Consider the following 53,394-nt stretch of genomic DNA (forward strand, 5'->3'; position numbering starts at 1 on the left):
ACACGGACCCGGCCGCCAGGAGATCCTGGAACCGAGTCCGTGCCGCAAGAACCAAAGCCGGACAGTTGGGGGGAATCCCCTATCGAACACCCTCTGAGAGAAGAGGGATCACCCTGGACACCGCCCTCATCACGACCTGGCGGAAGAGTTCGTACAGCGGTGGAAGCGGCGGCCAGTGCATCGAGGTCGCCGACGGCTTCGACACCGTCACGCCTGTGCGCGACTCCAAGGACCCCTCCGGCCCGGCGCTCGTCTTCACCTCCGCCGCCTGGCAGTCCTTCGTCACCGCCGTCCGCACCGGCGAATTCGACGCCCACTGACGGCACTTACACGGCCCCGCCACCCCCACCGGGTCGGCGGGGCCGTTGCGCGACCGGATCCCGTCGAAGCGGTTCGAAAGCGCTTCGACAGAGAACGGGTGAAAGAACTGTGCCCCCCTGCGCAGAGCCTTGCTGAGCGGACGGCCCGTCATTACCGTCCCCAGAACGCAAGCGCTTCGACGCTTCGCACCGGCGCACGGCCGGCCCGGTGCTCGAAGCAGGGCGACTGCGCACCGGCCCCGCCGGCGCGCGCCACCTCGCGACGCCGGGATCCGCCACCAGGCCGGAGGGGTCGGAACCACCCGACGCCGTCCTCGGAGGGACACCATGAGATGGCACACCCGTAAGTCCACCAGCGGCAAGCCGCCCGGGTTCGCTCGGCCGGCCCTGGTCGTCGCCGTGATCGTCGGGTTCCTGGGCCTCGCGTCCCCGGCGCAGGCCCAGGTGTTCTCCACCTGCGACCAGTGGGGCTCGTACTCCCAGGGCTCCTGGACGATCTACAACGACATCTGGGGCAAGAACGCCGGCCCGCAGTGCCTGAACGTCAACAGCATCAAGTCCTGGTACGTGGACGCGAACCACTCCGGCGGCGGCGTCAAGTCCTACCCGAACACCGGGGTGCGGCCCCGGACGCCGCTGTCGCAGCTGAACTCGGCGGGCTTCTGGTACGACACCTCGTCCGCCCCCGTCGCCGGCGCCGACTGGTGGAACTGGACGAGCGACCTGTGGTCGACCGGCAACCAGGACGAGATCATGGTCTTCACCGACTGGTCCGGGACGGCGGCGGGCGGCTGGGGACGGCAGATCGCGTCCGACGTGACCATCGGCGGCATCCGGTACGCGTCGGTCTGGCAGGCCGATCCCGGCTGGAACGTCCTGCAGCTCATCCCCGCCCAGAAGACCGGCACCGGCACCGTCGACGCCTCGGCGGTCTGGCGCTGGGCCGCGTCGCGGAACCTCCTGCACAACACGACCTTCGACACCATGCAGTTCGGCATCGAGATCACCTCGACCGGCGGCGTGCAGAAGCGGTACTCGCTGAACGCCTACAGCGCCTGGTGGAGCAACACCTCCGGCGGCGGATCGAGCATCTAGCCCAGCACGCCCGGGAGTGGGAAGTCGGAGCGGCCGACTTCCCCCTCCCCCGTGCCCGTCCGCACCGTCGCGTGGGCCGGGTTGCGACCGTGCGACCGGGCGAGTGGGCGAGCGGCCGTGTCGGTGGCGGAGCGTATCGTCCGCGCATGAGCACCCTTCGCCTCGAACCGTGGTCCGACGCCGGTCTGGAGATCCTGCACCGCCAGAACACCCCCGCGATGACCGAGCATCTCGGGGGGCCCGAGACCGAGCAGGCGGTCATCGAGCGTCACCGGCGCTACCTGCGCCTGGACGGCGGCGAGATGCTGATCGTCCGCCTCGGCGAGGAGGCGATAGGTTCGGTCGGGTACTGGGAGCGGGAGTGGGGTGGTGAGGACGTGTACGAGACCGGATACGGGATCCTTCCGAAGTTCGGCGGCCGCGGCTACGCCGCGGAGGCCCTGCGGTCGGCTGCCGAGCGGGCGGCGGCGCGTGGCACCCGCGACCACCTGCACGCGTTCCCCCACACGGACCACGCGGCGTCGAACGCGGTGTGCCGCAAGGCCGGGTTCGAGCTGGTCGGCACGGTCTCCTTCGAGTACCCCAAGGGCACCTGGCAGCAGTCCAACGACTGGCGGCTCGACCTGCGCGCCCTGCGCGTCTGACGACCGCGACCAGGGCCGCAGCGACCGGGGGGCAGCACGCACCACATGACCGAGGAGCCGCTCATCGGGGCCGTCCGCGCCGGCGACGACGACGCCGTCCGGCTGCTGCTGGAGGACGGCGCCGATCCCGAAGCCGTCGACGCGCAGGGCACCTCGGCGCTCTGCCTGGCCGTCGCGGCGTTCGACTCCACCAGCGCCGGCTACCTGGTCGAGGCCGGGGCGGACGCGCTGCGCCGACTGCCGGACGGAAGCACGCCGTTGCTGCGGGCCGTCGACAGCGGCTCGGTCGGTCTCGTCCTCGAAGTCCTCGGCGACCGGACCCTCCCCGACGCGGCCGTCCGCGCCGGACTCCTCGCGCGCGCACGCCGCTGGCACGAACGCGGCCCGCTCGCCGTGCTGCGGGAGCGCACCGGCGGCGCCCCGGGCCCGGTCGAGCGCACGACGGTGCGGGACCGGGCATGGAGCACCTGGTACCACGAGCTGCGGCTCGCCGGTGTGGCCGTGCGCGACGGCCACACCGGCGTCCTCACCCTCCTGGAGGACCGCTTCGGACTGCGCCCGGGCGTCGGCGAGTCGGCCGAGCGGGCACGCGCGCTCGAGGTCACCGACGGGGAGCACGCCTCCTGGTCGGAGATCGTCCGCACCCTCGCCGCCCGCCAGGACGACCCGACGTGGCAGGACGCGGCCGCCCTGCGCACCCACCCCGACCCGCTGCACCGCCGCTTCGCCGCGGACGTCCTGGCCGCCCTGCACCTCGGGGGCTACCGGCACGGCGCCCGCAGCCCCTTCACCGCCCGCGCGCTCGCGCTGTTCCTCGCCTGGGCCGGCGAGGAGCGGCACCCGCAGGTGCTGGCCGCCCTCCTCACCGCCCTGGGTCACCACGAGGACCCGAGGATCGAGCCGCTGGCCCTGACCCACGCCGCGCACCCGGCCCCGCAGGTGCGCGGCGCGGTCCCCGGCCTGCTGGAGCGCGTCGCCTCCGGCCGCCCGGGGCACTGGACGTACACCCCGGCCGGGCTGGCGGCGATGCTGCGCCTGGCCCGGGACCCGGACGCCTCCGTGCGCCGGACCGTCGCCTGCCGGCTCGCCGAGTGCCGCGACCCGGCGCCCGGCATCGGGGAGGCGCTGGCCGAACTGGTCGGCGACGAGGAGCAGATCACCCGCATCCACGCGGTGTCCGGGCTGGCCGAGCGCGACGATCCGCGCTGTGTGGCGGGCGCCGACCGGGTGGGGCCGGTGGCGGACCGGGCCGCGTGGTCCTGGCTCCTCGACGCGCCCGCCCGCTACCAGCGGCGCGCCGCCGCCGCGGACTGACGGGCCCGGCCCTCGGCCGCGCGGCCCCGCGGGGCGCCCACTGCCCGACGGCGACCTGCCCGCGAGCTGACGGGTGGTGCCGTCGTCGGGTACGGGCGAGCCGGGACGGGGACGGGCGCGGAAGGGCGTCGGCCCTCCGGTAGGTGTCGGCCCTCCGGTAGGTGTCGACGCGGGTGCGGGGAAGGGCCCCCGCGACACCCTGGCCGATCGCGATCACGGCTGCCCGGCGTCCGGCCGGGAACCCCGCGAACGCGCGGCCCCGGCCCGGCGGTCTCAGGCCGTCTTGCCCTCGGTGCCGGGCCGGGGCACGCCGTCGACGGCGACGCAGGTGCCGAAGACGCGGTCGTGGCCCGTCCAGCCGTTGACGCGGCCCCGGTTGTTGCTGATCTGCACGCGCCTGCGGGCCGGATCGACGGCCGACACCAGGTGCAGGTACACCGTGCCGACGACGCGGGCGAGGACGATGTCCCCGGTCTCCAGCCTCGCCGGGGTATTCGGTGCCCCGGCGCGGGCCGGGCGGGCGCCGCGCACCGGGCCAGGGCGCAATCACCCGTCCGGCCGGTGCGGCGGGGCGGTGCGGGCAGGGGCGGCTGGCGGCGGGGGCGGTGCGGGCAGGCGCGGGCAGGGCGGTCGGCCGTGGCGGCGGGGCGGTGCGGGCAGGGGCGGGCAGGGCGGTCGGCCGGGGCGGTGCGGGCAGGGCGGTTGGCCGTGGCGGCGGAGACGGTGCGCTCGCCGGGCCGGGCCTACACGGGGGAGCGCAAGGCGACCGCCCGCTCCCCCGGCGGGCCGACCGCCGCCGACACCCAAACATGTCGTGTTCCGTACAACTTCGAGGTGGTTTCGCGGCCCTCCGGCCCCGGTCAAGCGGCTCGCACCGCCGTTGCGCCCGGCGGCGGATCCTCTTCATGGGCCGCGATCACCCCGGCGGCCCGACACCCGGACACCTCGACCGAAGGATTCCCCATGCAGATCGGCAGGAAGCTCCTCACCCTCACCGCCACCGCCGGCCTGGCCCTGGCCGGGATGGCCGTGGCGGCGCCGGCGAACGCCATCGGCGCGGTGGGCTGCCCGACGAACGGACTCACGGTCACCACCAGCGGCAACGGCAACTACTGCGCCGCGGGCTCCATCGGCTACAAGAACACCAGCAGCCTGTTCGGGATCGGCCAGATCAGCCACGTCATCTACGAGTCGACCGCGTGGAACTGGGCCGCCTTCTACAACTCCAGCGGCGTCATCAAGCTGCAGCCCGGCCAGTCCACCGGCAACCTCGGCGGCGTGATCACGTACGCGCTGGAGATCGACAACCCGAACTGGACGTGATCCCCGGCCCCACCGGCCCGTGAATCCGGCAGCCGCCACCGACCCCGCGGTCGCCCCTGGCGGGTGCCGCTCCGCCGCGCCCGCTCCCGGAGGACGAATGAAGCGCTCCACCACCTCTGCCCTGACGATCGTCCTGCTGGCGGCCCTGGCGGGTTGCGGTACGGGCGGCACCCGCCCGGCGCCCCCGCAGCTGGGCGAGATCCCCACCATCACCGGCGTCGGCCAGGTGGTGCGCCCCATCGACGCCTACCTCCCCACCCCGGCGCAGACCCGGACCGTGGAACGGGCCGCCTACCTGACCAGCGCCCTGTGCCTGCGGCGGCTGGGCATCACGGAGGAACCCCCCGGCGCGGACCCGGCCCCGGCCGAACCCGCCGACCGGGACATCCGCTCCCCGCTGTACGGGTACTTCGCGCCCGACCGCGTCGCGACCACCGGCTACGACGCCGTCGTGGCCCCGGGCACCGGACGGCCCACCTCCGCCGCCACCCTGCAGGTGCTCACCGGACGGGACGCGACCGGCACCCCGGTCACCGCCTACCAGGGCCGGACCGTCCCCAAGGGCGGCTGCCTCCAGGAGGGCCTGGACGCCGTCGGCGGAGCCGTGCTCCTGAGCTCCGACCCCTCCGCCCTGCCCGGCGGCGGGCCGAAGGAGCCCCTGACGGACCCTCGCGTCGTGGCCGCCGACCGGCAGTGGAGCAGCTGCATGAAGGACCATGGCTTCACCTACGCCACCCCGGCCGACGCCTACATGGACCCGCGCTGGCGCGACCGGACCCAGGGCCCCGCGACGGCCGTCGCCCACACCCCGGCCGAGCTCGCCACCGCGGCCGCCGACGACGCCTGCAAGCGGTCCACCAACTTCATGGGGATCGCGCTCGCCGTCCAGGCCGCCTACGACCGGCAGTACATCGCGGCGCACCCGCAGGAGCTGGAGACGTTCGCCCAGGGCGTCAGCCGGCACGTCGCCGACGCGCAGAAGGTCGTCGCGCAGGGCGCGGCCGGGTAGCCGCGGGCCGGGGCGGGCCGTTTCGCGCGGCCCGGCTTCGCGCGGAGCCGGTTCGGCGTGGCGTCGGCTTCGCGCGGAGCCGGTTCGGCGTGGCGTCGGCTTCGCGTGGCGTCGGTTTCGCGCGGCGTCGGTTTCGCGTGGCGGGCGGGGCTCGGGCAGGGTGGGGCTCGACCGTTCGACCCGAACCCGGAGACCACCCGTGATCTTCATCACCGTCAAGTTCCCCGTCCGCCCCGAGCACAGCGACCGGTGGCTGGACATCGTCCGCGACTTCACCGAGGCCACCCGCGCCGAGCCGGGCAACCTCTTCTTCGACTGGTCGCGCAGCGTGGACGACCCGCACGAGTACGTGCTCGTGGAGGGCTTCCGGGACGGCGAGGCGGGCCGGGCCCACGTGGAGTCGACGCACTTCCGCCAGGCGATGGACACCCTGGCCGGCGCCGTCGCGGCCAAGCCGAGGATCATCAGCGTGGACCTCCCGGACCGCGAGGGCTGGGACCTGATGGGCGAGATCACGCCGCGCGAGGCCTGACCCCAGGCCGCACACAGGCCGCCGGCCCGCCCGAAACCCTCACCCTGGACCTGAGCCTGAGACTCGGGCCGGGGAACCCCGTCCGGGCGCGCTCCCGGCGCCCGGCGCCAAAAGTCGGTCCGCCCGACTTCCCGTGCCACTCCCCTCCCCCGGCCCGCACCCGGGGGAGCAGCGGACACGGGGGCCAGGCCGTGGTCGCAACGGCCGGACACCGCACGTTCCCACCACTGCCGCCGGCGCGCCCGCACGAAAAGTCGGCCCGCCCGACTTTTCGTGCCGTGCGGGTGACCGGACGCCGGGTCAGGGGGTGGCGGAGCGTTCGGTGCGGCGGGCGGCGAGGCGCTCGGCGGCGGCGAGGGCGCGGGCCCGGTCGTGGTCGGCTCCGGTGAGGCGGGCGAGGATCGCGGCGGGCGGCCTGACCTTCCCGTGGCCCGCCGCAGTGGCCCGCGGGGATCTCGGGCAGCGGCCGAGCCCCGGGGTGCTCGACGTCGGCCCGGCCGAGGCGGTGGCACGGCCTACGGCACGGGCCTGGGAACGGGCCCAAGCACGGGCCGGGGAACGGGCCGGCCGGGCCGCGGTGTGCTTCGGCGGGGCGTTCGGCGCGGCCGGGTCGCTCCTGGTCGCTGCTGCGCGAGGGGCCGCCCGGGGATCTGCGGTTGTCCGTCCCTCCCGCCCTCGCGGGGCGGGCCGCCCGTGTTCGGCCCCGGCGGGTCGTGGAGCATGGCCACCGTGCGGGCGCGGTAGCGGCGTACGGGGGCGGGGTCGCGCCTGGCCGCCCTTGCTGCCCCGGACGCATCACGGGCGATCCTGCAGGCATCATGGGAGCCCGACCTTGAAGGAGTGCCCCCGTGAGACTGGTCTCCGACCCCGCATACGACGAAGTGGATCTCTCCGCGTCGGCGGAAGAACTGAACCACTTGGCAGACGCGGTGGCCGAGGGCGAGGGGCTGCTCGCCTCTTCGCCGGGCAGCGATGTCCTGGCGGGAGTCGAGGTCAAGAACGCTACCGGCCCCGGGGTCTCTATCCGCCTGGACTCCGAGCGGCAGTTCCTTGTGATCAGCGGTGACTCCGCAGGCAGGGCGGTGCTCGCGGACAATCTGCGCGGCATGGCCTCCGCCGAGGACGGCGGTCACCTCCACGTCGAGTACCCCGGGCACGACTACCTCGTTGAGGGGTCTGTGCCGTTGGTGGTCAACAGCCCGCACGGGGGCATGCCAACACGGTGAGTTGGCGGCCGCTCGATGCGACCAGTGATCGTAGGCAACCAGCGACCGGGTGACCGGCGCACCGATCGTGTTGTTGTGCCAGATCCGGCGGCCATCGCCAGGACGCGCCGGGCTACCCGGATGGCGAAGCCCTCGAAGGTTCGACCACCGTGTTCTCCAGGTCGCGCTGGCCTTTGAGGGTGTCGTTGACTGACTCGATCAGCTGGCGCACCTTCTTGAGAATCGGCTCCCCGAACCGCTGCTCTCCCGCTTCCGAGAGGGCCTCAGCAGTTGGATGCCCTGCTCGGCGAGGGCCCTCTCAAAGGGCAGGGACGCGAAGCCCTTGTCCGAGATCAGGAGGATACCCGCGCGGCCGGCGATCAGGTCGGCGTCGACCTCCAACATGGCGGCGAGGAACTCGCGTTCACCGATCTTCGGGTTGGCCAGCGCCCACATGATCGGCATCCCGGTCGGCGTGCAGACGAGGTAGGGTCGCCTCTGGTGCCGCATCGAGCGGCGTGTGCCCGTGGTGACGTGTCGCCCGGTGGCCGTGGCGGGCGGCACCGGTGGGCCCGCCCGGCCCCGTCGCCACGCCGCGGCGCCCCGGGAGGGCCCTGGTGGGGCGTCAGTCGCCGCTCGCTGGTCGGTCGGATCGCGAAGTAGACGACGAGCCCCAGGACCACGGCGGTGAACGCGGTCAAGAACGCCCGGAAGCCCTCGGAGCTGGTGGGCAGCCAGCCCTGCGCCAGGCCGATCAGCAGGACGACGTCGAGCACCACCGCGAGCACGTAGCCAGGACGCTTCATCCGTTCGTCTCCCTCCCCGGAATCCGTTCGCACCCAAGCCGCTCCGCGCGCCCGAGGAGGCGCGAACGCCCCGGAGGGCCATGGCCGCTCGCCGGCGACCCGCTCACCGGGAACAGGGGCGAAGGCTCCCCGAAGCGGCACGAGGCACCCGTACGGCGCCGGGGCGAGGTGCCCGTACGGCGCCCGGGCGTGCGGGGCAAGGCGGCGCGCCCCTGTCGGATGTCAGGGACCGCTGCGGGGCGGGCGTTCCTAGGCTGACGGGCACCGGCCCGGCCGTCGCCGGGCCCCTCACCAGCCAAGGGAGTACCACCCATGCGCAGGATCACCCACGCCCTGGCCGCCCTCGGCCTCGCCACCGCCGCCCTGACCGCGATGGGCACCGGCAGCGCCGGCGCCGCGGACGGCTCCTGGGCGAACTGCCCGTCGGGCGCGGTCTGCATCTACCCGCAGAACCAGAACCCGGCCGTCTCCCCCACCGACGTCTACTACAGCTACGGCGCGCACAACCTGCAGAACCAGTACGGCAACCACTGGGTGCTGAACAACCAGACCGGCGGCGCCCACGCGCACCTGTGCCGCAGCTCGGGCGGTGGGAACTGCGTCTACGACATCCCGGCACAGAACGGCGTCTACTACGACCTGGGGCCGATCAACTCGATCACCCTGGACCGCCCCTGACGTTCCGTCAGTGAAGCCGGGCGTGCCCGCCGCACGGGGGAGCGGCGGGCACGCCCTTTTCCGGGCGGGGACTCCGCGGGGACGTGGGGGGACTCCACGGGGGCTCCACGGGTGCTCCACGCAGCGGGCGGCGGCACGGCCGGGGCCCCGGGGGTCAGGCCCCGAGCAGGGCGGCGAAGCGTTCCAGGGCCCGGTCGGCGCGTTCGCGGTCGCCGGTGAGGGTGAGGTCGAGCAGCAGGCCCCGCAGGACGGCCATCAGCAGGGTGGGGGTGGCGGTGTCGTCCTCCCCCTCGGTGACGTCGCGGAAGACGGCGCCCAGGGTGTCGAACCAGTCGGTGACCGCTCGGGCGCGGTCCGGGTAGTGCTCGGGGTGGGCCAGCAGGTCGGCGTGGACCTCGAAGAACAGCCGCACGAACGGGGCGCGTTCGGGCGCGCTCAGCCACGTCCAGATGCCGCGCAGCCGCTGTGCGGGGGTGCCGGCCGCCCGCGGCGGGCAGCCGGCCAGGCGCGCGGCACCGCGGCGGCGGGCCTCGGCGAGGACGGCGGCCACCAGGTCCTGCTTGCTGCCGAAGTCGTAGAGCAGCATGCGCGGGCTGGTGCCGAGGGCGGCGGCCAGCGGGCGCAGATTCAACGCGGCCAGTCCGTGGGCCAGGACGTGGTCGGTCGCCCGGGCCAGGGTGCGCGCGCGCCGGTCGGGGTCGGCGGGTCGTGCCACGGCGGTCCGTCCTTCCTCGGTCTCCCGGGGTTCCCGGGGTTCCCGGGGTTCCCGGGGTTCCCGGGTTTCCTCCGGCGGCCGGTGAGGCCGGGTCAGGTGCTGCGGGAGAGTTTATGGTACGACTGTTTCAAGAATTCGGAGGGGGATGACCGTGACGGACAGGACGTACGGCCGCGCGCTGGTGCTCGGGCCCGGGGGCCGGCTGGGCACCGCCTGGACGGCCGGGCTGGTGCACGGGCTGCGCGAGGCCGGGGTGGACCTGGACGCGGCGGACCTGACGGTGGGCACCTCGGCCGGCGCGATCGTGGCCGCCCTGCTGACCACCGGGCAGGACCTCGGGCGGCTCGTGGACCCCGCGCGGCGGCCCCCGGCCCCCGCCCGCAGGCCCGACCCGGCGGTCCAGGGCGAGGTGTTCGCCGTGCTCGGCCGCGGCCTGGACCCGGCCGAGGCCCGCCGCCGGGTCGGGCGCATCGCGCTGACGACCGCCGACGACGGCGCCGAACGCGACCTGCTGGCCCGCCGCGAGGCCCACCTCGGCGATCCCGTCTGGCCCGAGCGGCGCCTGCTGCTCACCGCCGTCGACGCGGCGAGCGGCGAGGCCCTGGTGCTCGCCGCCGGCGACGGCGTGCCGCTGCTGCGCGCGGTCGCCGCCTCCAGCGCCTTCCCGGGCGTCGAGCCGCCCGTCACCCTGCCCGGCGCACGCCACGCCATCGACGGCGCGCTGCGCGCCGGCACCAACGCGGACCTCGCCGCCGGAGCCCGCACCCTGCTCGCCGTCGAACCCCTCGCCCACCGCCACCCGCCCACCGACCTCACCCCCTGGCCCGCCGCCCTCGCCCTCACCCCCGACGCCACCACCCGCGCCGTCCTCGACACCGAACGCACCGACTGGGACACCTGGGTCGACGCCTGGCACCAGGGCCTGCGCCAAGCGGCCGCGGCCACCGATCGCGTCCACGCCCTCTGGACGGCCCGCTGACGGCCCCCTGCCCCTGACGGCGTCCCTGCCGGCCACCACGCCACGGCCCTCCACCACCCCCCGGCCACCGGCCACCGGCGCAGCCCCCGGGCCGGCGCAGCCGCCCGTCCCGCCGGCGCCCCCGCCGGGGTCCGGCCACCGCGACCCCGGCTCGCCGGGGCGCGAACGCCGACCCGCCCGTCCCGGGCGGGACCCGTCGGCCGCGACCGGCCGTGGCGTGTCCTTCCCCGTGCCGGCGGCGGCCGAGCCGTTCCCCGGTGCGCGGTCCGCCTCCCGGCGGCATGACGCCGCGGATATCGCGTCTACGATCACCATCGCTGGGGCGTTATGCCGTCGGAGGCAGGGAAGGACGTGACCCCGGGTGGACCTGAACACGCTCACGCACTTCCTCGCCGTGGCGCGGCTGGAGCACCTGAGCCGCGCCGCCGATCAACTGCGGGTCGCCCAGCCGTCGTTGAGCCGCAGCATCGCCCGGCTGGAGGCCGAGCTGGGCACCGCGCTGTTCGAACGCGGCGGGCGGCTGCGGCTCAACGAGGCCGGACGGATCTTCCGCGGCCACGTCGAGCGCGCGCTCGGCGAACTGGACGCCGGACGGCGGGCGGTGGCCGAGGCCGCCGGTCTGGGCTTCGGCACGGTCCGCCTCGCCTCGGAGACCTTCCTGGCCTTCGGCGGGCCGCTGGCGGCGTTCAAGGCGGCCCATCCCGGCGTGGAGGTCGAGCTGCACCAGCTGTCCGCCGAGGAGATGGGCCGCCGGCTGCGGGCCCGGGACATCGACCTCGCCGTCGCCTCCCAGCCGCTCACCGCCGCTCCTCCCACCCCCCGGGGCCCGCAGTCGTCCGCGCCGTCCGCCCCGGAGGCCGTCCTGGAGTGCGCGCTGCTGCTCGACGACGAGGTCGGCCTGGCCGTCGCCCCCGGCCATCCCCTGGCGGCCCGCGCCTCGGTCGCCGTCGAGGACCTCGCCGACCAGCCGTTCATCGCCGCCCACCCCGGACACTGGCAACGCCGCCTGCTGGAGCGGCTGTTCGCCGCCCACGGCCTGGTGCCCCGGATCGTCTGCGAGGCCGACGAGGCCGGCGCCATCGCCGAACTCATCAGCGCGGGCCTGGGCATCGGCCTGGTCCCCGCCATCGCCCGCCGCACCTCGACCCGCGTCCCGCTGGCCTGGGTCACCGTCGACGCGGCCGACTGCCGGCGCCCCCTCACCCTCTCCTGGAACGCCGGCCCGCGCCTGCCCGTCGCCGCCCGACTGCTACGCGACGCCCTCATCGCCTGGGACTGGCAGGGCGGCGACGCAGCGAGCTGACACACCCGCCGCCCACCGACCCACGTCCCGTCGGCCCGGCCCACCGTCGACACGGCCCGCCGCCGCCCGCCTGCCACGCCACACCCTCACCACCCGGGACCGGCAAGGCGGCGACGCACCCGGCCGGCACACCCACCGCCCGCTACAGCTTCGCCGCCGAGAAGGTGTCGCACTGGGCGAGGTCGCCGCTGCGGTAGCCGGTGGTGAACCAGGCCTTGCGCTGCGCGGAGGAGCCGTGCGTCCACGCCTCCGGGTTGATCCGCCCGTTGGCCTGCTGCTGGATGCGGTCGTCGCCGACGGCCGCGGCCGCGTCCAGGCCCTGGGCGATGTCCTGGTCGGTGAGCGCGGCGATCAGCGGACGCCCGGTGGAGGGCTGCGGGGTGGTGGTGGCGTGGTGCGCCCACACCCCGGCGTAGCAGTCGGCCTGCAGTTCCAGGCGCACCGAGGCGCTGTTCGCGCCCTGGCGGTCGGCGCCGACCTTCTGCATGGTGCCGGTGAGGTTCTGGATGTGGTGGCCGTACTCGTGGGCGACGACGTAGGACTCGGCGAACGGGCCGCCCTTGGCGCCGAAGCGCGTGGAGAGCTCGTCGAAGAAGCCGAGGTCGACGTAGGCCCTCTTGTCTCCGGGGCAGTAGAACGGGCCGACCGCCGAGGTCGCCGACCCGCAGGCGGTGGAGACCTGGCCGGTGAACAGCACCGTCTCGGCGTTGCGGTACGGGAGGTTGGTGCGGCGCGGCAGTTCGGTGCGCCAGAACTCCTGCAGGCTGTTGGTGACCGCCACGATCCGGCAGTCCTGGCGCTTGTTGGCGTCGGCGCCGGTCTTGCAGGCCTGCTGCGCCTCGCCGGCGGTGCGCGCCCCCGAGGAGGAGCCGGAGCCGGAGCCGGAGGACAGGCCCAGCATCTGCGGGTCGACGCCGAGGACGATCGCGAACAGCACCGCGAGCAGGCCCACGGCTCCGCCGCCGATGGCGACCTTCCCGCCCGGGATGCCGCGCCGGTCGTCCACCTGTGAGGTGTCGAGGTCGCCCTGGTCGTCGAACTGCATGCCCTGCCTGCCCGCTTCTGTCGTGTTCCGCCCCACCGGTGACGGGTCCGTACCGTCGACGGCCCGGCGGGCCCAGCCTACGGCCCGCCGGGCCCGCCGCGGCGCAGCGGGGCCCGGGGCCGGCCGCGCCCCCGCCATGCCCCCGCCACGCCCCGGTCGCGGCCTCGGTCGCGGCTCCGGTCGCGCCTCCCGCGTCCGTGCTCGTCCCGTCGGTAGCGTCCCGTGCGCAATGCCCTGACCAGGAACGGATGGTGGCGGAATGTCCGATGCGGCGAAGCGGCGCATCTTCGCGATGCTGGACGCCGACGGCGACGGTGTGATCACCCGCGGCGAGTACCTCGCCCGGGTGGACCGGGCGGCGGCGGCCTGCGGGCGCGAGGCGGGCGATCCGCTGGTCGCCGCGGCGCGGGCGGCCCACCGGGAGGTCTTCGCGCGGATGGACGGCGACGGGGACGGCGGCGTCACCTTCGAGGAGTACCGCGACTGGGCGGGTCACGAGGCGTTCGAGCAGAGCTGCCGACCCGCCCTCGGCTCGCTGTTCGACCTCGCCGACGGCGACGGCGACGGGCGCCTGACCCGGGAGGAGTTCACCCGGCTGCGCACGGCGACCGGCAACCCGTCCGACGGGGCCGCCGCCGCGTTCGACGCCCTCGACGCGGACGGCGACGGCGCCGTGGACCGCGCCGCCTACCTCGCCGCGATCCACGCCTTCCTCACCACCGGCTCCTCCCCCATGGCGGGCGCCTACGCCGACGCCCTCGCCGACGCCCGGGAGCCGTCCGCCCGCTGACCCCGGCCCGTACGGCCTGCGGCGCGCGCCCGGCGGTCGGACGGTCGGCGGTCGGGCGGCCCGGGGCGGCCGCTGCAGGGCATCGGCGGATGGCCCGCGACGGGGAGCCATCCCGGACCGCGTGCCCGCTCAGCGGCTCTGCGCATCATCCCCGCCGTGCGGCCCCTTCCGAAAACGGGCAAGGGTCGAACGGGCAAGGGTCGAACGGGCGAGGAGCTGGCGAGCCGGTCAGCCGGAACCCCCGACGACGGGCACCGGCGGCCCGGCCCCGACCCCGTGCCGGGGCCGGGGCCGGGGCGGGCGGGGTCAGCCCGTGGTCGCCGGGGCGGGGGCGTAGCCGGCCGGGCGGGTGGTGAAGGTGCCGCGGCCCTGGGTGCGGCTGCGCAGGCGGCCGGCGTAGCCGAACAGTTCGGCCAGCGGGACCAGGGCGTTCACCTGGGCGTTCGCCGGGGCGCCTGCCGGAGCGCCTGCCGAGGCGGTGCCGCGGGCGGGGGTGGTGGCCCGGACGTGGCCGCGGCGGGCGGCGAGGTCGCCGAGGACGGTGCCGAGCGCGTCCTCGGGCACGGTGACGGTCACCTCCGCGACCGGTTCCAGCAGCCGCAGGCGCGAAGCCCGCAGGGCCTCGCGCACCCCGAGGCGGGCGGCGGTGCGGAAGGCGAGTTCGCTGGAGTCCTTGGGGTGGGTGGCCCCGTCGGTGAGGGTGACGGCGACGCCGGTGACCGGGTGGCCGCCGAGCGGGCCCTCGGCGAGGGCCTCGCGGCAGCCGGCCTCGACGGCCTGCACGTACTCGCGCGGCACCCGCCCGCCGGTGACGGTGGAGGCGAACACGAAGTCCCCCTGGTCGCCGTCCTCCAGCGGCCGGACGTCGAGGACGAGGTGGGCGAACTGGCCCGCGCCGCCGTCCTGTTTGGCGTGCCGGTACACGAAGCCGGTGACGCCCTCGACCAGCGCCTCGCGCAGTGCGACGGTCGGCGCCCCGGTGACCGCCTCGACGCCGGCCTCCCGGCGCACCTTCTCCACCGCGACCTCCAGGTGCAGTTCGCCCAGCCCGGACAGGGTGCGCTGGCCGGTCTCGGGGTCGGTGGCCAGGCGCAGCGAGGGGTCCTCCTCGGCCAGGCGGGCGAGGGCGGCGGCGAGTTTGTCGGTGTCGGCGGCGCGGCGGGCCTCGACGGCGACGGTGACGACCGGTTCGGCGCTCACGGGTGCCTCCAGGCGGATGGGGTGGTCGGGGTCGCACAGGGTGGTGCCGACGCGGGCGGCCTTGGGGCCGATGACGGCGACGATGTCGCCGGCGCGGGCGTGGTCGGTCTCGGTGTGGCGGTCGGCCATCACCCGCAGGATGCGGGCGACGCGTTCGGTGCGGCCGGTGGTGGTGTCGAGCACGGTGGCTCCCTTGCGCAGGGTGCCGGCGTACAGGCGCAGGTAGGTGAGGCGGCCGGTGGGGGCCGCGACGACCTTGAACGCCAGGGCCGTCAGGGGCTGTTCGGGGTCGGCGGTGCGCTGCCGGGTGTGCTGCGGGTCGTGGACGGGCGGGAGGTCGAGCGGGGAGGGCAGGTAGGCGACGGCGGCGTCCAGGAGGGGTTCGATGCCGCGGTTGCGGTAGGCGGAGCCGCACAGCACGACCACGGCCTCGCCGGTGCGGGTGAGTTCGCGCAGGGCGGTGGCGAGGGTGGCGGCGGTGACGGCGCCGCGGGTGCAGTACTCCTCCAGGGCTTGGGGGTTCAGTTCGGCGACGGCCTCCTCCAGGGCGCGTCGGCGTCGGGCCGCCTCGTCGGCGAGGTGCGCGGGCACCGGGCCCTCGGCCGCCGGCGTGCCGTCGCCGTCCCAGGTGAGGGCGCGCAGGCGCAGCAGGTCGACGACGCCGGTGAACGACTCCTCGGTGCCGATGGGCAGGTGGACGGCCAGCGGGCGCGGGTGGAGGCGTTCGCGGATGGAGGCGACGGCGGTGTCCAGGTCGGCGCCGGCGCGGTCGAGCTTGTTGACGAAGGCGATGCGGGGCACGCCGTGGCGTTCGGCCTGGCGCCACACCGACTCGGACTGCGGTTCGACGCCGGCGACCGCGTCGAACACCGCCACGGCGCCGTCCAGGACGCGCAGCGAGCGTTCGACCTCGTCGGCGAAGTCGACGTGGCCGGGGGTGTCGATGAGGTTGATCCGGTGTCCGGCCCAGGTGCAGCTGACGGCGGCGGCGAAGATGGTGATGCCGCGGTCGCGTTCCTGGGGGTCGAAGTCGGTGACGGTGGTGCCGTCGTGGACTTCGCCGCGCTTGTGGGTGGTGCCGGTGAGGTAGAGGATCCGTTCGGTGACGGTGGTCTTGCCGGCGTCGACGTGGGCGAGGATGCCGAGGTTGCGGACGGCGGCGATGGCGGCGGTGGCCGCGGTGGTGCCGGTGACGGTGGTGCCGGTGGTGACGGTGGTGGTGTCGGTGCGCATGGCCCGGGTGCCTTTCGAGGCGGTGTCCTTCGGGTGGGCGCGCGATTGGGCCGGTGCCGACGTTTTGCCTGACGGACCGTCAGCCATCTTGACGCGTAAGGCCCGTCGGTGGACGGGCGGGGCGTCGGCGGTTCAGGACGGCCGTCCAGGCGGGCTGTTCAGTCGGCTGTTCAGGCGGCGGCACGGCTCCGGTGCCGGCCGCGCAGCGGGCACCGGGAGGACGGGGACACCAGGATCACCTCGTACCGCGACGCGGGAGAGGGGGCGGCGGCGCTCTGCTTCGGCACGGCCGCTCGCCCCCTCTCTCGTCTCGTCCATCGGCACGGTTCGCCGCGCGGCGCGGGTGCGGCGCGGCTGCTCGGCGAGTGTAGGGAGCGCGGATCGGTCCGCGCGACGGGTTTTACGGCGCCCGGTCCGGCGGGGCCGTGAAGCGCAGCACCGGGTCGGACCAGCCGTCGTCGGTGACGCCGGCGTCGAGGGCGGCGGAGACGGCCCGTTCCTCGTAGCGGAAGTGGGAGTCCACGATGGCGGCCAGTCCGTCGAGTTCGCGTCCGATGGCCTCCCGGTCGGGGCCGGAGGGTGCCGTGGCGGCGGCCCGGTCGGCGAGTTCGCGTACCCGGGTGAGGATGGCGGCGATGTACCCGTGGTCCTCGACGAGTTTGGCGATGGTCGGTGCCAGGTCGGGGCGTTCGTGGAGGAGTCGGGCGAAGAGGCCGTCGTCCTCGCCCCGGTGGTGGTGGGTCAGGGCGGTGCAGAAGGCCAGGCAGTGGGCGAGCAGCGGGTCGTCGCCGCCGCTTGCGGCCGGGCGGGGCCGGCCGGGGCCGACGCGCAGGTCGGCGCGCAGGTCGGCGCGCAGGTCGGCGAGGTGGCGGCGCAAGTCCTGGTGCGCTCGGGAGAGTTGGAGGCTGAGGGCGGCCGTACGGCCGGTGTCGCGGGAGGCCACGGGTGGCGGTCCCTTCGGTCGCGCACCTCCATGCCTGACGCGGTCCGTCACCGGCACGCGATGCGGCGCCCAGCAGATCACGCGATCCGATCACCGGGCAAGCCCGCAGGCCGCCGAGCGCACGACGGGCGCGGAGCGTCGCCGCCTGGGCCAGGTGTCCTCGGCCCGGCCGGGCCGAGGACCCGGCCGGGCCGGCGGGAGGGCGTGGTGGAGCGGAGGGCGGCCGCCCCACCGCCGGGTGCGCGGTCGGCAGCGTCCTACGGGCGGGTGTTCTTGACGTTGGGCTGCGTCTTCTGGTTGTAGATCTCCTTGCCGTCCGCGGCGTAGGCGTGGACGTAGGAGGTCGGGTCGAGGTCACCGGGGGTGCCGACGGAGACGGCCGCGGCGTGGACGAACGCGCCGCCCGCCATGACGGCCGGGTACTGCGTCGGGTCGTCGCCGTAGCTGATGGTGATCTTCGCGACGTCGGACGTGTAGTGCCCGGTGTCCAGCGAGAGGTACTGCCCGGCGGCACCGGTCGGCTCGCTGAAGCCGTCGAAGAACTCGACGAAGTGGCCCACGCCCCACAGGCGGTCGTTGATGAACGTGGCGGGGACGGACGAACTGGTGCCCTTGCCGCCCTTGGACTGGCACTGCACGTACTGGCCGGCGGAGTCGACGGCGAGGACCACGCCGTCGGTTTCCGGCGAGGCGACCGGCGTGCGCAGGGCGATCACCGCGTGGTACCGCGACGCCTCGGAGCCCAGGCAGGAGCCGAGGATCTCGGCGGTGGTCCCGGCGTCGATCGGGGTCGTGGCCGTGCTGGTGACGGTGAAAGCGGCCGCCGGGCGAGGGGCCGTGGCGGTGGGCTTGCCGAAGGCCGTTGCCGAGGCGGAGGGCCCGACGGTGGGCGAGGCGGAGGCCGACGCGGTGGGCTTGCCGGAGGCCGTTGCCGGGGCGGAGGGCCCGACGGTGGACGAGGCGGAGGCCGACGCGGTGGGCGAGGCGGAGGCGGAGGCGGTGGCGGAGGGCCCGACGGTGGGCGAGGCGGAGACCGACGCGGTGGGCGAGGCGGAGGCTGAAGCGGTGGCGGAGGCAATGGCCGGGGCGGTGGGCGCGGCGGCGGCCATTCCCCCGGCGGTGGCGATGGCCGCGACGGTGACGGTGGCGGCGACGAGCGTGGTCGGGCGGATGCGCATGAATCCGGGTCCTTTCCTGCGGGCGTCCGGGTGATGCCCGCGCCCCTGTACGCCTCCTGCCGGCCGGCAGGTCGCACCCCGCGTACGTGATCCAGGTCATAGGCCGCGGATGCGACCCGTGGACCATGCTCGTGCGTACAGGGCGGGAGGCTCCGCCCTGCACGCACGGTTACGGGGCCGAGGGGCCTCCTCGCGGGCCGCCTGTGCCGCGAGCCGACGGACAGCCCTAGAAGAGAGGCCCTTGATGACGCCACAGGAGTTCGACGCGTTCTACGCGGCGTCCTTCTCCCGCCTGACCGGGCAGCTCTACGCGATAACCGGCAACTGGTCCGAAGCGCAGGACGTGGTCCAGGAGGCCTTCATCCGCGCGTGGGACCGACGGCGCACCCTCGACCCGGACGACGCCCCGGAGGCATGGATCCGGACCACGGCCCGGCGGCTGGCCCTTTCGCGCTGGCGGCGTCTGGTCCGGGGCCTGCACCTGGCCGGACGCCACCACCACCGAGAACCCCCCACCGTCGAGCCGCCCACCGAGGAGCACCTGATGCTGGTCACCGCGCTCCGCGACCTGCCCGAGGCGCAGCGAGGCGCCCTGGTCCTGCACCACATGTGCGACCTGTCCGTCGAGCAGGTCGCGGCCGAGACCGGCGCCAGCGTCAGCGCCGTCAAGAGCCGCCTCTCCCGCGGCCGGACCGCGCTCGCGGCCAGACTCGCCGACCAGATCCCGACCGGCGAGGAAGGAAAGCTCCGTGTCTGACCCCGTCCACGACACCCTGGGCGACCGGCTGCGGTCGCTCGGCACCCGGATGTCCGCACCGGTCCTGCCCGCTGCGGAGATCCGCCGGCGCGCCGACCGGCGCCGCCACCGCCGACGAGCCCTCACCGTGACCGCGGCCTGCGCCGCAGTGGCCCTGGGCGTGGCTCTTCCGTCCGTGCTGCGCTCACCGGGACCACCACCACGGGCGGCCGCCACCGGCCCCTCCTCCGCGTCGGCCTCCCCCCGAACCCCGGCCGTCTCCTCCGCGCCGGTCTCCCCCCACCCCACGCCCGCCTCCTCCGCGCCCTCCCCCCTGCCGACCGCTTTCACCGTCACCAGCACGGCCACGACCCCGATCGACGCCGGGACCACCGCCGAGATCCTCGCCTCCTGTCTCGGCTCCGAGGCGTCGCGGTACCACGCGGTGATCGCCCTGCGCACGCCGGTCGCCTCACCGGACACCGACGGCGTGGTCCTCGCCGTCGACTCCGCCGGCCAGTACGTGCAGTGCCAGTCCAAGGGCGGCAAGGGCACCAGTTCGTCCGTCCCCCCGACATTCATCAACGACCGCCTCTGGGGCGTGGGCCACTTCGTCGAGTTCTTCGACAGCTTCAGCCAGCAGGCCGATGCCGCCGGGCAGTACCTCTCGCTGGACACCGGGCACTACACGTCCGACGTCGCGAAGATCACCATCAGCTACGGCGACGACCCGATGCAGTACCCGGCCGTCATGGCGGGCGGCGCGTACGTCCACGCCGCGGCCGTCTCGCCCGGCACCCCCGGGGACCTCGCCTCCCCCTACGTCCACGCCTACGACGCGGACGGCAAGGAGATCTACAACCAGAAGACGCAGCCCAACGGCAAGAAAGCCCGCCCGTAGGGAGGTCCACCGGCGCCGGGACGCGCCCGCCCTGCTTCCCCCTTCCCGGCGCCGCGTCCTGCCACGGGCGCGGGAGCACCGGCATCGCCGCCCCCGGCCACGACGGCGAGGACGCCCCGCCAGGACCGCCCTCGCCCCGCACCGCCGTACCCCCGACCCGCCCGGCCGCGGCCACAATGTGACGCATGGACAGCACCCCGCCGCCGGACTCCCCTCCCCCGCAGTCCCCGCCGCCGGACTCCCCTCCCCCGCCGTCCCCGCCGCCCTCGCCCGCGCCCCCGCCCGGCTGGGAGAACCCCGCCGTCCGGGCCGACCGGCGCCTGGTGGAACTGCTGCAGGAACTGCGGGTGCTGCAGACCGGGGTGCAGATCGTCTTCGCCTTCCTCCTCGGCGTCGCCTTCACCCCGCGCTTCGCCGAACTCAGCGACGCCCAGCAGGACATCTACGTCGCCACCCTGCTGCTGACCGTCACCGCCTCCGCCGTCCTCGCGACCCCCGTCGCCCTGCACCGCGGCCTGTACCGCCACCCCGGCAAGAACCGGATCGTCACCGTCTCCGCCCGCATCGCCCAGGCCGGCCTGCTGCTGCTCGCCGCCGCGCTGAGCGGCGCCGTCCTGCTCGTCCTCGACGTCGTCCTCGGCACCGCGGTGGCCGTCCCCGTCACCTGCCTGGTCGCCCTGGTCTTCGCCACCCTCTGGTTCCTCCTGCCCTGGGCCGTCCGCCGCGCCACCACCGCCCACCACGACCGCCCCTGACGCCCGACGGCCCGGGCCGCCCGGCCCGGGCGATCCGAGGCCGTGGATCCGACGCCGGAGCACCGGCCCCGGTGGTCCTGACGCCCGGTGAGCCCGACGCCGGTGATCCTGACGCCCGGTCATCCGGCCCCGGGTGATCCGGCCCCGGTGATCCGGCCGGCCGCCGGGCCGCCTACGGTGACGGCATGCACACCGACGACAGTCCGTGGGACGTCCTGCTGATCGGCGGGGCGTCCGGGGTCGGCAAGAGCCGCGCCGCCGCCCGACTCGCCGCGCGGTACGGGGCGTTCGTCGTGGAGTTCGACGACGTGGTGGCCGCGCTGCAGGCCGCGACCACCCCGGCCACCCACCCCGGGCTGCACCACTTCGCCGGCGCCGACCCGCAGGACACCCCGGACCCCGAGCACGTCCTCCGGCTGCAGACCGCCACCGCCCGCGCCCTGGACGACGCGCTGCTGGGCGTCGTGCGCAACCGGCTCACCGTGGACGTGCCCGCCATCGTCGAGGGCGACTACCTCACCCCCGACGCCGCCGCCCGCGCCGCCGCCGAGGCCGCCGGAGGGGGGCGGCGGGTGCGGGCGGTGTTCCTCCACGAGGGCGACCCGCACCGCATCGCCGCCAACTACGCCGACCGCGAGCCCGCCTGCGGCCCCCAGCCCGAACGCGCCGCCGTCAGCGCCGCCTACTCCGCCTGGCTCGCCGACCGCGCCGCCGCCCACGCCCTGCCCGTCGTCGACTGCCGCCCGTACGCCACCCTCACCGAACGCCTGGCCGCCGCCCTCGACCCCGCCTGAACCGCCCGCACACCCGCAGGCCTCAGCCGGCCCCGGCCCCGCCCCCGGCCCGCGCCCCGAGCCCGACCGCGGACTCCGCCCCGGCCCCGCCCCCGCCCCCGGTCCCCGCCCCGGGCTCCGCCCCGAAGCGGCGCCGGTACGCCGAGGGCGTGATGCCCGTCTGGCGGCGCATCAGCGCCCGCAGGTTCGCCGCCGTCCCCAGCCCGCTGCGCCGCGCGACGACCTCGAAGCGGCACTCGCCGCGCTCGATCAGCCGGTACGCCAGCGCCAGCCGCTCCCCCGTCAGCCACGCCAGCGGGGTCGTGCCCAGCTGCGCCCGGAAGCGGCGGTGCAGCGTCGCCGGGCTGACCGCCGCCCGCGCCGCGAGGTCCGCCACCGACAGCGGCGCGTCCAGCCGCTCCTGCGCCCAGGCCAGCACCGGCGCCAGCGACTCGTCCGGCAGGTCCGGCATCGGCCGCTCCACGAACTGCCGCTGCCCGCCGTCGCGGTGCGCCGCGAAGACCAGCCGCCGGCTCACCGCGTTGGCGACCTCCGCCCCGTGGTCGCGGCGCACCACGTGCAGCCCGAGGTCGAGCGCGGCCGCGCTGCCCGCGGCGGTGAGGATGTCGCCGTCGTCCACGAACAGCACGTCCGTCTCCAGCCGCACGGACGGGAAACGGGCCCGGAAGGCGTCCGCCCACTGCCAGTGCGCGGTGGCCCGGCGCCCGTCCAGCACCCCGGCCTCGGCCAGCGTGAAGGCCCCGCTGCACAAGCCCATCAGCCGCGCGCCGCGCGCGTGCGCCCGCCGCACCGCCTCCAGCACCTCACGGCGCCGGGGCACCTCGGGGTCGGGCCGGTTGGGCACGATCAGGGTGTCCGCGTCCTCGGCCGCCTCCAGCCCCGCGACCCCCGTGAGCGTGAAGAACCCGTCCCGCATCAGGGTGCGCGGCCCGGGCGAGCACAGCCGGAAGTCGTACAGCTCCCGCCCGAGCTCCGGCCTGCGCAGACCGAACACCTCGGTCGCGCAGCCCAGCTCGAACGGGTTGGAGTTCTCGTCCACGATCGCGACCACCCGGTGCAGGCCGGCCGCACCGGACCGGTGCGAGGATTCTTGCGCCATGTGCGATTCCTAGCACTCGCGCCGGCCGGCCGGGAAGGGCCAGGCTGGGCCCATGAGCAACCAGCCCTCCCGGCCCGTCCCCCTGCACGAGGCCCTGGCCTCCTTCGACGCCCTGTGGAGCCCGCGCATCGTCACCCGCGTCAACGACTACGACGTGCGCGTCGCCAAGGTCGCCGGCGAACACCTCTGGCACGCCCACGACGACACCGACGAGTTCTTCCTCGTCCTCGACGGCGAACTGCGCATCGCCCTGCGCGAGCCCGACGGCGAACGCACCGTCGTGCTGCCGCGCGGCGCGGTGTTCACCGTCCCGCGCGGCACCGAGCACAAGCCGTCCTCCCCCGCCGGCGCCTCGATCCTCCTGTTCGAGCCCACCGGCACCCCGACCGTGGGCGACCGCCACGACGCGGTGCCCGACCACGTGGACGCGACCACCGGGCACGCCCTCGGCACCTGAGCCCGCGGACCGGGCCCGGTCGAGGTCAGCCCTCCTCGATGTCCGAGATCAGCTTGGTGCTCAGGTCGCTCTGCACCGCCAGCCGGGTGTGCCCGGCGTCCGGGCCGGTGCCCCAGGTCAGCGTGACGGTGGTGAACAGGTGCCCGGCACCGGAGTCGTGGTAGCGCACCTCCCAGCGGGTCGGCACGTCCTGGGCGCGCAGCACCCCGTCGGCGTGGTTGACCTCCTCCCAGGCCGCCAGCCGCTGCCTCAGGTCCTCGGTCAGGTAGTGGGCGCGCAGCTCGTCGCCCAGGTCGTCGGTGCCGTCGTCGACGGCGTCGATGTACGCGCCGTAGAAGTCGGCGACCCGGTCCACGGCGGAGTCCGGACTGCCGCCCCGGACGGCCGAGCCCGCGGCGGTGTCGGTGTCGGTGTCGGTCATGGGTGTTCCCTCTCGTCGGCGTCGGGGCCGTGCGGCCCTCAGGGCCCAACGAGCCCGGGACCGGCGGGTTTCGGGCACGAAGCACCGCGATCCGCCGCTCCCGCCGCCGAGTCGGCGGTCAGTGCGGTGCGCCGTGCCCGTCGTCGTACGCGGCGCGGGCCTGCAGGACCTGCGGCATGTGGGACTCCGCCCAGGTCTTGATCGCCCGCATCAGCGGCAGCAGGTCGCGGCCGAGCTCAGTGAGCTCGTAGTCGACGCGGGCCGGGACGCCGCCGGTGACGGTGCGGCTGAGCAGGCCGTCGCGTTCCAGGGCGCGCAGGGTCTGGGTGAGCATCTTCTCGCTGACCCCGGCCAGGCGGCGGCGCAGCTGGCTGTAGCGCTGCGGGCCGTCGGCGAGGGCGTTGACGACCAGACTGGTCCACTTGTCGCCGATCCGGTCCAGGAGTTGGCGGGCCGGGCACTGGGCCACGTAGGCGTCGAAGCCGGCCGCCTCGGCGGCGCGGCGCTGGGCGGTGGTCATGGTCGGCGACACGGGGGCTCGCTCTCCTTTCCGTTCGGTACGCACTTCGCGGTGCGTGCTTCCCGCCGGAGAGTAACTCTCCATAGGTTGGCCGGTGTTCCCCCGGGCGTTCGCGAGGACGCGAAGGGAGCGGGGGACGCGGAGACGTGAGGACGTGAGGGGTGTGGTGGCGGTGCGTACCGTGGTGGTGCGGGAGTTCGGCGGTCCCGAGGCGCTGGAGCTGGTGGAGGTGGCGCGCCCGGAGCCCGGGTACGGGCAGGTGCGGGTGCGGGTGGCAGCGGCCGGGGTCAACCCGGTGGACGCGGCCACCCGCGCCGGGCTGCTCGCCGGGGCCGGGCTGATGGCGCCGAGGGCGGTGACGGGCATCGGCTGGGACGCGGCCGGGACGGTCGACGCCACCGGCCCCGGCGTCACCGGCTTCGCCCATGGGCAGCGGGTGCTGGGACTGCGCGACCGCCTGGACGTCGACCTCGGCGCCTACGCCGAACACCTCGTCCTGGACGCCGACGCCCTCGCGCCCCTCCCGGCCGGCCTCACCTTCGAACAGGCCGCGACCCTGCCCCTCAACGGCCTCACCGCCCTGCAGGCCCTCGACCTGCTGGACCTGCCCGCCGGCGCCACCGTGCTGGTCACCGGCGCCGCGGGCGCGGTCGGCGGCTTCACCGTCGAACTCGCCGCGCTGCGCGGCCTGCGGGTCGTCGCGCTGGCCGGGGCCGGCGACGAGGCGCTGGTCCGCGCGCTGGGCGCCGAGTGGTTCGTGCCGCGCACGGTCGGCGATGTCGCGGCGGCCGTCCGGGAGTTCGTGCCCGGCGGCGTCGACGGTGCCGTCGACGCGGCGCTGCTGGGGGTACGGGCGCTGGGCGCGGTGCGCGGCCGCGGGGCGTTCGTGGCGGTCGCGGGCGGCAGCGAACCGGTGGGCCTGCGCGGGATCCGGGTCGCCAACGTGTGGATCACCGCCGACGGCCCCGCCCTCGCCCACCTCGCCACCCTCGCCGCCGACGGCCGCCTCACCCTGCGCGTCGCCGACACCCTGCCGCTGGAGAAGGCGGTCGAGGCGCACGAGCGCCTGGCGGCGGGCGGCCTGCGGGGGCGGCTGGTGCTGGCGCCCTGACACCCTTGTCGGGCTAATCGGGGCGCTGGCCGTGCACGAGGATCGGCAGAGTCCGCCCGGCGAGGGCCTCCAGGACGCGGGCGGCCTGGGCGGGGGACATCACGTTCGGGATGTCGTGGACGGGGACGAAGCGGGCGCCGAGCAGGCCGCTGACCTTCTGGGGCGGGACGGTCAGGCGGGTGTCGTCGCGGACGGTACCGGCGTGGAAGACCAGGGTGACGCGCTCCAAGTAGCGGTCGGCGGGGGTGAAGTCCACGGCCGAGTAGGCGGTCATCCGCAGGTGCAGCCCGGTGGAGGCGTGCAGGTGACGGGCGGCGGCGAGGTGCGGGGGCTCGTTGGGCTTGGCGGCGCCGCCGGGCAGGAGCAGGCCGTCCATGTAGTCCGGGTCGACCAGCAGGACGTCCCCGCGCCGATTGCGGACGAGGGCGAGACAGCCGAGCCGGCACACCGGCGGCTTGGCGAGGAGGCGGGGATCGCGCATGGGGCGGTGTTCACTTTCTGAGAGCGAGGAAGAGGACGGCAGCGAAGCAGGCCCACCACAGAAGCCGGACCAGCGCGTGGAGTTCAGTCGTCATGCGTGAGGCGCTCGTAGCGCAGGCCCTTGCGGAGCAGGTCGACGATCCGCAGCAGGTCGAGCGGCCGGGCCGAGCCCAGATCGATCAGGTAGTTGCCCGTGATCCGCCCGTACTCCCAATCCACGGCGACGGAAGGCAACTTCACCCCACCGAGCACGAGGACGGTCGTCAGGTCATCCAGGACGGCGGCCGCCTGCCGCCGCTGCTCGGCGGTCGCCCGCGACAGAGCCGAGGTCATCGCGCCTGCTCCCCCGGCCGCGGGTGCACCTCGAAGAGGCGCCACGCGGTGTACGCGTCCGAGAAGAAGGTGAACGAGGCCAACTCACCGCTGGTCTGACACAGCCACTCACCGATCATCTCGTTGCGGACCCGGTACCGCTGCACCTCGGGGTCGAAGCGCACCCCGTAACCGTGCAGTTTGGCGGGCTGGGGTGATCCCTTGGTCATGACTGATCGCCTTCCTTGCGAACCTGAAGTCACGCGAGCCGATTCACGATCGACTTCACTTTCCGTGCCTCAAGCGTCGCTCACTGCAGCTAGGCTGACCAGCGTGGACGTGTGCCACATCGCGGTTGGACACAGTGGAGGGGCGCCATGGCCTTCAAGCCCAACAAGCTGGACCCAGGGCGCTCGGCCCGCGACCTGTTCGGCTGGGAGATGCGCAACCACCGAGAACTCGCCGGCTCCATGTCGCTTGATCAGCTGACCGAGATCCTCGGCTGCTTCTCGAAGGGGCACCTCGCCAGGATCGAGCGAGCCGAGTCGATGCCTCCGCCGGAGCTTCCCGCCAAGCTCGATGTCGCGTTCGGCACCGACGGCCGTTTCGGCCGGATCTACCTGCTTGCCAAGAGGGAGAGGTTCCCCAGCAAATACCGCCAATGGTCTGAGATCGAGGCCAGGGCGGAGGCCATCGAGGAGTATGCCGCCGCAACAATCCCGGGACTCCTGCAGACTCCTGAGGTCGCTCGTCTCTCGCTTCTTGCGGGACATCCACACGCGACCCCACAGGAACTGGACGCACTGGTTTCGGCGCGGCTTGATCGTCAGAAGCGGCTTACCTCGGCAGCTCCGCCGCATTGCTGGTTCATTCTCGACGAGTCGACTCTCCGGCGACCGGTCGGCGGCGCTGCAGTGATGAGGCAACAACTCGATGCCATCGCATCGGAGCAGAGATCGCACATCACGGTGCAGGTCCTGCCATTTGCAGCAGGAATTCATGCCGAGATGGGAGGGTCGCTTTTTCTCTACTCGGTGCCAAACCGCCCGATGGTGGCTTGGGAGGAAGGTGCTTGTAGCGGCGAACTCATCGAAGACGCCGAGGGGGTCGCGGCCCGCCGGAGGTCATACGATCTGCTCAGGGCCATGGCCCGGTCGCCCAGGGACTCCCGGGCGACGATCAGGCGCATCTCAAAGGAGTACGGCCGTGCGAGCGAACCACCACGAGAGCTGGCGAAAGAGCAGCCATAGCAACAACGATGGCGGCGCCTGCGTCGAAGTGGATGACGCACACCCTGGCCGGGTTCGTGACAGCAAGGACCCCGACGGCCCCCGACTCAACTTCTCACCGGCGGCTTGGCAGTCCTTCGTCACCGCCGTGCGCACCGGCGAGTTCGACGCCCAGTAGGCCTGCTTCGCACCGGAGTGGGAAGTCGATCCCATCGACTTCCCACTCCGCTCGCGCACCCCGACCAGGAGGGACCCACCATGGACCCCACCCCCATCACCGCCTGGCGCAAGAGCAGCCATAGCAACAACGATGGTGGCATGTGCATTGAGGTGGACGATGCCCATCCAGGTCGGATCCGTGACAGCAAGGACCCCAACGGCCCCCGACTCGACTTCTCACCGGCAGCCTGGCAGTCCTTCGTCACCGCCGTGCGCACCGGCGAGTTCGACGCCCACTGACCCCGCTCCACCGCGCTCCCCGCCCGGGGCAACGGCGCCAAAAACCTCGGGGGTTGATGACCAGTGATCCGGCGCGACATCTTCCAGGCCAACGTGAAGACCGGGCACGACCGGGAGGTGTTCGCCGTCTATCCGTACCGGTCGGCCTGCCCCCGGTCGGTGTGGGCGCAGCTGATCGCCGAGGCGCGGTTCGAGGTCTTCCTGGCCGGGTACACCAACTACTTCGTGTGGCTGGAGCAGCCCGCCCTCCTGCAGACCCTGCGGCGCAAGGCCGAGAGCGGCTGCCGGATCCGCTTCCTCCTCGGTGTCCCCGATTCCGACACGACGCGCCAACGCGAAGAGATCGAGGACGTGACCCTCACCGTGTCCACCCGGATCCGGGTCACCCTGGAGAACCTCGCCGAACTCGCCGACACCACCGGCGTCGAGGCCCGTTTCAGCGCCCCGCAGGACGGCCCCAACCACATCGGGCTGTCCGTGTTCCGCTTCGACGAACACGCTCTCGTCACGCCCCACCTGGCCCGCACCGTCGGCCACGACTCGCCGTTGCTGCACCTGCGGCGCAGCGAGGAGAACGGCATGTTCGACCGCTTCGCCGAACACGTCGAGGAACTCTGGTCCCGGGGCAGCGACATCCACACCGGCCCGGCCCACGCATGAGAAGTCGGCTCCGCCGACTTCCCACTCCACCCGGGGCGACGGCGCCAAGACCCCGGGGGCGGCCGGGCGAGCCTTCTGCCTGTCTCCGCCCCTTCGGATTCCCTACGCTCGTGCCATGAGCAGCCCCGCCGCGCCGTCACCTCTTCACTCCGTGTCCGTCGCGGGGGTGGTCGTGCGGGAGGACGGACGGATTCTGGTGATCCGGCGGGCCGACAACGGCACCTGGGAGCCTCCGGGCGGTGTCCTCGAACCCGCCGAGGGCATCGAGGACGGCCTGCGGCGCGAGATCCGCGAGGAGACCGGCCTCGACGTCCACGTCGACCAACTGACCGGCGTCTACAAGAACATGGCCCGAGGCGTCGTCGCCCTCGTCTTCCGCTGCCAGCCCGCCGGGGGCACGGAGCGGCTCTCCCCCGAAACCACCGCCGTCGCCTGGCTGACCCCCGAGGAGGTCGCCGACCGCATGAGCGAGGTCTACGCCGTCCGCGTCCTCGACGCCCTGCGCCCCGGCCCTCCTCACATCCGCTCCCATGACGGCCGCCGCCTCACCACCGCCCTCTAGATCCACCCTGACGGGCTCCTGCTCCCCGACAGGCGACATCTGCACCAGCCCGGCCCGCGCACGGGAAGTCGGCCCCGCCGACTTCCCGCTCCACCCGCCCGCTCAGAAGGGACCCCCACGATGCACGACAACTCCCCCACCACCTGGCGCAAGAGCACCCACAGCACCGGCGGCGGCCAGTGCGTGGAAGTGGCCGACGGCATCCCCGGCCTCGTCCCTGTCCGCGACTCCAAGGACCCGAGCGGCCCGATCCTCGCTTTCCCCTCCGCCGCCTGGCAGTCCTTCGTCACCGCCGTCCGCACCGGCGAGTTCGACACCCGCTGACCCGGCTGCACTGCGCCGTCGACCCGGCCCGGGGCGACGGCGCCAAGACGTCCAGGAGGCGAAGGAACAGGGCCGGCCCGGCTGCCTGGCCGGCACCGAGTCGATGATGGACGGCTGACCCGAGGCGGAGTCCGCCGCCGGATCACGCATCCCAGTCCGGATAGTCCCCGATCGCCACGCCGTCGCAGAAGGTCTCCCAGAACCCGTTGTCCGCGAGCGCGGTCTCGTCGATGCCGGAGATGAGATCGCGAAGCTCTTCCGCCACCTGCTCGCATCTGTCCTCGTCGCCGTCCGCGTAGAACGGGAAGCGTTCGATCACCGCGGCCACGCACTGGTTGAAGGAGCCGAGATCGCTGTTGACGTGCCAGGCTCTCGCTGAATCGATCGTGGGAATCTGCACCATGTGACCCGTGGCGACGTCGATGGCGATGCGTCCGAACAGGCCACTCGTCGCGATGGCGACCAGCCCCCGCTCACCGAGCTCCGCGAGGAACACCGGCTCCCTCAGCGGCCGGTACTCGTATCCGATCAACCCTGCGGGGATGCCGGTCCCACCGAGACCGGCGGCGACCTGAGCGGGCGCCTCCCGCGGGGCCTCGACGCGGATCAAGACGAACGCGGGCTTCGACAACTGCGGCTGGGGCTGACTCACGGGGGGATCCTCTCCCGAAGGACTGCCCCGACGACACCCGCAGGCTACCCGGGGCGGAGAACGGGGTCGATCGAGGCCAGGATCTCGTGCAGCCGACGAGCCCCCGGAGCGACGTGCTCGTCGGCGTCCCGCGCCATCTCTTCGCACACCTGCACCGCGTGGTCCCGGTCCTCGGCGAAGACGCCGAACTCGTCGAGGACCGCGGTGTGGATCCAGTCGCCGTGGTTCGGGTCGGCGACTGCCAACGCCGAGGCGACGACCGCCAACCCGATCCGGTCCCTGCGCCGGAGCACGGCTGCCGCGGTCGCGCGGGTGACGAAGGTGTCGTCCGGGTCGAGCAGCAGCTCCCGCAGGGGTCCGAGGGCCTGCGGCATCTCCGCGAAGGCTGCCAGGGCGCGGCCGGCGTCCGCCCGGTCACGGTGGTCACGGCTTCGCGCGAGCGCGCGGAGCGCCACGACCGCGTCATGCCGCCGGTCCCTGTCCACTGCCGACCCGCCCCTTCCCCGTTCTCCGGTCACGCCCAGACGCGGACCGCGCCGTCGGCGAGCCGCAGGAACTGCCCGGCACCCGGGTGGTGGTGCGTGGGAGAGAAGCCGGGGACGGTGGCAGGAGCTTCCCCCCCGGCCGGGTCCCGGATCGACAGATCCTTGGCACCGCCGGCCCCGTACCGGGCCGCCAGCATATCCGGGCGTGCCCCGGGAGCCGGCCCCGCCGCCGCCGGGCGGCCCCTCGCCGGACGCTCCGGAAGTGCTCTTCGAGCACGAGGTGTTCTGACCCGTGAGGTCGTGAACGTGCTTGCCGGGGGGTGCCGAGAGCGAGTGGGGCGGCGGCCCCTTGATCAACGCGGGCCGGGCTCCGTACCCTCGCTCGATGGGACATGACGACCTTCCGGCCCTTGAACTCGCCTTCCCCGGTCCGGAACGTGACCGTGGTGTGGCGGCGATCCTGAGCGGTCGGAAGACCGCGCTCACGGGTCTCCTGGAGATCTACGAGCACGCCGGAGAGGCCGTGCCGATGACCGGTCAGCGATTCTCGGTGCTTGATTCCGAAGGTCGTCCGGCCGTCACGATCGAGCTCGTCGACGTGCGGGTCGTTCCCATGAAGGAGATCGACGACGACTTCGCGCGAGCCGAGGGACGCGGCTACTCCGACGTGGCCGAGTGGCGGGCAGCCCATGAGGAGTTCTTCCGGAGCGATGGCGTGAGCGAGTACCTGGGACGCACCCCGGTCATCGATGCCGACACTCTTGTCGTTGCGGAACGCTTCCGAGTGGTCGGGCCCGAGGACTCGGGTGGTCCGTGACCTGGGCCCGATGCGACGGGAGTCCGGGAGGATCGACCGGACAGGCCCTGTGGGTGCTGGGACGGCTGCCGGTGACAGCCCCTCGTCGACGGCTGCGACCGGCACCGTCGCCTCGTGACGGACGGCGAGCCCGTCCTCTCGCGTGGCGACGGCTCGGTGGCGCTTCAGCCGGTTGATCCCGCGGTCCACCGCGTGGCGCTCGTCGTCGTCGTCGGCCGTGTCGAACATGGGCGGCACGGACCTCCTCCGGCTCGGGGCGGAGCCGGCCCGGGCCGATGCGGGGCGCCCGGATGCGCTCCAGCACGGGCTGGAACTGCCGGCTGTCGCGCCTGTGGCCGCGGTGACGAGCGGGGACGGAGGCTTCTGTCCCTGCCCGACGACGAGGTGCAGCGTGGTGGTCAGCCCGCCGCGCGAGCGTCCGTGGCCGTGGCCGTCGGGCTCGGTGGCGACGCCACCGGAGGCTCCGTCCGCGGATCGCCCCGGAGGTCCGATCCCACCGGCCCGTACCGCTCGGGGAGATCCCGCCACGGCGCACCGGTCCTGGGGTCCGCCACCGTATGCCGTCGATCAGCCGGCGACGGTCCACGTCAGCGGCCGTCCCGGTTTCGTGCCCGTCGGCGACATCGGCTCAAGCGGGTTCCACTGACCGTGCGTCAGATCAACGCGCCCCACGGCAAGTGATCATTTCACGACCTTGATCCACTCTGGCGACAGGCCCTGGTTCCGCGGACGTTCGCGCAGGGGTGTCGGCCGGACGGCGGATCCGCCGACGTACGGGTTCCGTGCCGGACACACCCCCGGGCCTGCGCGCACGGCCCGATGGGCAGTAGGTTAGTCCTGTCCACGGGGGGTGACCGCGCCGTCTCGGGTTGCCCGGGAGTCGAGCGGCGGTCCAGGGTCAGGAAGCAGGGACAATCGTGGGGGAAGCGGTTCCTGTCGGCTTCGGCCTGCTGTTCCTCGCGGGGTTCGTCTGGAAGGTCAGCGACTTCTGGTTCCTGTCCCGGCGCGGGATGCACGCCGAAGGCGTGTGCAGCGATCAGGTCACGGACGACGGCATCACCGCGTCGACCATCACCTTCTCCCACGACGGCCGCGAGTACAGCGTCACCGAGCTGACCCCGGCCGGCTCGGGGAAGGTCACGCTCGGCGACACCTACCGTGTCCGGTACGACCCCCGCGCCCCCGGTCGGGCCGCCCTGTCATCGGAGCGGACGGGCCTGCACGCCCTGGCCTGGCTCGCCATGACCGTGCTGTGGATCGTGGTGGCCGTGATCGCCATGCCGGGCGCGGACGACCGCTGAAAGGTCACGGGGCCAGGCGCAGCGGGACGGCGGGGCGGGCCCGAGGGGGCGCGCTCCGACAGGCCCCGGTTCGACTTCTCCCCGCTGGTCCGGCGGTCCTTGTCGCCGCCACCCGCACTGGCGGGTTCGCCGTCCGCTGACCCGGCCTCATGCGAACGCCCTCATGGCGGCGTTCGTCGCGCCACCGCCGCGCACGGGACGTCGGCCGGGCCGACTTCCCGTTCCGGCTGCCGGGGTTCACCCGGGGTGGGGGCCGTCCGGCGGGGTGTGCAGGGCGGGGGCGTAGGAGATGCCGACGATCAGGCCGTCCGCCGTGAGGAGTCTGGTCACGGTCTGACCCCAGGGTTCGGTGCGGGCCTGGTGCAGCAGCTCGTGGCCCGCGTGCTGGAGTTCGGCTGCGGCGGCGGTGACGGCTTGCGCGGTCGCGACCTCGAACTCGATCGACGCCTGCGGGACGACTCGGCCGGCGGGCCAGTGGGCGGTGCCGAAGCAGGCCTGGGCCGCCTGCGAGAGCGGCCACAGGCCGAAGTGCTTGCTGCCGGGGATGTTTCCGCTGGAGTAGTAGCCGTCGTCGCCCTCGCCTTCCAGGGGCAGGCCGAGGGCGTCGACGAACAGCTTGCGGCTCTGCGGCGGGTCGGCGACGACCGCCGCGACGCTCGTGAGGAAGAGGACGTCCATGCCGGGGTGGCGCTCCCTGCTGCGACCGGACCGCGGGACCGGGGCGGGCCCCGGCCGGCACCGCCGACGGCGGGCCGGGTCACGTTCTATCCGGCGGCTGCGCCGGGGCCGGGGCGCCCGGGCCGACACCGGCCCAGGCTCACCCGGTCGGACGGAGCACTCGCGGGGGTCCCTCCACGATTCCGGAGCCCGGTACTCACCTCACCGGGCGGGTGGAGCGTGGGAACCCACCCCGGCCGGCGGGGCGGTGTGCGCCACGGCGAGCCGGGCCGTGCGGTGCGGGCGCTGCCGACGTGCGGGCCGTCGGCCTCGGCGAGCCCGGGAGGGGCCTTCTCGAGCTCGCCGGACCCTTCCCGGCACCGTCTCGTGACGGTCGGCGACGTGGTTCAGGCGGTGCGGCCGGGTGCGAGCCGCAGCAGGACGCGGGCCGCACGGTGACGGGCGTTCAGGCCGGCGGGCGGCCGGAGCCGCCTGGTCAGGGGTTCGCGGCGACCGCGGCGCGGCACTGGCCGAGGAGGCGTCGCAGGGTGTCGCGGTCGGCCGGGGAGAGCGCGTCGTACATCCGCTGCTCGACCGCGCCGGCAGCGGAGTCCGCGAGGTCGGTCAGGCGCCGCCCCTCCTCGGACAGGCGGTTGGGCCGGCTGTTGCGGTTCCAGTCGTCCTGCTCGCGTACGACGAGGCCCTTGGCCTCCAGGGTCTTCAGGGTGGCCGCTGCCGCCTGGGGCGTGACCAGGCACGCCCTGGCGATGCCCGCACCGCTGATCCCGGGGTTGTCCCGGAGCGCGAGCAGGGCGGCGTACTGGGCGACCGTGAGACCCATCGGCCGCAGCGCCTCGGCCTTCGCCGTCATGAACGCGACCTCCGTGGCCTTGATGTCGTAACCGAGCCGTTCGCCCACCGCCAGTGCCATGCCTCCAGCTTACAGCCCTTGAACATCATCAAAGTCTTGATAGTCTTCAAGGCATGAATACTGCTGTGGTGACAGGCGCCACCTCCGGACTCGGGCGCGAGATCGCACTGGACTTGGCACGGCGTGGCTGGAGTCTGGTGCTGCCCGTTCGCACCGCGCAGCGGGCGCACGACGTGGCGGCGGCCGCACGAAGGCTGGGGGCGCCCGAACCGCTCGTGGTCGAGTGCGACCTGTCCGACCACACGGCGGTGCGGCGGATGTGCCTGACCGTCGCCGGCGAGCGCCGGCTGGACCTCGTGGTGAACAACGCCGCGGTCGGCGGCGGAGTCGATCCCACCTCCCGCGAGACCAACACCGCGGGGGTCGAGCTGCGCATGGCGGTCAACGCGGTCACACCGCACCTGATCGCCCGGGAGCTGTCCGGTGCGCTGACCCCCGCCGGGCGGATCGTCCAGGTGGGCAGCACGGGACAGCTGCCGCTCGACCTGGACGACCTGAACCACGAGCGCGACTACGACGGGATCCGGGCCTACTGCCGCAGCAAGGTCGCCTTGGTGATGTCCGCGATCGAACTGGCCCGGGACGGTGTTCCGGTGAACGTCGTCCACCCGGCACGGGAGATGCCCACCCGCATGGTCCGCGAGGGAGGGTTCCCCGTCGCCTCCACGCTCGACGACGGGACCCTGGCGGTCCTGCGGGTCGCCCTCGACTCCGAGCTGGCCGGGGTGCGCGGCGCGTACTTCCACCGGTTCGACCGCGCGGAGCCGCACGAGCAGACCGCCGACGCCCGTGCGCGGGCCCGCGTCGTGGCCTGGATCGAGGACCGGGCGTCGTGAGGGCGCCCCTCGGGGGGGCGTCGTGAGGGCGCCCCTCGGGGGGGGCGTCGTGAGGGCGCCACTCCGGGGGCGTCGTCAGGGGCGCCCCTCGGGGGGCGTCGTGAGGGCGCCACTCGGGGGGCCGCCGTGAGGACGCCGCTCCGGGGCGTCGTGAGGGCGCCGCTCGGGGGCGTCGTGAGGGCGCCCCTCGGGGGGCGCCGTCAGGGGCGCCACTCGGGCGAGGACCACCCGGTCGTCGAGCGGCACCGGATCGACGCCCGCCTCCGCGGGGCCGTTCCGGCGGCCGTCCCACGCCCGTTCCGGCGCCCCTCGCCGAGGCGGCCTCAGCCGCGCGTCGCGGCGGGCGCTCAGTCGAGGCAGAACTCGTTGCCCTCGATGTCCAGCATCGGGATGCAGGACTCGTTGACCCCGTCGGCGACCAGCACCTGGACGCAGACCGCGCCGAGGGCCTCCAGCCGCTCGCGTTCGGCCTGCAGCACGGCCAGGCGCTCCTCGCCCACCAGGCCGGTGCCGACCCGGACGTCCAGGTGCACCCGGTTCTTGACGGCCTTGCCCTCGGGGACGCGCTGGAAGTACAGGCGCGGGCCCTTGCCCTCCGGGTCCTTGGCGGCGGCCCACGCGCCCCGCTCCTCGGGCGCCAGCGTGGCGTTGTAGTCCTCCCAGGTCGCGAATCCGGCCGGCGGCTCCGGCAGGACGTAGCCCAGCACCTCGCACCAGAACCGGGCGACGCGCTCGGGCTGCGCGCAGTCGAAGGTGACCTGGAATTCCTTGATCGTTGCCATCCGGCCACCCTAACAGCGGGCGCCGGAGGCACGGCCACCCAATTCCCCTCGGCCGGCGCCCTGTTGGCAGGGCGCGGCGGCCCCCAGGCGGCCGCGAACGCGCCGCACCGGCGCCGTCGCCGGTGCGGCGCGGGGGCGGCAGGGCCGGTGCGGCGCGGGGGCGGCGGGGCCGGGTGGCTGGCAGGATGCGCGGCATGGAACGTGTGCTGGGGATCGGCGGGTACTTCCTGCGGGCGAACGACCCTGCGGCGCTGGGCGCGTGGTACCGGGACTGCCTGGGGCTGGGCATGGACGAGCACGGCCTGTGGCAGCAGGAGGCCGGGCCGACGGTGTTCGCGGCCTTCGAGGCCGGAACGGACCACTTCGGCTCCCCCGGCCAGCAGACGATGCTCGACTTCCGGGTCCGCGACCTGGCGGCGATGCTCGCGCAGCTGCGCGCCAAGGGGGCGCGGGTCGCCGAGGAGACCCAGGAGATGGCGGGCGTCGGGACCTTCGGCTGGGTCACCGATCCGGAGGGCAACCGGATCGAGCTGTGGCAGCCCGCCTGAGCGGACGCCCCCACGGCCGGTCCCGGTCCGGTCCGGCCCGCCCAGCCGGTCCGGCGGGACCGGCGGGACCGGCGGGACCGGGCCCGGCGTAAATCGCGGGCGCCGTCGTCCACGCCCGTGTGAGGATGCCGCCGTGGAGTCGACACGGCCGTCAGGTGCGTCACGACCGTCCGAGCGGGAGCTGCCGTTCGCAGAGGAACTGCCGTCCGAGCGGGAACTGCCGTTCGGGGAGGAGCTGCGGGCCGAACTCGGCGTGCCCGCGCGGGCCGTGGTGCTGGAGAGCAGCCCGCGCTCGCGGGTGTGGCGGGCGGAGGTGTCCGGGGCGCCGGTGGTGGTCAAGCAGCTGGTGGACGGGCCGCAGGCGGACGGGCACTACGCGCGTGAGGTCGCCGGGCTGCGGCTCGCCTCCCGGGTCCAGCCGCCCGTGGTGCCGCGGCTGCTGGGCACCGATGCGGCACGGCGGGTGCTGGTCCTGGAGCACCTGACGCACCGCCGGCCCACCGAGGACTGGGTGGTCGGGTACGCGGCGGCACTGGCCCGCCTGCACGCCGCCACCGGGCCCGGGGACACCGGCGCTCTGCCCGCCTGGTCCGCTCCCACGGCGGGCGACGCCGAGGCCTTCCTCGCCTTCGCCGCCGCCCTCGGCGCCGCGGAACCGCCCGGCGTACGGGCCGAGCTGGCGGCCCTGCTGGAGCGGCTGCGCACCGCGCCCGGGCACGCCCTGCTGCACGGCGACCCGTGCCCGGGCAACGACCTGCACACCGACACGGGCGTGCGGTTCATCGACTTCGAGCAGGCCTCCCTGGGCAGCGGGCTGGTCGAACTCGCCTACCTGCGCATCGGGTTCCCGACCTGCTGGTGCTCCACCGCCCCGCCCGCACCGCTGCTCCGGGAGGCGGAGGACGCCTACCGGACCGCCTGGCACGGGGCGACCGGCACCGACGCCGGCCAGGACCTGGGCGACGCGTGCGCGTCCTGGCTGCTGCGCGGCGACGCGCTGGTCCAGCGGGCCGAGCGCGGCGGCGTCGACCAGCTGGCCCGGGCAGCGGCCGAGGACTGGACGTGGGGCACCGCCAGCGCCCGCCAGCGCCTGCTCCACCGGCTCGACGTCGTCGCCCGGCTGACCGCGGACGGCGCCGAGAGCAGCGGTGGCGGCGGTGAACTCACCGCGCTGGGGCGGCTCGCGGCGGACCTGCACCGGCGCATGCGCGCCCACTGGCCGCAACTGCGGCCGCTGCCGCTGGTACGGCCCTAGGGTCCGCACCCTCGGCCCGCCCGCCGCACCCGAGCTCGGGCCGCGACGAGCACGGCGCGCGGTGCGGCCGTCCGTCTTGGGTGAATCCGGTGGCACCGGCGGCGGGCGAGCGGCGAGACTGCACGGATGGACACCCCTGTGCCGGATCTGCGCGTGCGCTCCGTCGTCCCCGACTACGCGGGCATGGACCCGCTGGTCGCCGAGCTGGTGCTGCCCGAGGGCGCGTCGATGTCGGTGATGAGCGCGCTGGAGACCTCCCGTGAACTGATCCGGCATTCCTACTACCGGTACGAGTTCGCCACCGTCGCCGTCACCCACGCCCTGCTGGCCCTGGAGCAGGTCCTGGCGCGGCGGCTGGCGGACGAGGACGCTCCGCTTGCCGAGCTGGTCCGGCGGGCCGCCGACGCGGGCCTCGTCTCGCCCTACCTGGCCGGGGAGTTGGAGCGCGCGGTACGGCTGCGCGAGCGGATCGCGCACGGCGCGGCGAGCAGCGGGGTGGTCAACCCGCTGCGGGCGGTGGACCTGGTGCGCGCGGTGTTCGACACCGTCGCCGTCCTGCTGCGCCCGGCCGCGGACGCGCCGCGGGTCGGGGAGGAGGGGGAGGCGGGCGGGCCGCGGGACGGGCTGGCCATGCTGTGGGAGGAGCAGCGCGGCGCGCTGTTCCCGGAGAGCTTCCGCGGGGTGGAGGTCGACGGCGCGGACCTGGTGCGCCTGGACGCCGATGTCGCCGGCCTGGTCGAGCGGGAGCTGGCGGGCGGTCTGGACGCGCAGGGCGTCGCCGGGCTGTGGCGGTGCATCGCCGACCTCGACACCGTGCTGCCGCTGCTGGACGAGGAGTACTGCGCCGCCTACTTCACCCGGCTGCGCACGGTGGCCGCCCTCGCCGCGGCCCGCCACCTGCCGCCGGCGCTCTGAGCCCGGAAGGCCCGCGCGCCGCCCCACTCCCCGGGCGGCGAAAAGCGGTGGGCAGGGCCCTGAGCGGGTGAGTAGCGTCGCCCGCGTGACCCCGACGCCCCCGACGCCCCCGGCCCCGGTGCTGCGCACCGGGCGCCTGGTCCTGGACGCCTACCTCCCCGCGGACGAGGAGGACTTCGTGGCGCTGTTCCAGGACGTGCGGGTGTCCCGGTGGATGGGGGACGGCCCCGCGTCCGAGGAGGACGACCGCGCCCTGTTCGGGCGGATCTTCACGAAGGTCTACGCCCGGCGGCTGTTCGACGTGTGGGCGGTGCGCCGGGACGGCCGGCTGATCGGGCACGCCGAGATCAAGCCGACCGACACGGTGCGGGGCCACGAGATCGTCTACGCCCTGGCCCCCGCGGCGTGGGGCTCGGGCCTGGGCACGGAGGTGGCGCGGGCGCTGGTGGCGTACGGCTTCGGGACCCTCGCCCTGGCCGAGGTGCACGCCACCGTGGCCGGGGACAACGGTGCCTCGCTGGCCCTGCTGGCCGGGCTCGGCTTCGCGCACGTGCGCGACCTCACCGAGGACGACGGCAGCACCACCCGCGTGCTGACCCTGCGCCGCGGCGCGGCCGTCCAGGCACGTTAGCCGCGCTCCGGCCCGCTGCCGCCGGCCGTCACGGCCCCACCCGCCGTCACGGACAACCCGTCGACCGTCACGGACCCGCCCGCCGTCACGGACCCGCCCGCCGTCACGGGCTTGGTGTGCAGGACCGCGCGGGCCTGTTCGGCGGCGCGCACGATGCTCTCGCTGATGAAGTCGAGGAAGCGGGCGACGTTCTCCAGGCGGTGGGCGGCGGGGGTGTCGGGGCCGAGGACGGCGGCGCCCTGGCGGGCGGTGGCGACGAGCTGGTCGTTGGCGCGGGCGCTGGCGATGGTGGCCTGGAAGAACAGCTCGTCGTCGACGATGTAGCGGTCGCGGCGGCGTTCGTCGCGTTCGCGGCGCACCAGGCTCTGGCTCTCCAGGAAGGCGATCGCCTTGGAGACGGAGGCGGGGCTGACCTGCAGGCGCCGGGCGAGTTCGGAGGCGGTGAGGCTGCCCGCGTCGGTGACGAACAGGCAGGTCAGCACCCGGGCGGTCATCCTGGACAGGCCCGAGCCCATGAGCACGGTGGTGAGCGTCTCCTCGTAGTCGGCGACGGCCGCGTCGTCGCGCCCGTGCGCGCCGGGGGCCGGCTGCGGGCCGCGGGGGGCGGCGGGCCGCGGGCGGCGGTGGGCGCGGCGCTCGGTGGCGCGGTGGGCGAGGTCGGCGCGGTAGGCGGTGGGGCCGCCGTTGCGCATGACCTCGCGGGTGACGGTCGAGGTCGGGCGCTCCAGGCGCCGGGCGATCTCGGCGTAGGGGAGGCTGTCGGCCAGTCCCAGCGCGATCTGCTGGCGGTCCTGCTGGGTGAGTCGGCCTCCCGGCATCGCGGTCTCCTCGGTGCTGCTGCCTGGTGGTTGGGGTGGCGGTCCTGGCGGTCCGTGGCCCCACCCTAGCGTTCACCTTCTGGCCATTGCAATGAACAAGTCTATTGCCATTGCGTTACCGCCAGGGCCGTTGCAACACTTTCCGGCATCTCACCTGCAATTATTGGCATTTGACGCAACGAACGCATTGCCGACTTCCGGAAAGCAACGTAGCGTTTCCGTTGTCAGAAAGACCGTGCCGGGCAACTCCGGCCCCTCGGAAAGGCACTCCGCCATGAGCACCGCGTCCAACCCCGCGTCCAACCCCGCGCCCCACTCCGCACCCCACCCCGCGCCCGCCCCCTGGACCGGGATGCTGCCCGTCGACGACACCGCCCTCGCCGTCACCGACACCGGCGGCCACGGCATCCCCGTGGTCTACCTCAACGGCCAGTTCGCCACCCAGGGCTACTGGCGGCGCGTCATCGCCGAACTCGGCGACGGCTACCGGCACATCACCTACGACGAGCGCGCCCGCGGCCGCAGGTCCGCCCGCTCCGCCGACTACTCCTTCGAGGCCTGCGTGCGCGACGTCGACGCCGTCCTCGCCGCCCGGGGCGTCCAGCGGGCCCTGGTCGTCGGCTGGTCCTACGGCGCGTACCTCGCCGCGCACTGGGCCTCCCGCAACCCCGGGCGCGCCCTCGGCGCGGTCCTGGTCGACGGCGCCATGCCCTACGACTGGCTGGACGAGGCCATGGAGCAGCGCATCCGCAAGCAGTTCCGCCAGTGGAGCTGGTTCCTGCCGCTGCTGCGCCCCACCGGCATCACCCCGCGGATGAACGCCGAGGAGCTGGCCGCGTGCAACATCGAGCTCGGGAGGATCAGCGGGGAGCGCGAACTGGCCCCGGTCCTGGACGCGCTGGCGGTGCCGACCCGCTACGTGCTCGCCTCCGGGACCTCGCTCGGCAGCCGCGGCGACGAGCAGGAGCGCATCCGCACGGCCGTCACCGGCGTCACCGCGCGCAATCCGCACATCGTGATCAGCGCGAAGGTGACCAGCAACCACGGCGCGATCCTGCGCAAGGACTTCCGCGCCGTCGCCGCCGCCGTCCGCGAGGTCACCCCCGCCGCGACCACCGCGCCCTGACGGCCCGGCGGCGGCGCCACTCCAGCAGGAAGGCGTGCTACTCCAGCAGGAAGTCGTACACGGCCTGCCGTCCGGCCGGGTTCGCCGCCCGGTTCTGCACCGAGTGCGCCGCCCCGGGCACGATCACGATCCGCGGGTCGTGCGCCAGCTCGGCCGTCCGGTAGAGCCACTCGTACGGGGTGCTCAGGTCCCGGTCGCCGCCGAGCAGCAGGACCGGCACGTCGGGCAGCTCGCGGTGGGCCGGCGGCGCGGGCGGCACCGGCAGGCGGGGCCAGTCGAGGCAGACCAGCAGGGTGCCGAGCCCGGTGGCGGTCGCGGCGTCGTAGGGCCAGGTCTGTTCGGGGGTCAGCTGCCGGCGGGTGCGTTCCAGGGCGGCCGCGCGCCCGGCGACGGGGGTGTCGGCGGTGCCCCAGGGGAAGCGCGAGTCGGCGCACACGGTGGCGGAGTGCAGCCCCTGGCTGAGCTCCTCGGCGGAGGCGGCGTCGACCTCCCGGTGGACGAGGTCGAAGAATTCCCGGAGCCGGGCCGGCCGCCCGGCGGCGGCCTCGTGCAGGATGTCCGGGACCCCGCCGTAGTCGGGGTCGACGAACTCGTAGCCGGTGAGCGCGCTCAGGATCTGCGCGCCGTTGCCGTACCGCCGCACGGTGGTGGCGAGGTCGGCGGCCGGGTCGGTGGTGCAGCCGGTGGCCCGGCAGGCGGCGCGCAGGATCCGGGCGGTGGCGGGCAGCGCGGCCAGGTCGAGGGGGTCGAAACCCTGGGGCGGCGCCACCGAGTCGAGCACCAGCCGGGCCACGTGCGACGGGTGGGCGAACGCGTAGCGCTCGGCGACGGCGGTGCCGTACGAGACGCCGTCCAGGGTCAGCCGGCGCGCGCCGAGGGCCTGGCGCAGCAGGTCGATGTCGGCGACGGTGTCCGCGGTGCTGTAGAAGCGGGCGTTCGGGCCGAGGGCGGCGGCGCAGTCGGCGACGGACCGCCTGCGGGGGACGGCGAGGTCGGAGGAGCCCATGTCCTCCTGCAGCCCGGGGCACTGGAGGGCGTGGCGGCCGGTGCCGCGCTGGTCGTACATGACCAGGCGGTAGTCCTTGAGGACGGGCGTCAGCCTGCTCGCGATCTGCCGGATCGCGGGGACGCCGGGCTGTCCGGGGCCGCCGGTGAGGAACAGCAGGTCGCCCTTGGGGGCGTCGGCGTTGCCGGTCATCGCCACGTCGAGGGCGAGGGTGCCGGGCTGGGCGCCGGTGTGGTCGAGCGGGACGGTGAGGGTCGCGCAGGTGAACTCGGGTGCGGCCGGGCACGGTGCCGTCCCGGTGAGCCGGCCGCCTCGGGCCGGCTCGGGCGCGGCGGTGGCGGCGGATGCCGCGGCGGTGGCGGTGGGGGTGGCGAGGAGGACCGCGACGGCGCCCAGCAGGGCGGCGATGCGGCCGCGTGTGCTCGTCAAGTCTCGTCCTTCCGCTCGCGCGTGGACGGCCGCAGGGTGGCGGACCGCTCCGTCCTCCTACGGTCACACAGCAGCGCTGCCGTGTCAGGACGTTGACGCCGTGTCCGGTGTCCGCGGCGGGTTCGGGACGGGGCCCGGAGCCCGGGATGCCCGGGAGGCTCGTCGCCACCGCCCCCGAGCGGGGGTGCGGCATCTGATATCACTGTCGGACCGCAACCGATGCTGTACGAACGGAGCCCCGACGGTGGACCCCGAGCCCCCCGGCCGCGCCGACCGGGCGCTGCCCGCGCCGCGGCCGGCGGACGAACTGCTCACCGCCTGCTACCTGGTGGCCGTGCCCGCTCCGGTGGCCGGCTCCGGGCTGCCGCGCGCCGAGCGCCTGACCACCGCCTCCTGCTGCCTGATCGACCACCTCCCGCAGGACGGCGAGCGCTTCGCCACCGCCGAGGACGCCCTGGCCGCCTGCGCGCCGCTGCGGCTCCCGGACGGGGCACGGCTGCTCGCGCTCGAACTGCCCGCCGGGCAGGCCGCCGCCCTGGCCGCCGCGATCCACGCGGCCGGCGCCCACGAGCCCGCGCTGCTGCCCCACCTGGAACGCACCGGCCCCGCCCCGGGACGGCCGCGGGGCGGGCGGGCGATCGGCTGGGAGGTCCTCGGCTACGACGGGGGCGCGCTGTGCAGCTGGCTGTGCCACGACCTGTACCGGGACGCGGTGCGCGAACTCGCCGTGGCCACCGACCGGCACGGCCTGCTGCCGGACGCCGCCACCGCCCGCCGCGTCGCCGCCTGGGCGGGCGAACGCGGCGACACCGCCCCCGCGCTGTGGTTCCCCGCCCGCCTGGTCCTGTGGGACACCCCCGTCGGCCGCTTCCCCGATGGCCGCTCCCCCGACGGGCGGGGCTGAGCGGCCCGGGACGGCGGCCCCGGTGCGCGGACGGCGGCCAGGGTGCGCGGACGGTGGGAAACCCGTTGCGCGGACGGCGGGGAAACCCGGGTGCGCGCGCCTACGCGGCCCCGGCACACTGGCCCGGTGCTCACCGACCACTGGCCCCTGGCCGGGCTGCGCGTGACCTCGCCGCGCCTGGAACTGCGGCTGCCCACCGGGGACGAACTCGCCGAGGTGGTCGGCCTCGCCGCGCGCGGCGTCCACCGGCCCGAGGAGCGGCCCTTCCTCACCCCGTGGGGGGAGCTGCCGCCCGCCGAACGCGCCCGGCACGTGTTGCAGTCGCACTGGCGGAGCCTGGGCAGCTGGACGCCGCGGGACTGGTCGCTGAGCCTGGCGGCCTTCCACGAGGGCCGCGCGGTGGGCGTCCAGACGGTGCGGGCCGAGGAGTTCGGGGTGCGCCGCGAGTTCTCCTCCGGGTCCTGGATCGGCCTGGAGCACCAGGGCCGGGGCCTGGGCACCGAGATGCGCGCCGCGATGCTCCACCTGCTCTTCGACGGCCTCGGCGCGCACGTCGCGACCTCGCTGTCGTTCACCGACAACCACGCCTCGCTCGCCGTCTCCCGCACGCTCGGCTACCGCGAGGACGGCATCGAGCGCGACGTGCTGGACGGGCGGGTCGTGGAGTCCCGGCGGCTGCGCCTGTCGCGCGAGGACTGGCAGCGGCACGCGCGGATCCCGGTGGGCGTCACCGGCCTGACGGACGCCTGCCGCGCGATGGTCGGCCTCACCGGCTGACCGGCCGGCCGGTGGGTGTTCAGCAGCCGTCCAGGGCGGCGGGCAGGTCGGCCAGGGTGTGCAGGACGCGCACCCCGTCCTCGGCCGGGGCGAGCGAGGCGGCGCGGTCGAGCCAGAAGGCGTGCAGGCCCGCGTCGCGGGCGCCGAGCGCGTCCAGGTCGTACTTGTCGCCGACGTAGGCGACCTCGTGCGGGGCCAGGCCCAGGCGCGCGCAGCCGGCCCGGAAGATGCCGGGGGCGGGCTTGGCCTCGCCGTGCTCGTCGGAGCAGAGCAGCACCGTGTCGTCGAAGTACCCGAGCAGGCCGACGGCTTCGAGCTTGGCGCGCTGGTGGCCGAACGAGGAGTTGGAGACGATCCCCAGCCGGCGCCCGGGCGCGAGGGCGGCCAGCACCGGCGCGGCGTCCTCGAACGCCGTCCGGGCCCGGTCGCGGTGCGCGCCGTACCCGGCGAACCACCGCCCCGCCTCCTCGTCCGGCATCCGCCCGGCGCCGTCCTCCCCCAGGCGCCCCAGGAACCGCCGTACCCGCTCACGCTGCTGCCCGGTGAAGGTCAGCTCCCCGGCGAGGAACCGCGCGTAGCTCTCCTCCATCACCTCCCGCCACAGCGCCACCGCCGCGCCGGGCGACTCGAAGCGCCCCAGCAGCCCCCGCTCCCCCAGGTGGGCGAGGATCCCGGCCTCCTCCGACCCCGAGTAGTCGAACAGCGTGTCGTCGACGTCGAAGAGCACACCCCTGACCGGCACCGTCGCCTCCCTTTCCCGCCGCGGCGAACCGTACGGACGGTATGCAATCACCGGCGCCAGCTTTCGTTGACCGCCCCGGCCCCCTTTATACGAAGGGGACTCCCACACGGGAGCCCCCTTCTGGTTACGTCACTGGGTCAGCACGCGTCGGGCCCCGATTCGGGGCCAATGTAGATCTCTACTCCGTCGGCATCCCAAGCCCGGGTGTACCCGCCGCTTGGGGCGGATACGACGAAGCTGTCGGCTTCCATGGAGACCATGCCGTCATCGGCTCCTCCGAACCACTCCACGGTGATGGTCCTACCCGGCTCCAGCTCCCACTCGGCCCCAGTAGGCTCGAAGGCTACCGTCATACACCGGTCCGCGCGGATAGCGAATCGCATCTTCACCTCAGAGATTATCCATGTAGTACTGGAACAGATCTGCCCTCGACCCGGCACTGGGGTTCACCTTTTCCGGGTTATTGGGGAACTTCGCTACTGACTTATCATGGATGTTCTGATAGAAATTCCGCCAGTACTGAGCATCCTTTTTGGTCAGGCCGATCTCTCTCATCTTTGCTATCTGTTCTGGAGTCTTGAGCTTGCCCGCGTCCGAGAGGCTTCGACCACCCCACGCCACGTCGCCAAAATCCCCCCGATTCGGGAATCCCATTCGCTGCCAGATCGCGTCGACTTCCGCACGGCTGGGAACGAACCAGTCACAGGTCGAATTATGAACCAAGATGGGCATCGCCCCTGCGAGCACGTAGTACGTGTGAATGTCGCGGACCGTAAGGTTATACGCGGGAGAAAGGGCACTCCACCGCGCGGCCGAAGACACTGTCGCCATGCCCGCAGAGGCCGTCCTCAGCGTGTCCCCGGGGGCGATTTCCCCTGCATCGACCCAAGCCTTGCGGTTCTGCGCCCAGAACGGGTGGTGGGTGGTGGCTGTGACGCGACCCGCATCACCCGCGCTATCCGTGACAGCAAGGTCGACAAAGTCTCGGTCGTCCGGGGTGTAGATAGTGGCGTCAACCGGCCTGGCTCCGGTTTCACCAGTCTGCGGGTCGGTTGCCAGGACCTGCTCTCCGACCCGTATGCGCTCAATCGCCTTGGCCGTTCCATCGGCCATCAACACGCGGGTACCAGCCGGGAAACTGTTCTTGGTGAGGCAGGTCCCGCGAAACTTGGAGAAGAGCTTCTCCAAGAATTCCATGACTTTCTTGCCGCCCGGGACCTTATCGGCCCATTGCGCGAGCTTGGCGACGGCCGCGGCGTCTCCCGCGAGCGGGATGGCGCTGACGCACGACATGATCGCGTTCTCGACGTCCTTCTGCAGTGCGTAGATACCGCAATTGATCAGCGCTGCCGGTGTGCCGGCGCCGGGGATCATCGAGACGAGGTCGAGCGCGCCGTGAACGATTTCGAGGGCGACGTCCAGCCACCCCGAATCGTCGTCCTTGGCCTGTTTGCGGAGTTCGTCCTCCAGTTGTGCGACGGCCGCCTCTTGCTCTGCCTCGGCTTCCGCGATCGCCTGTGCGTCGGCTGCATCCTGCTCAGCGGCCAGCCTCTGCGCTTCCCGCTCGGCGGCAGCCTTCGCCGTGTACGTCTGGAAGGCATGGATCGCTGCCTGGGCGGCCGTCTGAGCGTCCTGCCCGGCGGCCTCCGCGTCGGCCTTTGCCTGGGCCGCGGCCCGATAGGCGCTGGCCGCAGAGACCTGGGCCGAGTTCGCCGAGCTCTGCGCCTGCTGCGCCGAGTACGCCGCCGATGCCGCCGACTTGCGGGCCGAGGCCTCGGCGGCCGTGGCGGTCTTGGCCGACTCGGCGGCCTTCTGGGCGCTGGCGGCCGCCGCGTCGGCCTTGGTGCGGGCGTCGGCCGCGTAGCCGGCGGCCTGGGTGGCGGCGGTCTGGGCCTGGGTGGCGGCGGTCTTGGCCTCGTCGGAGGCGCCGCGGGCGACGGCCGCGGCCTGGACGGCCTCGGCGGCGCTCTGCTGGGCGTAGGCCGTGACGGCCGACGCCTCGGCGATCATGCGCTGGATCTCGGCCTGGTGGGTCGCCGCCAGCGCGTCCTTGCGCGCGGCGGTGTACTGGCCGGTCTCGACGAACGCGCGCAGGACCTCGGGCGGTCCTTCGAGCGCGACCTGGGCGGCGGCCTTCACCTCGGGCCCGCCGGAGGCGCGCAGCGCGGCGGCCTTGACCTGGTCGTCGGAGAGCTGGGCGACGTAGCGGCCGTTGTTGAGGAAGTCGCGCAGGGCGTCGACGGTGCCGTTGAGCGCGGTGCGGCCGGCTGCCTGGACGGCGGGGCCGCCGTCGTTGACGATCGTGGCGACGCTCACCTGGAAGTCGGGTGCGGCGGCCTGGTACTGACCGGTGTTCAGGAACGTGGTGACCGCGTTCGCGTCGCCCTTGAGCGCGGCGGTGGCCGCGGCGCGGACGGCGGGCAGTTGCGAGCTGATCGCGAGGTTCGAGGCCCGCTCGCGGTTGTCGAGGTCGATCGCCTGGCGCCGCCCGGTACGGATGAAGTCCAGGACCTCGGTGTCGTTTCCGGCGAGTGCGGCGCGCGCGGCGGCGGCCTCCCACGGCCCGGCGATCTTCATCGACAGGACGGCGAGCTTGCGCCCGTCCGTGGCGATCGCCGCGGTGTCGGGGTTGGGCTGGGTGAGCGCGGCGGCCAGGCGGTCGGCCTGGTCCTTGATCTGGCGCAGCTGCTGGACGGCGTCGCCGACCGCGGTCTGCTTGTCGTCGTAGGCGGCCTTGGCGGTGCGGGCCTTCTCCACGTCCGCCGCGGTGCGGGCGGTGCGGTCCTCGTCTTCGGCGCGCTGGGCCAGGTCGTGGACCTGGTTGGCCTTGTCGACGGCGTCCTTGGCGGTCTGCGCGGCGGCGACCGCGGCGTCGGCGTGGGTCTTGGAGGCGGTGGCGGCCTGCTCGGCCTCGCCGGCGTGCTGGGCCGCGTCCCTCGCGGCCTGCGCGGCGTTGCGGGCGTGCGTGGCGGCGGAGTCCGCGAGTGCCTTGGAGGCGGTCGCGGCCTGGGCGGCTTCTCCCGCCAGCGACTTGGCCGCGGTGGCGGCGCGGGTGGCTTCCTGTGCTTGGCGGCGCGTCGCGGCGGCGGCGGCCTTGGCCCGTGCCGACTGGGCGCCGGCCGCGGAGGCGAAGCCGCCGGCCTGGTCGGCCGAGGCGGCGGCGGCCAGCGCGTTGCCGCCCGCGCTGATCGCGGAGTCCGCGACCTGCTGGCTGGCGGTGGCGGCGGCGGTGGCCTCGGTGAGTGCTCCCGAGGCGGCCTGGGCCGCGTTCGCGGCGGTGTCGGCCGCCTGGGCGGCCTGGGTGGCGGCGTCCGCCTTGGAGCGGTCGGAGGCGGCCCCGGCCGCGGCGTTGCGGGCCGCTGTGGCCGCCTGTGCCGCGCCCGCGGCGGCGTACGCCGCCTGGGAGGCCGCGCTGGCCGCGGTGCGGGCCGAGTTGGTGGCGCTGCGGGCGGCCTTCATCGCCGTCTGGGCGGCCTCGGCCGCCCGGCCCGCGGCGTCGGCCGCGCGCAGGGCCGCCGCTCCTGCGGCGTTGGTGTCGTTGCGGGCGGCTTCGGTCTCGGCCGCGGCCTTGGCGGCCGATTCCTTGGCCAGCTGGGAGGCCGCGACCGCCTGCGCGGAGGCCTCCTTGGCCGCCTCGGTCTCCCGCACCGCCTGGGCGGAGGCCTCCTTGGCCTGCTGCGTGAGCTGGGCGATGCTGGTGCGTTCGGCGTCGCGGGCCCGGGCCAGGTGCACGCCGACGGTGAGGAACTCGCGGACGTCGTCGATCGATCCGTTGATCGCCAGGCGCGCGGCGGCCTGGGTGTTGGGGCCGCCCTCGCTGAGGATCTGGACGAGCTTGACCCGGTCGTCGGCGTCCCGCGCGGTGTACTGGCCCTCGTTGAGGAAGGCCTGGACGTCGTCGGTGGTGCCGTTCAGCGCCGCCTTGGCGGCCGCCTGCACTCCGGCGCCCGCGCCGTTCATCAGTGAGGCGGCCTTCAGCTGCTGGTCGGTCTTCAGCGGCTCCTGCCAGCCGGACTCCAGGAAGACCCGCAGGTCGTCAGGCGTGCCGGCGAGCGCCTTGCGCGCCGCTTCCCGGACGCCCGGTCCGCCGAGGGTGAGGATCTGCGCGGCGCTGACCTGGTCGTCCTGGACCTGGGAGAGCAGGCGCTGGCTGTCCAGGAACTTGCGCACGTCGGCGTCGGTGCCGGTCAGCGCGGCCTCGGCCGCGGCCTTGACCGCGGGCCCGCCGTCCCTCCAGTACGCGACCACCCTGGCGCGGTCGGTCAGCGGCACCGGTGCGCCGCCGGTCGCGGGGTCCGCCGCCACCGCGGCGGGCGCCGCACCCAGCAGTCCTGCCATCAGCGCCAGGGGCAAAAGGCGCGCGGCGAGCATTCCGGATATGGAACGCCCGCCCCTCCCTCGCCACCTGGTCCGAAACCTCAACCCATCCACCAGCGACTCCCCTTCTCCAGGTTCTGTTCGGCGCACTTCGGGCCTCGCGAGCATATCCGTACATCAATCACCGACAGAAATGGCGGCGGAAACCGTTCTTGACGGCCCTTGAGGTCGCCAGCAAATTCGGACAAAGACTGACGAAGATCCCACCGGACAGTGCCCTTCCCCACTCCTCGGTCAGTGCACGGACACCGATCGGCGATGCGATTACGGGAATGCCCTAGACTGCGGCCCGTCAAGTCTCCCGAGGAGGCGGGGAAATAGCGGCAACGACCGTTTCGCCCCGGTTCCTGTCACTCATTGGGTCCGTACCCGGAACAGTCCGTTCCGTGGATCGATATGAGGTCAACCACCCCGAGAGGAACGCGAGATGAAGAACGGTATAACCCGCTGGCTGGCCGTCGGTGCCCTCGCGGCCGCCACCACGTTCGGCGCCACCGCGCTCGCCAGCGCCGACACCACGCCGGCGGGCGACAGCGCCACCACGCCACCGCCGGCCGTGGAGGACTTCGCCTACCCCGGCGCCTCCTCGTCCCCGCAGCTCAAGCTCATCCGCGGGGACGGTCACATCATGCTGGCGGACTGCAACACCGTGACCCAGATCCAGCTGTGGAGCGTCTCGGTCCCGAGCCCGAGCGGCGGTCCCGGTGTGTGCTTCCGCGTCACCGGCCCGACGGGGTACCTGGCGCTCGAACTCCCGCAGACCTTCATGATCCAGACCGGTGACAAGGCCGTGCGCGCCGACCTCACGTCCGAGGGTGTCGTGCAGAGCGTCGACGTTGCCAAGAACAGCTACGCCACCGTGGGCCAGGCCACCGGCCAGAAGCCGACCACGCTCGTCGAACTGCGCGTCACCGGCTGATCGAAAGGCCGGCGCACCTGCCCCCGCCGCCCGACCATCCACCGACCGACACGGGATCACCCATGCATCAACGCCTCCGCGGCTGGACGGCGGTCGTCGCCGTCGCCGCCGCCGGTGTCTTCGGCCTGAGCGCGCTCGCCGCGGCCGACACCACACCGCCGCCCGCCGACAACCCCGCCGCGCCGCCACCGGCGGTCGAGGACTTCTCCTACCCCGGCGCATCCGGCATCAGCAAGGTCAAGCTGCTGCGTGGCGACGGCCGTGTCACGCTGGCCGACTGCGCCCGGCCCTCGCAGATCCAGCTGTGGACCCGTACGCCCGGCAACCCCGACAACAAGATCTGTTTCACCGCCACCGCCGCGAGCGGCTTCCTCACCCTCGAGCTGGCCGATGTGTTCGCCGTCCAGACCGCGGGCCGGTCCGTGCGGGTGGGGCTCACCGCCGCCGGCGCCGCCCAGAGCCTGGACCTGTCCAAGGACGACTTCAAGGGCGTGGGCGAGGGACTGGGCCAGGCGCCGACCACGGTGGTCGAACTGCGCATCACCGGCTGACCGCTGACATCTCATTCATCCCGCTGACCAGAAGGACCCCTAGGATGCTTCTCGATTCCCCGTCCCGCTCCCGCCGACGGGCGGCCGTCCTGGCCGCGGCCGCGGCCTGCGGCGCGCTCACCACCTTCTCCGTGCCCCAGGCGGGCGCCGTGGTCGGCGACGCCGCCGCCAACGGCACCTACGCCGCCACGGTCCGTCTGGTGATCGGCGACAACCTGCGCGCCTGCACCGGTGCCCTCGTCGACCGCACCTGGGTGCTCACCGCCGCCTCCTGCTTCTCCGACGACCCCGCCCAGCCGCAGACCCTGGCCGCCGGCGCCCCGAAGTGGAAGACGACCGCCACCATCGGCCGCACCGACCTGACCACCACCGCCGGCGTCCAGAGCGACGTCGTCGAGCTGATACCCCGCCAGGACCGCGACCTGGTCATGGCCCGCCTCGGCGCTCCCGCCGACGGCATCACCCCGGTGACCGTGGCCACCACCGCCCCGAGCTCCGGACAGAGTCTGCGCGTGCCCGGCTACGGCCGCACCAAGGACGAGTGGGCGCCGCTCAAGCTCCACACCGGCACCTTCACCCTCGACACCGTCAGCCCCGCCGGCATCGCCCTCACCGGCACCGGCGGCGCGGCGATCTGCAAGGGCGACACCGGCGCCCCCGCCCTGCGCGAGACGGGCGGCACGAGCGAACTCGTCGCCGTCGCCTCCCGCTCCTGGCAGGGCGGCTGCCTCGGCACCCCCGCCACCGAGACCCGCACGGGCGCCACCGCCGTCCGTGTCGACGACCTCGCCGGCTGGGTGCAGCAGGTGAAGTGGAGTCGCCCGGGCAACCAGCTGTTCACGGTCGGCGGCGACGGAAGGATCTGGACCGCCAAGGGCGGCTACCCCACCGACCAGTGGGGCACGTTCGTCGCCGTCCCCGGCGCCCAGGGCATCAAGCAGGTCACCTCCGTCACCCTCGGCGACACCGTGCGCCTGCTCGCCATCGGCGGCGACGACCGGATCTGGACCACCGACCTCAAGGCCGACGGCACCTGGACACCCTTCGCCCTCGTCCCCAGCAACGGCATCCGCGACATCACCGCGACCGTGATCGGCACCACCATCCGACTGTTCGCGGTCGGCGGCGACGGCAGGATCTGGACCGCGGACAGCCGCGCCGACGGCACCTGGAACGCCTTCGTCGCCGTCCCCGGCGCCCAGGGCATCAAGCAGGTCACCGCCTCCGCCGTCCTCCTCAGCGACAACGTGCGCCTGCTCGCCATCGGCAGCGATGACCGGATCTGGACCACCGACCTCAAGGCCGACGGCACCTGGACACCCTTCGCCCTCGTCCCCAGCAACGGCATCCAGAGCATCACCGCCACCCCCACCGCCGCCGGCGTCCGGATGTTCGCGGTCGGCGGCGACGGCAGGATCTGGACCAGTGAGAGCGGCTACCTCACCAACCAGTGGGGCACGTTCGTCGCCGTCCCCGGCGCCCAGGGCATCAAGCAGGTCACCTCCGTCACCCTCGGCGACACCGTGCGCCTGCTCGCCATCGGCGGCGACGACCGGATCTGGACCACCGACCTCAAGGCCGACGGCACCTGGACACCCTTCACCCTCGTCCCCAGCAACGGCATCCAGAGCATCACCGCCACCCCCACGCACTGACCCGGCACCGTCCGCCGTGCGGGGCCTGCCCCCGCCACGGCGACAGCCCTGCAGCGCGCCGCACCACGACGGGCGGGCCGTACCGGACATCCCGGCTACGGCCCGCCCGTCTCCGTTTCCGGCCGGCGCCTCAGGCGGAAGTCGCGGCCCTGAGGAGGGCGTCGAGAAGGCCGGGGAAGCGGGTGTCGAGGTCGGCGCGGCGCAGGCGCACGAAGCGGTTGCGGCCGGCGACGCGGGTGGTGGTGACGCCGGCTTCGCGCAGGACCCGCATGTGGTGGGAGACGGTCGACTTGTGCAGGTGCTCCAGGCCCAGGCCGCGGGGGTCACAGGAATGTTCGGCGCCGTCGGCGTAGCGCAGCAGCAGGGTCAGGCGTACCTGGTCGCCGAGGGCGTGCAGGACGGTGACGAGGTCGATGTCGGCGGTGGCGGGCTGGGGCAGGTGCTTGTCCCCGCTGTCCGCCGGGCCGGCGGTGCCCGTCGGGCCCGTGGTGCTGCTGGCGCTGGTGCCGCTCATCGCGCTCGGTCTCCGGATCCGCTCGGAAGCAATGTTTGACAATCATCCACCCATCCCCGAGTGTTTGACGAGGCTCAAACTGTTGCATGCCCGTCCAACAATGATTCCCGGGGGGACCGCCCGTGCCCGTACGTCTGCTCCTGCTCGCCCTCGGCACCTTCGCCATGGGCACCGACGCCATAGTCGTCGCCGGCATCCTCGGCCCGGTCTCCGCCGACCTCGGGGTGTCGGTGCCCGCCGCCGGCCAGTCGGTCACCGTCTTCGCCCTCGGCTACGCGCTGCTGGCCCCGGTGCTGGCCGCCCTCACCGCCCGCTGGCCGCGCCGGCGCCTGCTGCTGACCGCGCTCGCGGTGTTCAGCGCCGCCAACGCGCTCAGCGCGCTCGCCCCCACCTACGGCCTGCTGCTGGCCACCCGTGTCCTGGCCGCGGCCGGCGCCGCCCTCTACACGCCTACCGCCAACGCGGTGGCCACCACCCTGGTCGCCCCCGAGCGGCGCGGACGGGCACTGGCGACGGTGCTCGGCGGGATGACGGTGGCCACCGCCCTCGGGGTGCCCCTGGGCACCTGGGTGGGGCGCACCGACTGGCGGGCGACCATGTGGCTGGTGACCGTGCTCGGCCTGGCCGCGCTCAC

General features: G+C 74.3%; 61 protein-coding genes and 1 pseudogene (1 of these 62 only partly in view). 38 read left to right on the forward strand and 24 right to left on the reverse strand.

From position 1 onward, the window contains the following. Positions 1 to 65 precede the first annotated feature (65 nt). From ACZ6Y7_RS27490 to ACZ6Y7_RS27505, 4 genes are all read left to right on the forward strand, one after another. On the forward strand, positions 66 to 320 hold the full coding sequence (locus tag ACZ6Y7_RS27490) for a DUF397 domain-containing protein (protein WP_465760615.1): 255 nt from the start codon (positions 66 to 68) through the stop codon (positions 318 to 320). A 327-nt stretch (positions 321 to 647) separates the two neighbouring features. Then, complete coding sequence (locus tag ACZ6Y7_RS27495) at positions 648 to 1,415, forward strand: glycoside hydrolase family 12 protein (protein ID WP_465760616.1); 768 nt, start codon at positions 648 to 650, stop codon at positions 1,413 to 1,415. A gap of 146 nt (positions 1,416 to 1,561) precedes the next feature. Continuing rightward, positions 1,562 to 2,059 carry a GNAT family N-acetyltransferase gene (locus tag ACZ6Y7_RS27500; RefSeq protein ID WP_465760617.1) on the forward strand — a complete coding sequence of 166 codons (498 nt, stop codon included), beginning with the start codon at positions 1,562 to 1,564 and terminating at the stop codon, positions 2,057 to 2,059. A gap of 45 nt (positions 2,060 to 2,104) precedes the next feature. Continuing rightward, a complete protein-coding gene (locus ACZ6Y7_RS27505; protein WP_465760618.1) occupies positions 2,105 to 3,373 on the forward strand; it encodes an ankyrin repeat domain-containing protein in 1,269 nt (422 codons plus the stop codon). A 273-nt stretch (positions 3,374 to 3,646) separates the two neighbouring features. Here the strand turns inward: ACZ6Y7_RS27505 and ACZ6Y7_RS27510 are convergent, their stop codons facing one another. Further along, positions 3,647 to 3,904: a S26 family signal peptidase gene (locus ACZ6Y7_RS27510; RefSeq protein WP_465760619.1), complete on the reverse strand. Its 258-nt coding sequence runs from the start codon at positions 3,902 to 3,904 to the stop codon at positions 3,647 to 3,649. Between the two features lie 432 nt (positions 3,905 to 4,336). Between ACZ6Y7_RS27510 and ACZ6Y7_RS27515 the strand changes: the two genes are divergently transcribed. The 4 genes from ACZ6Y7_RS27515 (at position 4,337) to ACZ6Y7_RS27530 (ending at position 7,463) form a co-directional block, all read left to right on the forward strand. Beyond that, complete coding sequence (locus tag ACZ6Y7_RS27515) at positions 4,337 to 4,696, forward strand: hypothetical protein (RefSeq protein ID WP_465760620.1); 360 nt, start codon at positions 4,337 to 4,339, stop codon at positions 4,694 to 4,696. Between the two features lie 97 nt (positions 4,697 to 4,793). Continuing rightward, complete coding sequence (locus ACZ6Y7_RS27520; RefSeq protein ID WP_465760621.1) at positions 4,794 to 5,705, forward strand: hypothetical protein; 912 nt, start codon at positions 4,794 to 4,796, stop codon at positions 5,703 to 5,705. Between the two features lie 199 nt (positions 5,706 to 5,904). Continuing rightward, positions 5,905 to 6,237, forward strand: coding sequence for a putative quinol monooxygenase (locus ACZ6Y7_RS27525; RefSeq protein WP_465760622.1), 333 nt, complete (start codon positions 5,905 to 5,907; stop codon positions 6,235 to 6,237). Between the two features lie 848 nt (positions 6,238 to 7,085). After that, positions 7,086 to 7,463, forward strand: coding sequence for an Imm32 family immunity protein (locus tag ACZ6Y7_RS27530; protein ID WP_465760623.1), 378 nt, complete (start codon positions 7,086 to 7,088; stop codon positions 7,461 to 7,463). 24 nt (positions 7,464 to 7,487) lie between these two features. Here ACZ6Y7_RS27530 and ACZ6Y7_RS27535 read toward each other — a convergent pair. Next, positions 7,488 to 7,937 (reverse strand): annotated as a pseudogene (locus ACZ6Y7_RS27535) (IS982 family transposase); the annotation flags it as partial. A 623-nt stretch (positions 7,938 to 8,560) separates the two neighbouring features. On the opposite strand from ACZ6Y7_RS27535, the gene ACZ6Y7_RS27540 reads away from it, so the two are divergent. Continuing rightward, positions 8,561 to 8,926 (forward strand): hypothetical protein, encoded by a 366-nt coding sequence (locus ACZ6Y7_RS27540; protein WP_465760624.1) that lies wholly within the window; start codon positions 8,561 to 8,563, stop codon positions 8,924 to 8,926. A 154-nt stretch (positions 8,927 to 9,080) separates the two neighbouring features. On the opposite strand, the gene ACZ6Y7_RS27545 is transcribed toward ACZ6Y7_RS27540, so the two are convergent. Continuing rightward, positions 9,081 to 9,641 (reverse strand): TetR/AcrR family transcriptional regulator, encoded by a 561-nt coding sequence (locus ACZ6Y7_RS27545; protein WP_465760625.1) that lies wholly within the window; start codon positions 9,639 to 9,641, stop codon positions 9,081 to 9,083. Between the two features lie 145 nt (positions 9,642 to 9,786). On the opposite strand from ACZ6Y7_RS27545, the gene ACZ6Y7_RS27550 reads away from it, so the two are divergent. Together ACZ6Y7_RS27550 and ACZ6Y7_RS27555 are read left to right on the forward strand one after the other, a co-directional pair. Then, complete coding sequence (locus ACZ6Y7_RS27550; protein WP_465760626.1) at positions 9,787 to 10,620, forward strand: patatin-like phospholipase family protein; 834 nt, start codon at positions 9,787 to 9,789, stop codon at positions 10,618 to 10,620. Positions 10,621 to 10,981: 361 nt separating this feature from the next. Then, on the forward strand, positions 10,982 to 11,923 hold the full coding sequence (locus ACZ6Y7_RS27555) for a LysR family transcriptional regulator (protein ID WP_465760627.1): 942 nt from the start codon (positions 10,982 to 10,984) through the stop codon (positions 11,921 to 11,923). A 142-nt stretch (positions 11,924 to 12,065) separates the two neighbouring features. Here ACZ6Y7_RS27555 and ypfJ read toward each other — a convergent pair whose 3' ends face one another. After that, positions 12,066 to 12,968 carry a KPN_02809 family neutral zinc metallopeptidase gene (gene ypfJ / locus ACZ6Y7_RS27560; RefSeq protein WP_465760628.1) on the reverse strand — a complete coding sequence of 301 codons (903 nt, stop codon included), beginning with the start codon at positions 12,966 to 12,968 and terminating at the stop codon, positions 12,066 to 12,068. A 259-nt stretch (positions 12,969 to 13,227) separates the two neighbouring features. Here ypfJ and ACZ6Y7_RS27565 point away from each other — a divergent pair, with 259 nt between their 5' ends. Beyond that, positions 13,228 to 13,758, forward strand: a complete 531-nt coding sequence (locus ACZ6Y7_RS27565; protein ID WP_465760629.1) for an EF-hand domain-containing protein — start codon at positions 13,228 to 13,230, stop codon at positions 13,756 to 13,758. Between the two features lie 306 nt (positions 13,759 to 14,064). Here the strand turns inward: ACZ6Y7_RS27565 and fusA are convergent, their stop codons facing one another. From fusA to ACZ6Y7_RS27580, 3 genes are all read right to left on the reverse strand, one after another. Next, positions 14,065 to 16,191, reverse strand: a complete 2,127-nt coding sequence (gene fusA, locus ACZ6Y7_RS27570) for an elongation factor G (RefSeq protein ID WP_465760630.1) — start codon at positions 16,189 to 16,191, stop codon at positions 14,065 to 14,067. Positions 16,192 to 16,591: 400 nt separating this feature from the next. Next, positions 16,592 to 17,134 carry a hemerythrin domain-containing protein gene (locus tag ACZ6Y7_RS27575; protein WP_465760631.1) on the reverse strand — a complete coding sequence of 181 codons (543 nt, stop codon included), beginning with the start codon at positions 17,132 to 17,134 and terminating at the stop codon, positions 16,592 to 16,594. Positions 17,135 to 17,391: 257 nt separating this feature from the next. Continuing rightward, entirely contained in the window at positions 17,392 to 18,312 is a 921-nt protein-coding gene (locus ACZ6Y7_RS27580; protein WP_465760632.1) for a hypothetical protein, read from the reverse strand. 244 nt (positions 18,313 to 18,556) lie between these two features. On the opposite strand from ACZ6Y7_RS27580, the gene ACZ6Y7_RS27585 reads away from it, so the two are divergent. From ACZ6Y7_RS27585 to ACZ6Y7_RS27600, 4 genes are all read left to right on the forward strand, one after another. Continuing rightward, positions 18,557 to 19,069, forward strand: coding sequence for a SigE family RNA polymerase sigma factor (locus tag ACZ6Y7_RS27585; protein ID WP_465760633.1), 513 nt, complete (start codon positions 18,557 to 18,559; stop codon positions 19,067 to 19,069). Then, positions 19,062 to 19,949, forward strand: coding sequence for a hypothetical protein (locus ACZ6Y7_RS27590; RefSeq protein ID WP_465760634.1), 888 nt, complete (start codon positions 19,062 to 19,064; stop codon positions 19,947 to 19,949). The genes ACZ6Y7_RS27585 and ACZ6Y7_RS27590 overlap by 8 nt, the downstream gene beginning before the upstream one ends. 185 nt (positions 19,950 to 20,134) lie before the next feature. Continuing rightward, the gene (locus tag ACZ6Y7_RS27595) at positions 20,135 to 20,704 is read left to right on the forward strand and encodes a DUF6328 family protein (RefSeq protein WP_465760635.1); all 570 of its coding nucleotides are present in this window, start codon (positions 20,135 to 20,137) and stop codon (positions 20,702 to 20,704) included. A gap of 185 nt (positions 20,705 to 20,889) precedes the next feature. Continuing rightward, positions 20,890 to 21,498 (forward strand): AAA family ATPase, encoded by a 609-nt coding sequence (locus ACZ6Y7_RS27600; RefSeq protein WP_465760636.1) that lies wholly within the window; start codon positions 20,890 to 20,892, stop codon positions 21,496 to 21,498. Positions 21,499 to 21,520: 22 nt separating this feature from the next. Here ACZ6Y7_RS27600 and ACZ6Y7_RS27605 read toward each other — a convergent pair whose 3' ends face one another. Beyond that, a complete protein-coding gene (locus tag ACZ6Y7_RS27605; protein ID WP_465760637.1) occupies positions 21,521 to 22,597 on the reverse strand; it encodes a GlxA family transcriptional regulator in 1,077 nt (358 codons plus the stop codon). Positions 22,598 to 22,649: 52 nt separating this feature from the next. Between ACZ6Y7_RS27605 and ACZ6Y7_RS27610 the strand changes: the two genes are divergently transcribed. Continuing rightward, entirely contained in the window at positions 22,650 to 23,054 is a 405-nt protein-coding gene (locus ACZ6Y7_RS27610; RefSeq protein ID WP_465760638.1) for a cupin domain-containing protein, read from the forward strand. Between the two features lie 25 nt (positions 23,055 to 23,079). On the opposite strand, the gene ACZ6Y7_RS27615 is transcribed toward ACZ6Y7_RS27610, so the two are convergent. Continuing rightward, positions 23,080 to 23,475, reverse strand: a complete 396-nt coding sequence (locus ACZ6Y7_RS27615) for a hypothetical protein (protein ID WP_465760639.1) — start codon at positions 23,473 to 23,475, stop codon at positions 23,080 to 23,082. A gap of 118 nt (positions 23,476 to 23,593) precedes the next feature. Then, complete coding sequence (locus tag ACZ6Y7_RS27620; protein WP_465760797.1) at positions 23,594 to 23,995, reverse strand: winged helix-turn-helix transcriptional regulator; 402 nt, start codon at positions 23,993 to 23,995, stop codon at positions 23,594 to 23,596. Between the two features lie 172 nt (positions 23,996 to 24,167). On the opposite strand from ACZ6Y7_RS27620, the gene ACZ6Y7_RS27625 reads away from it, so the two are divergent. Beyond that, positions 24,168 to 25,106 carry an NADP-dependent oxidoreductase gene (locus ACZ6Y7_RS27625; protein WP_465760798.1) on the forward strand — a complete coding sequence of 313 codons (939 nt, stop codon included), beginning with the start codon at positions 24,168 to 24,170 and terminating at the stop codon, positions 25,104 to 25,106. 13 nt (positions 25,107 to 25,119) lie between these two features. Here ACZ6Y7_RS27625 and ACZ6Y7_RS27630 read toward each other — a convergent pair whose 3' ends face one another. From ACZ6Y7_RS27630 to ACZ6Y7_RS27640, 3 genes are all read right to left on the reverse strand, one after another. Further along, positions 25,120 to 25,587 carry an NUDIX domain-containing protein gene (locus ACZ6Y7_RS27630; protein ID WP_465760640.1) on the reverse strand — a complete coding sequence of 156 codons (468 nt, stop codon included), beginning with the start codon at positions 25,585 to 25,587 and terminating at the stop codon, positions 25,120 to 25,122. 83 nt (positions 25,588 to 25,670) lie between these two features. Continuing rightward, a complete protein-coding gene (locus tag ACZ6Y7_RS27635) occupies positions 25,671 to 25,919 on the reverse strand; it encodes a hypothetical protein (protein WP_465760641.1) in 249 nt (82 codons plus the stop codon). After that, positions 25,916 to 26,128, reverse strand: a complete 213-nt coding sequence (locus tag ACZ6Y7_RS27640; protein ID WP_465760642.1) for a hypothetical protein — start codon at positions 26,126 to 26,128, stop codon at positions 25,916 to 25,918. Before ACZ6Y7_RS27640 ends, ACZ6Y7_RS27635 begins: the two co-directional genes overlap by 4 nt. Before the next feature lie 147 nt (positions 26,129 to 26,275). On the opposite strand from ACZ6Y7_RS27640, the gene ACZ6Y7_RS27645 reads away from it, so the two are divergent. From ACZ6Y7_RS27645 to ACZ6Y7_RS27670, 6 genes are all read left to right on the forward strand, one after another. Continuing rightward, complete coding sequence (locus ACZ6Y7_RS27645; RefSeq protein ID WP_465760643.1) at positions 26,276 to 27,148, forward strand: Scr1 family TA system antitoxin-like transcriptional regulator; 873 nt, start codon at positions 26,276 to 26,278, stop codon at positions 27,146 to 27,148. 28 nt (positions 27,149 to 27,176) lie between these two features. After that, on the forward strand, positions 27,177 to 27,305 hold the full coding sequence (locus tag ACZ6Y7_RS27650; RefSeq protein WP_465760644.1) for a DUF397 domain-containing protein: 129 nt from the start codon (positions 27,177 to 27,179) through the stop codon (positions 27,303 to 27,305). A gap of 80 nt (positions 27,306 to 27,385) precedes the next feature. Continuing rightward, entirely contained in the window at positions 27,386 to 27,586 is a 201-nt protein-coding gene (locus ACZ6Y7_RS27655) for a DUF397 domain-containing protein (protein WP_465760645.1), read from the forward strand. 63 nt (positions 27,587 to 27,649) lie between these two features. Next, entirely contained in the window at positions 27,650 to 28,246 is a 597-nt protein-coding gene (locus ACZ6Y7_RS27660) for a DUF5919 domain-containing protein (RefSeq protein WP_465760646.1), read from the forward strand. Between the two features lie 115 nt (positions 28,247 to 28,361). Beyond that, positions 28,362 to 28,808, forward strand: a complete 447-nt coding sequence (locus ACZ6Y7_RS27665; protein ID WP_465760647.1) for an NUDIX hydrolase — start codon at positions 28,362 to 28,364, stop codon at positions 28,806 to 28,808. Positions 28,809 to 28,928: 120 nt separating this feature from the next. Beyond that, a complete protein-coding gene (locus ACZ6Y7_RS27670; RefSeq protein WP_465760648.1) occupies positions 28,929 to 29,132 on the forward strand; it encodes a DUF397 domain-containing protein in 204 nt (67 codons plus the stop codon). Between the two features lie 142 nt (positions 29,133 to 29,274). On the opposite strand, the gene ACZ6Y7_RS27675 is transcribed toward ACZ6Y7_RS27670, so the two are convergent. Next, a complete protein-coding gene (locus ACZ6Y7_RS27675) occupies positions 29,275 to 29,784 on the reverse strand; it encodes an SUKH-4 family immunity protein (RefSeq protein ID WP_465760649.1) in 510 nt (169 codons plus the stop codon). Between the two features lie 44 nt (positions 29,785 to 29,828). Continuing rightward, positions 29,829 to 30,158, reverse strand: coding sequence for a hypothetical protein (locus tag ACZ6Y7_RS27680; RefSeq protein ID WP_465760650.1), 330 nt, complete (start codon positions 30,156 to 30,158; stop codon positions 29,829 to 29,831). A gap of 496 nt (positions 30,159 to 30,654) precedes the next feature. Here ACZ6Y7_RS27680 and ACZ6Y7_RS27685 point away from each other — a divergent pair, with 496 nt between their 5' ends. Beyond that, the gene (locus tag ACZ6Y7_RS27685) at positions 30,655 to 31,086 is read left to right on the forward strand and encodes an ASCH domain-containing protein (RefSeq protein WP_465760651.1); all 432 of its coding nucleotides are present in this window, start codon (positions 30,655 to 30,657) and stop codon (positions 31,084 to 31,086) included. A gap of 917 nt (positions 31,087 to 32,003) precedes the next feature. After that, positions 32,004 to 32,387, forward strand: a complete 384-nt coding sequence (locus ACZ6Y7_RS27690; protein WP_465760652.1) for a DUF3592 domain-containing protein — start codon at positions 32,004 to 32,006, stop codon at positions 32,385 to 32,387. Positions 32,388 to 32,624: 237 nt separating this feature from the next. Here the strand turns inward: ACZ6Y7_RS27690 and ACZ6Y7_RS27695 are convergent, their stop codons facing one another. Then, the gene (locus tag ACZ6Y7_RS27695; RefSeq protein WP_465760653.1) at positions 32,625 to 33,065 is read right to left on the reverse strand and encodes a VOC family protein; all 441 of its coding nucleotides are present in this window, start codon (positions 33,063 to 33,065) and stop codon (positions 32,625 to 32,627) included. Between the two features lie 475 nt (positions 33,066 to 33,540). Then, entirely contained in the window at positions 33,541 to 33,975 is a 435-nt protein-coding gene (locus tag ACZ6Y7_RS27700; RefSeq protein WP_465760654.1) for a MarR family winged helix-turn-helix transcriptional regulator, read from the reverse strand. Between the two features lie 53 nt (positions 33,976 to 34,028). Between ACZ6Y7_RS27700 and ACZ6Y7_RS27705 the strand changes: the two genes are divergently transcribed. Beyond that, positions 34,029 to 34,811, forward strand: coding sequence for an SDR family NAD(P)-dependent oxidoreductase (locus ACZ6Y7_RS27705; protein ID WP_465760655.1), 783 nt, complete (start codon positions 34,029 to 34,031; stop codon positions 34,809 to 34,811). A 347-nt stretch (positions 34,812 to 35,158) separates the two neighbouring features. Here the strand turns inward: ACZ6Y7_RS27705 and ACZ6Y7_RS27710 are convergent, their stop codons facing one another. After that, a complete protein-coding gene (locus tag ACZ6Y7_RS27710; RefSeq protein ID WP_465760656.1) occupies positions 35,159 to 35,593 on the reverse strand; it encodes a VOC family protein in 435 nt (144 codons plus the stop codon). Between the two features lie 194 nt (positions 35,594 to 35,787). Here ACZ6Y7_RS27710 and ACZ6Y7_RS27715 point away from each other — a divergent pair, with 194 nt between their 5' ends. The 4 genes from ACZ6Y7_RS27715 (at position 35,788) to ACZ6Y7_RS27730 (ending at position 38,942) form a co-directional block, all read left to right on the forward strand. Continuing rightward, on the forward strand, positions 35,788 to 36,141 hold the full coding sequence (locus ACZ6Y7_RS27715) for a VOC family protein (protein WP_465760657.1): 354 nt from the start codon (positions 35,788 to 35,790) through the stop codon (positions 36,139 to 36,141). Between the two features lie 199 nt (positions 36,142 to 36,340). After that, positions 36,341 to 37,396, forward strand: coding sequence for a phosphotransferase (locus ACZ6Y7_RS27720; protein WP_465760799.1), 1,056 nt, complete (start codon positions 36,341 to 36,343; stop codon positions 37,394 to 37,396). 126 nt (positions 37,397 to 37,522) lie between these two features. Then, a complete protein-coding gene (locus ACZ6Y7_RS27725; RefSeq protein WP_465760658.1) occupies positions 37,523 to 38,311 on the forward strand; it encodes a hypothetical protein in 789 nt (262 codons plus the stop codon). A gap of 85 nt (positions 38,312 to 38,396) precedes the next feature. After that, positions 38,397 to 38,942: a GNAT family N-acetyltransferase gene (locus tag ACZ6Y7_RS27730; RefSeq protein ID WP_465760659.1), complete on the forward strand. Its 546-nt coding sequence runs from the start codon at positions 38,397 to 38,399 to the stop codon at positions 38,940 to 38,942. Here ACZ6Y7_RS27730 and ACZ6Y7_RS27735 read toward each other — a convergent pair. Then, positions 38,939 to 39,760: a helix-turn-helix domain-containing protein gene (locus tag ACZ6Y7_RS27735; protein WP_465760660.1), complete on the reverse strand. Its 822-nt coding sequence runs from the start codon at positions 39,758 to 39,760 to the stop codon at positions 38,939 to 38,941. The genes ACZ6Y7_RS27730 and ACZ6Y7_RS27735 overlap by 4 nt on opposite strands. A gap of 274 nt (positions 39,761 to 40,034) precedes the next feature. Between ACZ6Y7_RS27735 and ACZ6Y7_RS27740 the strand changes: the two genes are divergently transcribed. Continuing rightward, the gene (locus ACZ6Y7_RS27740; RefSeq protein ID WP_465760661.1) at positions 40,035 to 40,886 is read left to right on the forward strand and encodes an alpha/beta fold hydrolase; all 852 of its coding nucleotides are present in this window, start codon (positions 40,035 to 40,037) and stop codon (positions 40,884 to 40,886) included. A 37-nt stretch (positions 40,887 to 40,923) separates the two neighbouring features. On the opposite strand, the gene ACZ6Y7_RS27745 is transcribed toward ACZ6Y7_RS27740, so the two are convergent. Then, positions 40,924 to 42,321: an alpha/beta fold hydrolase gene (locus ACZ6Y7_RS27745; protein ID WP_465760662.1), complete on the reverse strand. Its 1,398-nt coding sequence runs from the start codon at positions 42,319 to 42,321 to the stop codon at positions 40,924 to 40,926. A gap of 244 nt (positions 42,322 to 42,565) precedes the next feature. On the opposite strand from ACZ6Y7_RS27745, the gene ACZ6Y7_RS27750 reads away from it, so the two are divergent. Further along, the gene (locus tag ACZ6Y7_RS27750) at positions 42,566 to 43,225 is read left to right on the forward strand and encodes a hypothetical protein (RefSeq protein ID WP_465760663.1); all 660 of its coding nucleotides are present in this window, start codon (positions 42,566 to 42,568) and stop codon (positions 43,223 to 43,225) included. 126 nt (positions 43,226 to 43,351) lie between these two features. After that, entirely contained in the window at positions 43,352 to 44,002 is a 651-nt protein-coding gene (locus ACZ6Y7_RS27755; RefSeq protein WP_465760664.1) for a GNAT family N-acetyltransferase, read from the forward strand. Between the two features lie 19 nt (positions 44,003 to 44,021). On the opposite strand, the gene ACZ6Y7_RS27760 is transcribed toward ACZ6Y7_RS27755, so the two are convergent. From ACZ6Y7_RS27760 to ACZ6Y7_RS27770, 3 genes are all read right to left on the reverse strand, one after another. Further along, positions 44,022 to 44,744, reverse strand: a complete 723-nt coding sequence (locus ACZ6Y7_RS27760) for an HAD family hydrolase (protein ID WP_465760665.1) — start codon at positions 44,742 to 44,744, stop codon at positions 44,022 to 44,024. Positions 44,745 to 44,881: 137 nt separating this feature from the next. Further along, positions 44,882 to 45,127 (reverse strand): hypothetical protein, encoded by a 246-nt coding sequence (locus ACZ6Y7_RS27765; protein ID WP_465760800.1) that lies wholly within the window; start codon positions 45,125 to 45,127, stop codon positions 44,882 to 44,884. Positions 45,128 to 45,134: 7 nt separating this feature from the next. Further along, positions 45,135 to 49,115 (reverse strand): polymorphic toxin-type HINT domain-containing protein, encoded by a 3,981-nt coding sequence (locus ACZ6Y7_RS27770; protein WP_465760666.1) that lies wholly within the window; start codon positions 49,113 to 49,115, stop codon positions 45,135 to 45,137. A 433-nt stretch (positions 49,116 to 49,548) separates the two neighbouring features. Here ACZ6Y7_RS27770 and ACZ6Y7_RS27775 point away from each other — a divergent pair, with 433 nt between their 5' ends. From ACZ6Y7_RS27775 to ACZ6Y7_RS27785, 3 genes are all read left to right on the forward strand, one after another. Beyond that, the gene (locus tag ACZ6Y7_RS27775; protein WP_465760667.1) at positions 49,549 to 50,040 is read left to right on the forward strand and encodes a hypothetical protein; all 492 of its coding nucleotides are present in this window, start codon (positions 49,549 to 49,551) and stop codon (positions 50,038 to 50,040) included. Between the two features lie 62 nt (positions 50,041 to 50,102). Next, on the forward strand, positions 50,103 to 50,591 hold the full coding sequence (locus ACZ6Y7_RS27780; RefSeq protein ID WP_465760668.1) for a hypothetical protein: 489 nt from the start codon (positions 50,103 to 50,105) through the stop codon (positions 50,589 to 50,591). 44 nt (positions 50,592 to 50,635) lie between these two features. Beyond that, positions 50,636 to 52,246, forward strand: a complete 1,611-nt coding sequence (locus ACZ6Y7_RS27785; protein WP_465760669.1) for a trypsin-like serine protease — start codon at positions 50,636 to 50,638, stop codon at positions 52,244 to 52,246. A gap of 130 nt (positions 52,247 to 52,376) precedes the next feature. Here the strand turns inward: ACZ6Y7_RS27785 and ACZ6Y7_RS27790 are convergent, their stop codons facing one another. After that, on the reverse strand, positions 52,377 to 52,760 hold the full coding sequence (locus ACZ6Y7_RS27790) for an ArsR/SmtB family transcription factor (RefSeq protein WP_465760670.1): 384 nt from the start codon (positions 52,758 to 52,760) through the stop codon (positions 52,377 to 52,379). A gap of 122 nt (positions 52,761 to 52,882) precedes the next feature. On the opposite strand from ACZ6Y7_RS27790, the gene ACZ6Y7_RS27795 reads away from it, so the two are divergent. Continuing rightward, a protein-coding gene (locus ACZ6Y7_RS27795) for an MFS transporter (protein ID WP_465760671.1) crosses the window boundary here: on the forward strand, positions 52,883 to 53,394 show its 5' end (the start). It continues 754 nt past the right edge of the window; only the first 512 of its 1,266 coding nucleotides appear in the window; the start codon lies at positions 52,883 to 52,885; its stop codon lies beyond the right edge, outside the window.

The organism is Kitasatospora sp. NPDC053308 (genome assembly GCF_055585785.1).

Coding starts and splice junctions, on each gene's coding strand:
- ACZ6Y7_RS27495 (WP_465760616.1), top strand. CDS start 648: ATGAGATGGCACACCCGTAAGTCCACCAGCGGCAAGCCGCCCGGGTTC.
- ACZ6Y7_RS27500 (WP_465760617.1), top strand. CDS start 1,562: ATGAGCACCCTTCGCCTCGAACCGTGGTCCGACGCCGGTCTGGAGATC.
- ACZ6Y7_RS27505 (WP_465760618.1), top strand. CDS start 2,105: ATGACCGAGGAGCCGCTCATCGGGGCCGTCCGCGCCGGCGACGACGAC.
- ACZ6Y7_RS27515 (WP_465760620.1), top strand. CDS start 4,337: ATGCAGATCGGCAGGAAGCTCCTCACCCTCACCGCCACCGCCGGCCTG.
- ACZ6Y7_RS27520 (WP_465760621.1), top strand. CDS start 4,794: ATGAAGCGCTCCACCACCTCTGCCCTGACGATCGTCCTGCTGGCGGCC.
- ACZ6Y7_RS27540 (WP_465760624.1), top strand. CDS start 8,561: ATGCGCAGGATCACCCACGCCCTGGCCGCCCTCGGCCTCGCCACCGCC.
- ACZ6Y7_RS27550 (WP_465760626.1), top strand. CDS start 9,787: ATGACCGTGACGGACAGGACGTACGGCCGCGCGCTGGTGCTCGGGCCC.
- ypfJ (WP_465760628.1), bottom strand. CDS start 12,968: ATGCAGTTCGACGACCAGGGCGACCTCGACACCTCACAGGTGGACGAC.
- ACZ6Y7_RS27565 (WP_465760629.1), top strand. CDS start 13,228: ATGTCCGATGCGGCGAAGCGGCGCATCTTCGCGATGCTGGACGCCGAC.
- fusA (WP_465760630.1), bottom strand. CDS start 16,191: ATGCGCACCGACACCACCACCGTCACCACCGGCACCACCGTCACCGGC.
- ACZ6Y7_RS27580 (WP_465760632.1), bottom strand. CDS start 18,312: ATGCGCATCCGCCCGACCACGCTCGTCGCCGCCACCGTCACCGTCGCG.
- ACZ6Y7_RS27585 (WP_465760633.1), top strand. CDS start 18,557: ATGACGCCACAGGAGTTCGACGCGTTCTACGCGGCGTCCTTCTCCCGC.
- ACZ6Y7_RS27595 (WP_465760635.1), top strand. CDS start 20,135: ATGGACAGCACCCCGCCGCCGGACTCCCCTCCCCCGCAGTCCCCGCCG.
- ACZ6Y7_RS27600 (WP_465760636.1), top strand. CDS start 20,890: ATGCACACCGACGACAGTCCGTGGGACGTCCTGCTGATCGGCGGGGCG.
- ACZ6Y7_RS27605 (WP_465760637.1), bottom strand. CDS start 22,597: ATGGCGCAAGAATCCTCGCACCGGTCCGGTGCGGCCGGCCTGCACCGG.
- ACZ6Y7_RS27610 (WP_465760638.1), top strand. CDS start 22,650: ATGAGCAACCAGCCCTCCCGGCCCGTCCCCCTGCACGAGGCCCTGGCC.
- ACZ6Y7_RS27615 (WP_465760639.1), bottom strand. CDS start 23,475: ATGACCGACACCGACACCGACACCGCCGCGGGCTCGGCCGTCCGGGGC.
- ACZ6Y7_RS27620 (WP_465760797.1), bottom strand. CDS start 23,995: ATGACCACCGCCCAGCGCCGCGCCGCCGAGGCGGCCGGCTTCGACGCC.
- ACZ6Y7_RS27630 (WP_465760640.1), bottom strand. CDS start 25,587: ATGCGCGATCCCCGCCTCCTCGCCAAGCCGCCGGTGTGCCGGCTCGGC.
- ACZ6Y7_RS27635 (WP_465760641.1), bottom strand. CDS start 25,919: ATGACCTCGGCTCTGTCGCGGGCGACCGCCGAGCAGCGGCGGCAGGCG.
- ACZ6Y7_RS27640 (WP_465760642.1), bottom strand. CDS start 26,128: ATGACCAAGGGATCACCCCAGCCCGCCAAACTGCACGGTTACGGGGTG.
- ACZ6Y7_RS27645 (WP_465760643.1), top strand. CDS start 26,276: ATGGCCTTCAAGCCCAACAAGCTGGACCCAGGGCGCTCGGCCCGCGAC.
- ACZ6Y7_RS27655 (WP_465760645.1), top strand. CDS start 27,386: ATGGACCCCACCCCCATCACCGCCTGGCGCAAGAGCAGCCATAGCAAC.
- ACZ6Y7_RS27665 (WP_465760647.1), top strand. CDS start 28,362: ATGAGCAGCCCCGCCGCGCCGTCACCTCTTCACTCCGTGTCCGTCGCG.
- ACZ6Y7_RS27670 (WP_465760648.1), top strand. CDS start 28,929: ATGCACGACAACTCCCCCACCACCTGGCGCAAGAGCACCCACAGCACC.
- ACZ6Y7_RS27680 (WP_465760650.1), bottom strand. CDS start 30,158: ATGCCGCAGGCCCTCGGACCCCTGCGGGAGCTGCTGCTCGACCCGGAC.
- ACZ6Y7_RS27685 (WP_465760651.1), top strand. CDS start 30,655: ATGGGACATGACGACCTTCCGGCCCTTGAACTCGCCTTCCCCGGTCCG.
- ACZ6Y7_RS27695 (WP_465760653.1), bottom strand. CDS start 33,065: ATGGACGTCCTCTTCCTCACGAGCGTCGCGGCGGTCGTCGCCGACCCG.
- ACZ6Y7_RS27700 (WP_465760654.1), bottom strand. CDS start 33,975: ATGGCACTGGCGGTGGGCGAACGGCTCGGTTACGACATCAAGGCCACG.
- ACZ6Y7_RS27705 (WP_465760655.1), top strand. CDS start 34,029: ATGAATACTGCTGTGGTGACAGGCGCCACCTCCGGACTCGGGCGCGAG.
- ACZ6Y7_RS27710 (WP_465760656.1), bottom strand. CDS start 35,593: ATGGCAACGATCAAGGAATTCCAGGTCACCTTCGACTGCGCGCAGCCC.
- ACZ6Y7_RS27715 (WP_465760657.1), top strand. CDS start 35,788: ATGGAACGTGTGCTGGGGATCGGCGGGTACTTCCTGCGGGCGAACGAC.
- ACZ6Y7_RS27725 (WP_465760658.1), top strand. CDS start 37,523: ATGGACACCCCTGTGCCGGATCTGCGCGTGCGCTCCGTCGTCCCCGAC.
- ACZ6Y7_RS27735 (WP_465760660.1), bottom strand. CDS start 39,760: ATGCCGGGAGGCCGACTCACCCAGCAGGACCGCCAGCAGATCGCGCTG.
- ACZ6Y7_RS27740 (WP_465760661.1), top strand. CDS start 40,035: ATGAGCACCGCGTCCAACCCCGCGTCCAACCCCGCGCCCCACTCCGCA.
- ACZ6Y7_RS27765 (WP_465760800.1), bottom strand. CDS start 45,127: ATGCGATTCGCTATCCGCGCGGACCGGTGTATGACGGTAGCCTTCGAG.
- ACZ6Y7_RS27770 (WP_465760666.1), bottom strand. CDS start 49,115: ATGCTCGCCGCGCGCCTTTTGCCCCTGGCGCTGATGGCAGGACTGCTG.
- ACZ6Y7_RS27775 (WP_465760667.1), top strand. CDS start 49,549: ATGAAGAACGGTATAACCCGCTGGCTGGCCGTCGGTGCCCTCGCGGCC.
- ACZ6Y7_RS27780 (WP_465760668.1), top strand. CDS start 50,103: ATGCATCAACGCCTCCGCGGCTGGACGGCGGTCGTCGCCGTCGCCGCC.
- ACZ6Y7_RS27785 (WP_465760669.1), top strand. CDS start 50,636: ATGCTTCTCGATTCCCCGTCCCGCTCCCGCCGACGGGCGGCCGTCCTG.
- ACZ6Y7_RS27790 (WP_465760670.1), bottom strand. CDS start 52,760: ATGAGCGGCACCAGCGCCAGCAGCACCACGGGCCCGACGGGCACCGCC.